Source organism: Vibrio sp. 14G-20, assembly GCF_026241515.1.
GTDB lineage: Bacteria > Pseudomonadota > Gammaproteobacteria > Enterobacterales > Vibrionaceae > Vibrio.
On sequence record NZ_JAPHPW010000020.1, the window covers coordinates 1 to 57,671 of the forward strand.

General features: G+C 43.7%; 39 protein-coding genes (1 of these 39 running past the window's edge). 20 read left to right on the forward strand and 19 right to left on the reverse strand.

Translation table 11 applies throughout. The features are described 5' to 3' along the window. Nucleotides 1–167: 167 nt before the first annotated feature. The 4 genes from OQJ75_RS16505 to OQJ75_RS16520 form a co-directional block, all read right to left on the reverse strand. A complete protein-coding gene (locus tag OQJ75_RS16505; RefSeq protein ID WP_265974139.1) occupies nt 168–2,879 on the reverse strand; it encodes a glycoside hydrolase family 3 protein in 2,712 nt (903 codons plus the stop codon). A gap of 244 nt (nt 2,880–3,123) precedes the next feature. Further along, on the reverse strand, nt 3,124–3,294 hold the full coding sequence (locus OQJ75_RS16510; protein ID WP_265974077.1) for a hypothetical protein: 171 nt from the start codon (nt 3,292–3,294) through the stop codon (nt 3,124–3,126). Nucleotides 3,295–3,493: 199 nt separating this feature from the next. Further along, nucleotides 3,494–5,602, reverse strand: coding sequence for a hypothetical protein (locus tag OQJ75_RS16515; RefSeq protein WP_265974078.1), 2,109 nt, complete (start codon nt 5,600–5,602; stop codon nt 3,494–3,496). Between the two features lie 148 nt (nt 5,603–5,750). Beyond that, on the reverse strand, nt 5,751–7,307 hold the full coding sequence (locus OQJ75_RS16520) for a glycoside hydrolase family 16 protein (RefSeq protein WP_265974079.1): 1,557 nt from the start codon (nt 7,305–7,307) through the stop codon (nt 5,751–5,753). A 580-nt stretch (nt 7,308–7,887) separates the two neighbouring features. Between OQJ75_RS16520 and OQJ75_RS16525 the strand changes: the two genes are divergently transcribed. Continuing rightward, nucleotides 7,888–9,189: a carbohydrate porin gene (locus OQJ75_RS16525; RefSeq protein ID WP_265974080.1), complete on the forward strand. Its 1,302-nt coding sequence runs from the start codon at nt 7,888–7,890 to the stop codon at nt 9,187–9,189. An 806-nt stretch (nt 9,190–9,995) separates the two neighbouring features. On the opposite strand, the gene OQJ75_RS16530 is transcribed toward OQJ75_RS16525, so the two are convergent. Beyond that, nucleotides 9,996–12,773 carry a glycosyl hydrolase gene (locus tag OQJ75_RS16530; protein ID WP_265974081.1) on the reverse strand — a complete coding sequence of 926 codons (2,778 nt, stop codon included), beginning with the start codon at nt 12,771–12,773 and terminating at the stop codon, nt 9,996–9,998. 297 nt (nt 12,774–13,070) lie between these two features. Then, a complete protein-coding gene (locus tag OQJ75_RS16535; RefSeq protein ID WP_265974082.1) occupies nt 13,071–14,090 on the reverse strand; it encodes a LacI family DNA-binding transcriptional regulator in 1,020 nt (339 codons plus the stop codon). Between the two features lie 400 nt (nt 14,091–14,490). On the opposite strand from OQJ75_RS16535, the gene OQJ75_RS16540 reads away from it, so the two are divergent. From OQJ75_RS16540 to OQJ75_RS16565, 6 genes are read left to right on the forward strand one after another with little or no spacing between them, the layout of a single operon-like run. Continuing rightward, complete coding sequence (locus OQJ75_RS16540; protein ID WP_265974083.1) at nt 14,491–16,134, forward strand: ABC transporter substrate-binding protein; 1,644 nt, start codon at nt 14,491–14,493, stop codon at nt 16,132–16,134. Nucleotides 16,135–16,179: 45 nt separating this feature from the next. Continuing rightward, nucleotides 16,180–17,154 carry an ABC transporter permease gene (locus tag OQJ75_RS16545; RefSeq protein ID WP_048613278.1) on the forward strand — a complete coding sequence of 325 codons (975 nt, stop codon included), beginning with the start codon at nt 16,180–16,182 and terminating at the stop codon, nt 17,152–17,154. A gap of 9 nt (nt 17,155–17,163) precedes the next feature. Beyond that, on the forward strand, nt 17,164–18,153 hold the full coding sequence (locus OQJ75_RS16550; protein ID WP_265974084.1) for an ABC transporter permease: 990 nt from the start codon (nt 17,164–17,166) through the stop codon (nt 18,151–18,153). Continuing rightward, nucleotides 18,153–19,127, forward strand: a complete 975-nt coding sequence (locus tag OQJ75_RS16555; protein ID WP_265974140.1) for an ABC transporter ATP-binding protein — start codon at nt 18,153–18,155, stop codon at nt 19,125–19,127. The genes OQJ75_RS16550 and OQJ75_RS16555 overlap by 1 nt, the downstream gene beginning before the upstream one ends. Further along, complete coding sequence (locus OQJ75_RS16560) at nt 19,117–20,121, forward strand: ABC transporter ATP-binding protein (RefSeq protein ID WP_265974085.1); 1,005 nt, start codon at nt 19,117–19,119, stop codon at nt 20,119–20,121. Before OQJ75_RS16555 ends, OQJ75_RS16560 begins: the two co-directional genes overlap by 11 nt. A 59-nt stretch (nt 20,122–20,180) precedes the next feature. Then, entirely contained in the window at nt 20,181–23,633 is a 3,453-nt protein-coding gene (locus OQJ75_RS16565) for a hypothetical protein (RefSeq protein WP_265974086.1), read from the forward strand. Nucleotides 23,634–23,764: 131 nt separating this feature from the next. On the opposite strand, the gene OQJ75_RS16570 is transcribed toward OQJ75_RS16565, so the two are convergent. Continuing rightward, nucleotides 23,765–24,781 (reverse strand): LacI family DNA-binding transcriptional regulator, encoded by a 1,017-nt coding sequence (locus tag OQJ75_RS16570; RefSeq protein WP_265974087.1) that lies wholly within the window; start codon nt 24,779–24,781, stop codon nt 23,765–23,767. A 508-nt stretch (nt 24,782–25,289) separates the two neighbouring features. On the opposite strand from OQJ75_RS16570, the gene OQJ75_RS16575 reads away from it, so the two are divergent. Together OQJ75_RS16575 and OQJ75_RS16580 are read left to right on the forward strand one after the other, a co-directional pair. Next, nucleotides 25,290–28,463 (forward strand): hypothetical protein, encoded by a 3,174-nt coding sequence (locus OQJ75_RS16575; RefSeq protein ID WP_265974088.1) that lies wholly within the window; start codon nt 25,290–25,292, stop codon nt 28,461–28,463. A 160-nt stretch (nt 28,464–28,623) separates the two neighbouring features. Further along, nucleotides 28,624–30,153 (forward strand): MFS transporter, encoded by a 1,530-nt coding sequence (locus tag OQJ75_RS16580; RefSeq protein WP_265974089.1) that lies wholly within the window; start codon nt 28,624–28,626, stop codon nt 30,151–30,153. A gap of 1,405 nt (nt 30,154–31,558) precedes the next feature. Here OQJ75_RS16580 and OQJ75_RS16585 read toward each other — a convergent pair. Continuing rightward, nucleotides 31,559–33,187 carry an ABC transporter ATP-binding protein gene (locus OQJ75_RS16585; protein ID WP_265974090.1) on the reverse strand — a complete coding sequence of 543 codons (1,629 nt, stop codon included), beginning with the start codon at nt 33,185–33,187 and terminating at the stop codon, nt 31,559–31,561. A 12-nt stretch (nt 33,188–33,199) separates the two neighbouring features. After that, entirely contained in the window at nt 33,200–33,694 is a 495-nt protein-coding gene (locus OQJ75_RS16590) for a hypothetical protein (protein ID WP_265974091.1), read from the reverse strand. A gap of 240 nt (nt 33,695–33,934) precedes the next feature. On the opposite strand from OQJ75_RS16590, the gene OQJ75_RS16595 reads away from it, so the two are divergent. Further along, nucleotides 33,935–36,295, forward strand: a complete 2,361-nt coding sequence (locus tag OQJ75_RS16595; protein ID WP_265974092.1) for a Lon protease family protein — start codon at nt 33,935–33,937, stop codon at nt 36,293–36,295. Nucleotides 36,296–36,458: 163 nt separating this feature from the next. On the opposite strand, the gene OQJ75_RS16600 is transcribed toward OQJ75_RS16595, so the two are convergent. Then, nucleotides 36,459–37,205: a flagellar brake protein gene (locus tag OQJ75_RS16600; protein WP_017065025.1), complete on the reverse strand. Its 747-nt coding sequence runs from the start codon at nt 37,203–37,205 to the stop codon at nt 36,459–36,461. Nucleotides 37,206–37,479: 274 nt separating this feature from the next. Here OQJ75_RS16600 and OQJ75_RS16605 point away from each other — a divergent pair, with 274 nt between their 5' ends. Genes OQJ75_RS16605 through OQJ75_RS16615 form a run of 3 tightly spaced genes read left to right on the forward strand, consistent with a single transcriptional unit; the run spans nt 37,480 to nt 40,107 of the window. Beyond that, the gene (locus OQJ75_RS16605; RefSeq protein ID WP_265974093.1) at nt 37,480–37,764 is read left to right on the forward strand and encodes a GNAT family N-acetyltransferase; all 285 of its coding nucleotides are present in this window, start codon (nt 37,480–37,482) and stop codon (nt 37,762–37,764) included. 11 nt (nt 37,765–37,775) lie between these two features. Then, nucleotides 37,776–38,936, forward strand: coding sequence for a phosphotransferase family protein (locus OQJ75_RS16610; RefSeq protein ID WP_265974094.1), 1,161 nt, complete (start codon nt 37,776–37,778; stop codon nt 38,934–38,936). Then, nucleotides 38,926–40,107 (forward strand): MFS transporter, encoded by a 1,182-nt coding sequence (locus OQJ75_RS16615; protein ID WP_265974095.1) that lies wholly within the window; start codon nt 38,926–38,928, stop codon nt 40,105–40,107. The genes OQJ75_RS16610 and OQJ75_RS16615 overlap by 11 nt, the downstream gene beginning before the upstream one ends. 108 nt (nt 40,108–40,215) lie before the next feature. On the opposite strand, the gene OQJ75_RS16620 is transcribed toward OQJ75_RS16615, so the two are convergent. From OQJ75_RS16620 to OQJ75_RS16640, 5 genes are all read right to left on the reverse strand, one after another. Next, nucleotides 40,216–41,130, reverse strand: coding sequence for a DMT family transporter (locus OQJ75_RS16620; protein ID WP_265974096.1), 915 nt, complete (start codon nt 41,128–41,130; stop codon nt 40,216–40,218). A gap of 370 nt (nt 41,131–41,500) precedes the next feature. After that, nucleotides 41,501–42,160: a hypothetical protein gene (locus tag OQJ75_RS16625; protein ID WP_265974097.1), complete on the reverse strand. Its 660-nt coding sequence runs from the start codon at nt 42,158–42,160 to the stop codon at nt 41,501–41,503. A gap of 75 nt (nt 42,161–42,235) precedes the next feature. Beyond that, nucleotides 42,236–43,573: a hypothetical protein gene (locus tag OQJ75_RS16630; RefSeq protein WP_241910812.1), complete on the reverse strand. Its 1,338-nt coding sequence runs from the start codon at nt 43,571–43,573 to the stop codon at nt 42,236–42,238. A 170-nt stretch (nt 43,574–43,743) separates the two neighbouring features. Further along, nucleotides 43,744–44,667, reverse strand: coding sequence for a LysR family transcriptional regulator (locus OQJ75_RS16635; protein ID WP_065206413.1), 924 nt, complete (start codon nt 44,665–44,667; stop codon nt 43,744–43,746). A gap of 134 nt (nt 44,668–44,801) precedes the next feature. Further along, nucleotides 44,802–45,695, reverse strand: a complete 894-nt coding sequence (locus OQJ75_RS16640) for a DMT family transporter (protein ID WP_065206412.1) — start codon at nt 45,693–45,695, stop codon at nt 44,802–44,804. 124 nt (nt 45,696–45,819) lie between these two features. Here OQJ75_RS16640 and OQJ75_RS16645 point away from each other — a divergent pair, with 124 nt between their 5' ends. Continuing rightward, on the forward strand, nt 45,820–46,302 hold the full coding sequence (locus OQJ75_RS16645; RefSeq protein ID WP_010432677.1) for a MarR family winged helix-turn-helix transcriptional regulator: 483 nt from the start codon (nt 45,820–45,822) through the stop codon (nt 46,300–46,302). Between the two features lie 99 nt (nt 46,303–46,401). On the opposite strand, the gene OQJ75_RS16650 is transcribed toward OQJ75_RS16645, so the two are convergent. Together OQJ75_RS16650 and aceB are read right to left on the reverse strand one after the other, a co-directional pair. Beyond that, nucleotides 46,402–46,842, reverse strand: a complete 441-nt coding sequence (locus OQJ75_RS16650; protein WP_008220964.1) for a GlcG/HbpS family heme-binding protein — start codon at nt 46,840–46,842, stop codon at nt 46,402–46,404. Nucleotides 46,843–46,943: 101 nt separating this feature from the next. Continuing rightward, a complete protein-coding gene (gene aceB, locus OQJ75_RS16655; RefSeq protein WP_265974098.1) occupies nt 46,944–48,569 on the reverse strand; it encodes a malate synthase A in 1,626 nt (541 codons plus the stop codon). 313 nt (nt 48,570–48,882) lie between these two features. Here aceB and gcl point away from each other — a divergent pair, with 313 nt between their 5' ends. The 6 genes from gcl (at nt 48,883) to OQJ75_RS16685 (ending at nt 56,534) form a co-directional block, all read left to right on the forward strand. Further along, nucleotides 48,883–50,655 carry a glyoxylate carboligase gene (gcl, locus tag OQJ75_RS16660; RefSeq protein WP_061037665.1) on the forward strand — a complete coding sequence of 591 codons (1,773 nt, stop codon included), beginning with the start codon at nt 48,883–48,885 and terminating at the stop codon, nt 50,653–50,655. 116 nt (nt 50,656–50,771) lie between these two features. Then, nucleotides 50,772–51,548: a hydroxypyruvate isomerase gene (gene hyi, locus OQJ75_RS16665; RefSeq protein ID WP_265974099.1), complete on the forward strand. Its 777-nt coding sequence runs from the start codon at nt 50,772–50,774 to the stop codon at nt 51,546–51,548. A 37-nt stretch (nt 51,549–51,585) separates the two neighbouring features. Next, complete coding sequence (locus OQJ75_RS16670) at nt 51,586–52,482, forward strand: 2-hydroxy-3-oxopropionate reductase (RefSeq protein WP_017111423.1); 897 nt, start codon at nt 51,586–51,588, stop codon at nt 52,480–52,482. 252 nt (nt 52,483–52,734) lie between these two features. Then, nucleotides 52,735–54,045, forward strand: a complete 1,311-nt coding sequence (locus OQJ75_RS16675) for a glycerate kinase type-2 family protein (protein ID WP_265974100.1) — start codon at nt 52,735–52,737, stop codon at nt 54,043–54,045. Nucleotides 54,046–54,237: 192 nt separating this feature from the next. Continuing rightward, nucleotides 54,238–54,846 carry a TetR/AcrR family transcriptional regulator gene (locus tag OQJ75_RS16680; RefSeq protein ID WP_019826185.1) on the forward strand — a complete coding sequence of 203 codons (609 nt, stop codon included), beginning with the start codon at nt 54,238–54,240 and terminating at the stop codon, nt 54,844–54,846. 251 nt (nt 54,847–55,097) lie between these two features. Next, a complete protein-coding gene (locus tag OQJ75_RS16685; protein ID WP_265974101.1) occupies nt 55,098–56,534 on the forward strand; it encodes an amidohydrolase in 1,437 nt (478 codons plus the stop codon). 203 nt (nt 56,535–56,737) lie between these two features. Here the strand turns inward: OQJ75_RS16685 and OQJ75_RS16690 are convergent, their stop codons facing one another. Continuing rightward, a complete protein-coding gene (locus tag OQJ75_RS16690; RefSeq protein WP_265974102.1) occupies nt 56,738–57,526 on the reverse strand; it encodes an EAL domain-containing protein in 789 nt (262 codons plus the stop codon). Between the two features lie 15 nt (nt 57,527–57,541). Then, nucleotides 57,542–57,671, reverse strand: partial view of a methyl-accepting chemotaxis protein gene (locus tag OQJ75_RS16695; protein WP_265974103.1) — the 3' portion only. Its footprint extends 1,751 nt past the window's final position; the window shows 130 of its 1,881 coding nt (coding positions 1,752–1,881); the start codon falls outside the window, past its right edge; its stop codon occupies nt 57,542–57,544.

Consider the following 57,671-nt stretch of genomic DNA (forward strand, 5'->3'; position numbering starts at 1 on the left):
GAGCCTACTCTAAGCTTAATGGCTTGAGAGTGAGGCGGACCATATAATTAAGCCCTTTCCATGACAGAAAGGGCCTATTTTTCAGTTAGCAACAACAAGTCTAGAACCTAATTATTTTCGTTATAGCATAGCCCAATAGCCGCTAGAACATTAGGTGTTTAATCACTCTAGTTGCTGTCTAGTACTTCACTGCAGTCAACCGCATCTTCTGGTGTGCCGCTTGGATTTGGCACGATTCGGACTCTACCCAGATCAAACTCTACGCTTTGTTCACTGAACATCAAAAGTGGCGTGCTCATTCGTTGAAATGACATTCCTGCTTGCTCGAAACACTGTAGAGGGATTTTGACGGTCGTCCATTGTGCTGAAGGGGCTGGCAATACTCGGTTGATCTGTAATTCACCGATACATGGCCATTCACAATGTGTCGCCAGTGTCATGCTCTCAGGTGCTTGAGTTTTCATCCGAATATCAAACTCTAGAGTGGAGTTTGCGTTGGTATAGCGATTGTAGTCTGCTCCTTTTTTGTCGGGAGTCTGCATATACAATTGGGCAGCTGGACGTTCACTAAACGATTCTTCAGAGCTTAAAAACTTAACATTGAGGGCCGATTGTTGCATCCCGTTATAGTTAATACCGGTTGTCGTTAGTGAGTCTATTGACGTTGTGCCCTTGGTCACGGCAAGTGATTCCCAATTATTGGTGGCGCCAGACATTCTTGCAGAAAATTCACCTTTAGCGTCTTTACCAAAGACTTCCAGTGCTACTTGTGCAATGCCATTATCAGGTTCTGACATGCCACACCCGTAGTCTCTCGGATCAAGCGGAATATTATCTAGATCGTCATAACGAGCCTTAATCTCTTTTTGATCTTTATAGTTGAGCCCATATCCATAAGGGAAAAGGGGCTGATGCTCACCCGTGGTATCCTGTTCAATGAGGTTGCCAGTAATACCGTCGATCGGAGTTTGGTAATTAGGAATGTTCGGAGCGTTGCGATTGATGGTGGTCGAACATTTTTTTGCTCCCCATGAATAGCTCAGCGTTCCTTTGAAGTCATGGCCTTGTTTTGCGAAGAGCACATCGGTGATCCCTAGGCCTTCAGTACCAGGCAGCCAAGCAGCGACAAAAGCGTCAGATAGATTGATCTCTTCATTTACATAAAGGGGGCGACCGGAGTAGAAGATGGTCACAACCTTGTACCCTTGGCTTTTCAGGGTGCGAATTGTGTCTAGATCATTTTTGTAAGAAGGCTTAAGCTTTGCGAATTCTAAAGTTTGTGTTCGGCTGATATCACCAAACATCTCTGCGTAAGGATCCTCACCGATAACAACAATGGCGGTTGTGTTTTCCGGGCTAGCATTGGATATATCGGTCGTCACATTGTCAGGCCCTACCTCAGATTTCATCGCCATTAATAGTGTCTGTGCATTTGGAAAGTCTTTTTCAATGGTGTTTCCATCGCCTTGCCAAGACAGCGACCACCCACCTGTTTGCTTCGTAATATCATTTGCGGCAGAGCCTACAACCAAGAAACGATCGTTTGTTGATAAGGGAAGTACATCGTTGTTTTTAAGCATCACGAGTGACTCTGACACGGCTTGGCGAGCCAAAGAAACATGCTCTGGAGCGCTTAATACCTCTTGTTTTCCGGCTAAAGAGCGCAAAGATGGCATTGGTTTATTCCATAAATTAGCGCGTTTTTTAACTCGTAGTATCCTAGTAACGGCATCATCAATGCGTGACATTGGAATTACACCTGAACTCACCTGTTCAATGACATTATGATAAAACGCTTGCCAGTCTTCACGCGCGGTGATCATGAATACATCATTACCCGCGATAACGGCTTGTGGGCAATTTGCGGCTGTACAGCCATTGATCTCACCTTGTCCGTTCCAGTCTGTGACAACAATACCATCAAAGGCCATTTTCCCTTTAAGTACGTCTGCTATCAGGTACTCAGAGCCATGAATTTTTTGGTTGTTCATATATGGCTGGTCTAATGTATTGGCTTTGTCGGTACTCATTGGGTCGTAGTTATTAGGGTCCCACCAAGAATTGAATGAAGACATCACCACTTGCGCGCCAGAGCTTAAGCCCCCGACATAACCCATGGCGTGAATATTGCGAAGGTATTCCTCTGTGTAACGGTTTTCACCGTGGTCAATACCATCGAGCGTACCGCCATCACCGATCCAGTGTTTGACGTTTGAGATCACATGATTGTCTCCCTTAAGGCCGCTTTCTCCGCCTTGAATACCAGCCACCATGCGCTTGGCGTATTGGTAAACGATTTCAGGATCTTCAGAATACCCTTCGTAGACGCGCCCCCAGCGATAGTCTCTCGGAGTAGCGACGGTGGGTGCAAAAGTCCAATCTAAGCCGGTTGCAGCCACCTCGCGGGCGGTAGCGACGCCGATTTTTTCAATTAACTCTGGATTGCGAGCCGCTCCTAAACCAATATTGTGTGGGAAGAGCGTCGCTCCAAATACATTGTTATGACCATGGACGGCATCTGTGGCCCACATGAACGGAATGCGAAATCCGCGGCCTTCATAACTTTGTTCAAGTGCTAGCCAGAATTTGTCCGCTTCATTGGCCCACCGTTTTGCCGACGCATACTTGTCGTCGTCGGGGAAGCCACCACCGCCGTTTAAGATGGAGCCTAGTTTGTACTTTTGTGCTTCAGCTGGCGTGACTTCACGTAGATCTGGCTGAACCATTTGTCCGACTTTCTCTTCAAGAGTCATGAGTGACACGATTGCCTTGATCTCTGCCTCTATAAGTGGGTCTTTTGATATTTGGCTGTTTGTCGGCTGCCAATCGTTCAAGTAAGGTAGAGCGTAATTTGAATCTAACTCGGTAGAGGAGGTCATTGTTTGGCTGATAGTTTGGTCGGGAGTTTGGCACCCTAAAATAAAGCTTATGGAAATGCATAAGCTCAACATCGATTTTTTATAGATAAACACGTATAAACTCCTGTTCATCGCAAGGCGACACAGTATTTTATTAGATGGATAAATTTAGAAACCATTAATCAAATCGGAGACTTAATTGATGGTTAAGAGGAATTTGGGAGACTAAGCAGAGTGAAAAAAGAGAGACCCTGCTTAGTTTCAATTAGATGTAGTATTTGTTGTAGTCTCGTGCGCAGAGCACTCCTGATGTGACTTTAAAAGGCAGACCGGCAGGCACGACTAGCGTTCGTTTCTTGTAGCGGACTAAGTCTTTTAAAGATTTGGCATAGGCGTATTTGCTCGCGAGATCTTTCCAGTAATTATCAAAACTCATGGTCGTCACCTTGAATAGGAGTGGCCTTTTTTGGTTAGGTCACCGTAAAGACTCATTGATTCTAGTGACGAGAGGAAGCGCGTTACTCGCTCTCGTCGTTTATGTTGAAGGCTGCTTTGAATTTAGGAATAACCAAGTTTTAGGAGTAGCCTATTATCAAGAACAGCCATTTTTAAGAGCCGTTTATTTTAAAAACAGCCTATTTTGAGAACTGCATATCTGTTAGATAAAACTTGTCACCAGAAGCGCCATTACTACCGAAAATAGCGACTTGCATGACTTCGTTAACATCGATTGGAAGCTTTGTCATATCAAATGAGTATGTCTTCCAATCGCTACCCACAGTTGGAGTCAGCAATGTTTCGTAAGATGCGCCTTTGGTTGTATTAAAGGCAATCTTGAAGTCCGATAGGGCACCTACTGATGCGAGTTTAAAACTCAGGTTTTTGTATTGGTTCATATCAAAGTCGAATGGTAAAATTTCACCATAGACATCACCAGTGAAAGCAACAACCGCGCCCCAACTGTCGCCTTTTGTCATTTCCCACGCATTGCTACCTAGGTACGTTGATTCCAGGTTGAAGTCTGTCCCCGTTGACCATTCATTGAAGGCAGCGTTACCAACATTAAGGAAAGCACTGTCATCATAAGTTAGGTCTGAATCTAAACTTGTCGGTGAAATCATGACGAAAGCATCACCGTAATCATTGCGATCGCGAGTAGGGTGTATACCCGTGTCGTAAGCAATGAAGTCTGTGACATACAATGTTTGGCCCGTAGTTTCTGGCGTATAAACACCGTAAACCGCAATTTGGTTAATATCGCTTAGTGCGAGTCCAAAAGCGTTAAGATCAATATCTATCTCGTTCCACTGTGTTGCATCGTTTAATCCAAAAGGAATGACAGAGCTTGTCGCTTTACCATCAACGTTTGTATCTAGGAAAACCTCAAATCGGTCAAAGGCACCCTCGGCGGCAACTTTTAGCTTCAAGTTAGTGTAGTTTTCCAAGCTAACTAGGTTAACCGGCGCGGTTTCAGTATTGTTTTGGTTGGTCATCGCCAAAACGGCACCCCAACTTCCATTCTCTTCGAGGATCCATGTAGACAGGCCATCAAACGAGCCAGAAGAGATAACGGTACCTGTGCTCCATTCGCCATAAGCGACGTCTTGTAGGCCGGTTTCACTGGTTGAGTGTAAAATGATGAAAGGGCTTTCTAAGTTGTCGTCAACCGTTGGTTCTTGAGTTTTGACGAACTTATAGTCGGTAACGTAGAAAGTAGACACGCCCGGTGTTCCGCCAACGCCCATGATGGCGATAGAGCTTACGTTAGAAGTTTCTAAAGAGAAGTTACTAAGATCAAGTCGTACCGATTGCCATTGATCATTGATGCGATCGTCAACAGGTAAAAGCAGTTCTTTGCTTACGCCGTTTGCTTCTAGAGTAACGGCGTATTTTTCGAAACCACCGAGTGTCGCAACTTCAACATCTAAATACGTGAATCGGCTGAGATCTTGCTCAATACCGCCGTTGAACACTAAAACAGCACCCCAGTTACCTTCTTCAGGTGATTTAGGACCCGAAGTAATGCTCCATGCGTTTTGGCCCAAGTAATTTGAATCACCACTGAAGACAGTACCAGTGCTCCATTCTTGAACGGTATCGTCACCAAAAGTAATATCCGATACTTCGCTGCCAGAACTGATCAGTACAAACTCATCCGTTGCCGGCTCAACGACCACTTCTTCACTTAGGTAGACATCTGCTAGCTCGACTTGACCCGCATTTTCAAAAGTCAGCGAAAACCAAGATGTTTCAGCATTAGGCGTTACCGGGACTTGCATTTGAACCCAGCCATCGGAAAGTGCAGTACCACTTGAGATTGCGTAGTTGTCTTTGTATTCAGCTTGTAAGGTGACGATACCCACTTCAACCGTGTTTGCTGTTGTGGTACGAACCTTGAAATTCGCATGCGTGATATGGGTGGCATCAATTTCATTGCCTTCAGAAACGCCCCATGCAATGTTAGACGTTGGTGCACCCCAGTTAGAACCTGGCTGCATCACAAGGATTTCACCGTATTGGCTGTTTTGAGCGGTGGCAAAAGTACTGCCACTTCCCCAGGTGTCCCAGAATTCGAAAGTGTGGTTGATCTCTTCAGTAGCGTGAAGAATATAGATACTTTCACCAACCACGACAGGAGGCGGTGGATCGATCGGTGGTGAGGTTACGTCAGTAAGCGGGTCGTCACCACAACCAGCAAGAGCCAAAGCGGCCAGTGTTGGTGCTACATATTGGTACAGTTTCATTTTAGACTCCATTCAAAGAAAGCGCTTACAAATCGAATTTTGAGAAAGGTATAACACTTTCTTTCTTTATAGTAATTTGAACGAAATAGTAATTAGAACGAATTAGATACGTTGGGGGTAGCGTTCGTGAGAAAGCTGAAACTATCTATTAGCGTTCGAATCGAACATTATCGAGTTGGAAAATCATTTCGCCTTGAGGATCAAGAACCAGTAGGTTTTTGATCTTTGACATATCCACTTTTCCTGCTCCAAATGAGTTGCCATTTTGCACAAGATCATTCAGACCAATGGTGATGGTATTCCACTGGTTATCTTTAGGGATCTCAACAGAGTAATCGCTCACGTTTGGCCAGCCACTGTCAATTTTCACCACGATCTTGTCGCCTTTAGTGACTTCTTCCATTTTAATGTCAAAGACCAGTTTTGCGTCTTTCGTCCATGAAGAGAGGTCTAGCTCTGGTGTTGCGAAGTAGACATTACCTGTTTCACCTGTTTTCGTAACCTGCATTACTTGACCACGGTCATCAGTGTCGACATAGTCAAAGCCCATAATCACGCCTTGTGGATCGTACTCGTTTTGCTGCAAGTACTTACTCAATTCACCATCGAAAACCGAAATTGTGTTGCCTGTTATGTAATCATTTGGTAGCTCAACGGTGATAGGTGGCTTATTACCTTTCACATGAACGGCGTCTTCAGAAACCGTCGCACAACCTTTACCTGTTGTTGGATCGGTTGAACATTGGTAAACACGAACGTAGTCGACTTCAAGTGCTTGCGGGAAAACGGAAGAATCGATGCCTTTTTCATTGGTGTTACCCGCCCATGACCCGCCTATCGCCAGGTTTAGCAAAAGGTGAAATCTTTGCTCGAAAGGGGCGTCATCAACACCGATGACCTTCTCACCATCTTTTGTATATAGGTTGTACCAACCATCCGATGTCTGAGTTGCAAAATGCACATCATCCACATACCAACGCATCTCATCTTTTTCCCACTCTAATGAGTAGGTGTAGAATTCGTCACCCGGGTTTTTATTATCAGGTACGGTATAAGCTTGACCTGAGTGCTTATTATTTGGCCACATGCCGCCGTAGTGCAGGGTGCCATAAGTACGAGTTTCTGGTTGTCCATTTTGATCACCATGGATATCAGATTTACTCTTGAGGTTAACGGCTTCTACAATGTCGATTTCGCCAGAAGCTGCCCATGTGCCATAAACCCAATCGGAAGGTAGCATCCAAATTGCAGGCCATGTGCCTTGACCTACGGGCATTCTCGCTCTAACTTCAAAGCGACCATATGTCCAATCGCCTTTATCGAGACTGCGTAAACGTGCAGAGGTGTAAGGTAAGGTTTTTAAATCGTCATAATTGCCGTCGACGTTGTTAGGGCCTAAAAAGTTTTCTTTATTTGCGACAATATATAAAACGCCACCTTCAACAAATGCATTTTTATCTCTTGCTGTGTAGCATTGCTGTTCATTGTTGCCACCACCCCAGCAGTTTTCTTCGAGAGTCCATTTAGAGTCATCGATTTCAGTGCCACTGAACTCATCATTCCAGACTAACTCCCACCTCTCACTTTTTTTGATCGCTGGGTCGGACAACGTTTGTTTTGGTACAACAAAGTCGGAGCTGGAACACCCAGAGAGTAGTACAGTACCGATAAATAAAGCCAAAGGTGTTGGCTTGCTTAAGAACATAAGATATTCCTACATAAAATGAAAAAGAAAGCCCTTTCTTTATAGCCATTCCCTAATTCTCTTTCAACTTTTAAATAAATAATGGGTATTTTCTGTTCCTAATTTGTGATGAGGCTCAATAGAGAACTTCCTATTCTATGAATATTCAATAAAATTTGAGTGTTTAAAATAATCCATCAATTAGGCGAGATAAATATTATATACCTACTGTTAGATATTGAGACTTGTGTTGTTTTTGTTTTTATCTTGTTGTTTTTATGGAGTTTAATTGCGATTAACACATCGGGTGAATTGATCTAAAGGTAATGATGATGTTTTAATATTAAGAATAAATCGCATTAACCATGTCACTTAGCCTATATAAAACATACATGATTCAAATTTGCAGAAAATAAGGTGTGTATCATGTTTCATTTACGGTCCTAATCTTCACTTTCATTTTGAAAGCGCTTTCTTAATTATGAGTTTGATCACGGTAATATCCTGTTTTAGTCATTAATATTCAAAGCCTAACGGGTCGCTTTGAAGAATATCGACGCCAATAGAAAGCGTTTACAACGAATTATCAGTAGGGATGACAATGAAAAAATCACAGGTACATTTAGCATGTATGCTTGCGTTAACCGGAGCAACCAGCTCATTTACAGCATTTGCTGAAAATACGGAAGGCTTTGAATTTGGTGGCTACTTCAGACAAGGTGTGCTCTTTAGTGCAGAAAATGATTTCAAAGATTCAGACTTTATTGGCCAAAAAGAGACACTAGGGCGTTTGGGCCTAGAGTACGACAACCAAACCAATATTGACCTTGGGTATCGCTGGGTATATGGAGATGGACGAGAGCTAAAAATTGGTACGGGTGTCTCAGAAGGTCTTACTGCGGGCTCAGGTAGTGGTTTTGTTGAAATAAAAGGTTATACCGAGACAGGTAAAGTGTTCGCAGGTAAAAGAGACTACGGTAAAGAACGATATATCTGGATGACAGATTTCTTCTATTCTGACATGTCGGGTACCGGTATTGGTATTGAGTCAATGAAAATGGGCAGTGCGATTGTAAATGCGGCTTATATCGCAAGTTATCGTGATGATGATTATGACCTAGAAGATAATGCGACTAACCCAAATTCTGAGAACCTTAATAATAAAATGCACGCGATTAATATTGCAGCGAAGTATGGAGTATGGGATGTCTCAGCAACGTTCAAAACCATGCCTGATAACTGGGACCGAAATGGTAAAGAGTGGACTGAAACAGGTTATGATCTAACCGTTGGTTATAAAATATTTAACTTTTTAGGTCTGCAAGGAGATGGTAGCTCAAATACCAATATTGTGGTTCAAGCAGGTAAAGGTTTGGGTGCTGGCCAATTGCTTGGTGGTACAATTACTTCATACAATGCATATAAACCAGGGGCCCTTCGTCACGGCGAACATGAATTTGAGTGGGGCGTTGGTAACGATGCTATCTCGTTAATGACGCATTTAGAAGATGATGATACTTCATACCGAGCATTAATTTTTGGTGGACACAAGTTTGACAGCGGTATTAGTATTTTCCCGTCTATCCAAGGCCAATACAATGATTACGCCGACGGCACTTATGATTATTGGGCTTCGGCAATGGTTCGTCCTGTGATTGGCATCAATGATAAGATGTACCTTCAGGGTGAGGTCGGTTACGTTTACAATAACTGGAACGGCGACTCTTACGACCAAGCTAAGATTACCATTGCACCAACATTGATGTTCCCAACTTGGACAGGGGTTAACCCAGAAGTAAGATTGCTCGCGAGTTACGTTGTGAACTCATGGACAACAGACCCAGACGCTGGACAGTCTAAAAACGACTTTGTTGTCGGTATTCAAACAGAAGCAAGTTGGTAATCCATCATACCAATCGTAGTAAATAACGAATCATCCTAGCGGGTTAAAGCGCTCGATAACTACGTTAGAATTTTTGATTGTATAATCATTATTTATCGAAAAATTCTTCCTTGTTCTCAATCCTTTTTCTGCGCTATTTCTGCAAATTTACTTACTGTGATTGGTATCAGTTTCTAGAGTTCAGCTCCTTCGGGGGCTGTTTTTTTATCTGCATTATAAATGCTTGTCTTATTCTTGCCGCTGATCTTGTCATACTCCAAATACTCCAAATACTCCAAATACTCCAAATACTCCAAATACTCCAAATACTCCAAATACTCCAAATACTCCAAATACTCCAAATATTCCAAGTTCGTAATAACAACCGTTACTCGAATTGAGTTCTATTTATTTTATTTGAACTGACTTTCGTAAATTGAATCGTGATTAATAGACCTTTTATATCCAACTATCGGTAATATTAATATCTGTAAGTCTCAGGTAAGCCGTAGGCAGAAATAAAAATAGCGTGGGATCAAGGCTGAGAACTGAGTGACCCGTTATTTATATCGATTCGTATAAGCTCAATTCGTATAAACCATCGTTCCACATAAGCGATAGATTCAACAATAGATCAGAGAGAGCTTTGAGAGCAAAGGCCGGGCTTGATAGCCTAGGGCAGAATTAAAGCCTTTGAGCAGAATAGAGTATTAGAGCAGAACAGAGAGCAGAAAAAATAGGACGATAAAAAGCGCCTACAGAATCGGGGCGCTCTATTTATTATTCTTCAATGAATGGGGGGATCATTAAAGAATGGTTATAGGTAATTACCGTAGCGTAAATCCATTTGGCTCGGCAATAACAACAGTGCCATCGCTAAATGTCACGGTCTTGTCTGAATTCCCATAGTTATAAACTGCGTAGGTTTTCTGACGAGCATTTTCAAATACGACCGCAGATGGGTAATCGGCTTTTATATCGGATTGCATTGCACCCAACTGTTTCCAAGTGTGCAACCAGTGATAGGTATGGGCCTTGCTTGAACCACGTTCTACTACGTAGTCTCCGTAACTTTCGTAGTCGGAAATAGCGGCGTCAGGGTTGTGCATGGCGATAATGTTCCACCAAATATCACGCCATTCATCTTCACCTAGACCAGACGGTTTGCCGTTGGTTGATTCACTCAACCCAAGGTCAATATAATCGTTCATATAATCAGAGTGTTGGCCAAGGTGCAGCGACAATGTATTTGAAGGCAAGCCTTGAATACCAAGTATATGGGTATATTTTGGGCTAAACCATGTAGAGAAAGTCGCACCATCGCCCCAAATAATAGACGTTGTTATACGGTTATAGCTTGGTGGGAAGTTATCTTTATCGGTATCGTTATTTTCAGCTGTATAAGCATCAATATTGTTCCAATATTCCCAAAATGAGTTAGTCGTGGATGCATGGGTATACATACCGCGTTCAACGAATTCATCTTTGCCCGTTGCTAAACCGTAAAGAACCATGGCGCCATACGCATTGGCCGCTTCAGATGTGGATTCATTGTTGTTTCCGCGCGTGAAGTTAACCATGCCAGACGCCCATGAGAAGCCGTTAGCAGGATCAAAGTGGCGCATATAAGGGAACATGTTGTCGCCTTTACCTGCGGCATAGTCGCGGATCAATAACTCAATCATAGGTCCGTATTGTGCGTCACTACACCAACTCACATCTTGGCGGCAAATCTCGGCAGCAGCTCGCACGAAGTACCCATAATGAAAATGGTGATCGTTTAATTGCTGGTGGGATAAAAATGACTCTTTAATACCGAGTAATGTATTCCACTGTTGGTCGTAGACAAAATACTTTTCTGTATCGAGATCGCCAGTTGAATTTGCAGTAAACCAATCTTCTAACTCAACCTTAAGCCACTGAATAAATTGTGAATTCTGAGCTTCTAGGCCTAGCGAATCACTGATGGCTGCCAACTCTGCTACTTGTCCATAAATTTTACCTGCCCAGTATGTGTCGGTATATTCTCCCTTTTTCGTGTAACCGTCGGAATCATATTCGTTGAGCCAATTTTCCTCGCCAAGAACGATAAAGTCATTGATATAAGCCGTTAATATTTCGGTATCTAATGCTGATGCATCGGTCGGTAAGTAGGGTAGAGCACCAATAAAAGGGATCGTGTAGTTAAATGAATCTGTTTGCGCGTACTTAATGACACCACGAGCGCTTCGCGTTTTGAATTCAGAATCAAGGGCAGTTTGGTTTTTCCATGCCATAGGGAAAAGGCCTGCAATTGTATCGACCTTTTGCCCGCTGCTATCTAAGTAAGAGTGAGTCACACTGACTTGACTGTTGTCACGATCTACGTGGTAGTCGACATCGACTGATTTCACGACGTTTCGAGCCTTAGGGGCATAGAATGCTACCTTTTTCTCGATGCTCATGTTGTCGTTAGGAAGTAGTGCGACGGTAAATTCGTTAGCTGCGTTGTTGATTCCAATATTGTCGCTGGTGGTATTCGTGAACTCAGTGTCGCCTTCACCAACGATCAATACTTCAGTTTTGTTGCCAGCTACATTCGTCCACACACCCATCGTGTTGTTGGCCGGTTGATGAGAAATGCCTTTTTCACCACCGTCGGGTCTGAAGGTATGAAGTTCAGCTTTGCCGCTGTATACCTTAAAAAAAGCGTAAGGAGATCCGTGGACAAATGTCGCCTCCATGACAGGCGTGCCTTCCGGTGTCTGCCACTCTACGGTTACAGAGCCATCACTGGCATCTTGTAGTTTAGCTTCTAATTGATCGTGTTCAGTGTTCGTGATTGTTACACCATCAAAAGTCTCGGCGAATGGATCAGGAATTTGATATTGGAATATATCGGCTCCAACGCCTCTTAGGCCAGAGGGGATACCTAAGATACGCACACCAGTATTGGTAATACGAACTAACATTGGGTCAGGAGTCAGGTAGCCAGCATGATTAGGGTTGCCAATTTGCATCTCGCCCATAAAAGAAAGAGATCCCCACCAACGGTGAGCTTGCACGGGTTGAGTAGCAGCCTTACCTGTAACTTGTGGTATTACCGGTTGCGCTTCACCAATTGGACGACCGTTTGAGTCGCAGCCTGCAACTGCAGGGCTTACCACACCGGCACTATGGATCCAATGGCCGTAGTCTGTTGTACAACCGTAGCTCAAAGGGTTAAATTTTGTCGCTACGTTACCGGTACCAAATACTAAGTAATCGCCAGTGGGTGGCGGGGTAGGGTTTCTTACTGTTACCGTTCGAATCTTTTCTGCTGTGTTTCCAGCCGTATCAGTGGCGCTGTAATGAATTTTATAGACCCCAAGTTGGTTTGAATCAACATTGTTGGTGATGTTGAGGTCAAGATCGGTATCCACATTGTCTGTTACGGTTGCACCTGGGTCGGTATAGAGTTGCCCAATATCTGTGTAATCGCTTTCTTGACCGTTTAGCGTAATAACTGGCGCAATAGTGTCAATACTTGGAGCAGGAGTGCTGGTCCCATCGCCACTGCTGCCTCCACAGGCTGTTAACGCTAAAGCGAGTGAGATAGGTACATATAGTTTGTTGTATTTATGCATGTTTTTGACCCCTAAATAGGATGATAATATAAGCTGTTTTATGGGTATAAAATGCTATGAAATCTTCATGGTTCTTAGGTTTTAAACACTTCATATCCGTTTCTGACTATAAGATAGCGCTTACTTTGCGGCTTGTCTCTTATGGCTATATAGCTTATAGCTCTTGAGCAGCTTCTTGGTGACTGTTACTAATATTCATTCAAATAATAGTTAATAATTAAGCACTAAATAGCTATCGTCAAAAAGTAAAACGTTTATCTATTTTAATATTGTATTTATTAATGCGTTGTTAATAAGCTAGTGGTGTTGATTTAGGTCTTTTACTGAGTCCCTGATTTCAAGCGACGGTGTCAGTTTTTTCCCTTTTAGTATTTCTTTATTTGATAATTGGTCTATCAGCATTTGACCCGCGAGTCTGCCCATATCATGGATAGAGAACCCAACCGTTGTTAGTAAAGGTCGCAGGTGTTTAGACATTAGATCGTTATCAAAGCTCACTATTGATAAGTCTTCGCCAACCTGAAGGTTGTGTTGTGAGCATGCATCATAGACCGCTAAGGCGATGTTATCATTTTGACAAAAAACTCCAGTAATATCGTTCATGGTCTGAATGAGATGGTTTGCTTTCACTAGGTTATCTTTGTGGTCGAATCGCCCTTCTACAATCAGTGACGGGTCATAATCGATGTTGGATTCTGCCAGTGCTTTCATATAGCCGAGTAATCGGTCTCTCGCTTCATGTTTGACTAAGGGGCCAGTAATACAAGCGATTCGTCGATGGCCGTTATCAATCAAGTGCTGCGTAGCAAGGTAGCCACCAAGCTCGTTGTCAACATACAAACAGTGTTGTTCAAGGTCAGGTAAGTGGCGATTTAAAACGACAAAGTTTTTGAAGCTTGTTACATGATCGATTAACGTCGAATCACACATTTGATCGGCATGAACAATCGCACCATCCACTTGTTTCGACCGCAGAAAAGTCAGTGACTCGGTCTCTTTTTCAAGTGAATCTTGACCGCTTGTTACAATGAGATGTAAACCCAGTTTATAGATTTCATTTTCTGTGGCGTGCATTAGAGGGCCGTAAAAGGGGCCATCCAAGCTACCCACCAGCATGCCGATACTGTTGGATTTTTTAGTAGCGAGGGCTTTCGCCGTTGAGTTAGGCGTATAACCTAACTCTTCAATAGCATTGAGAACCTTGATTAAGTTTCTTTCTTTTACAGTAGATTGTTGGTTTATAACTCTAGATACTGTCGCTTGAGAAACGTTGGCATATTCAGCGACCTCTTTTATGGTAATTGTATTCTTATCCATGATATTAAATTCTACCTGTTAAATATAATCTTTAATTGCATTCTCAATGGATTCATACCATTAAAAATATCTTATCCAAGGCCGGTAAATTAATATTACCTCAAAAAACAATTTTGTAAGCGGTTTCTTTTGGGGCGGTCATCACATTTGCGATGAAATGAGCGAGAGAATTGCTTCTTCGCAAGTTATTGAAAAATATGGTTTTATTTTTTTGCTGGTTTTCTGTTTTATTTAACTTATTGATTTTAAGGTGTTAATTTCTGATGTGATGGTGTTGGCAAAACATCATGGGGAGTTTGTGTCCGCCATATGTTTGCCTTAGGATTTTAATTAAAAATGAAACCGCTTACTTTTTGTTAGTGTGGCTTGTAAGCCACTGCATTGGATAAAGGGAATATTTATGAAGAAACATGCATCTATAGTGTCGGTTGTAATCAGTGCGGCACTTAGCAGTGGTTTATATGCAGCAGATGTTGATCAGTTTGAACAGGGAGGGTCAATCTCTGTCCCTATCATCAATACCGGTTTTCTAGACAACTACAACCCATATACAACAAAAGATATCTTACATGGGACGATGTTTGAGCCGTTGATGGTGTTTAACAACATGACCGACGAGACTCATTGGCGTTTGGCTGAGTCTGCAACGTATTCTGACGATCTTAAGTCAATCACGTTGAAAATCAGACAAGGACTAAAATGGTCTGATGGCAGTGCATTATCAGCTGAAGATGTGGTTTATAGCTTTGAATTAGCAAAAGAAAACCCTGCATTTGACCAGAAGGGGATCTGGGCTGAGAATCGATTAATCAATATTGAAGCGACCGATGAAACAACGATAGTGTTCAATATTGCACAGCCTGACACGACGTTTTTGTGGAACCTCGCGGCTTATCACATTGTGCCTAAAAAAGTGTGGGGGCTACAAAAAGACTTAACAACGTTTACCAACCCAAACCCTATTGGCAGTGGGCCGATGACACAAGTGAGCTATCTTAAATCACAACAAATGGAACTGTGTCGTAACCCGCATTACTACCTTGAGAACCGCCCTTATTTAGATTGCATTACTTTCCGTTCATATAACGATAACTCTCAAATTCAACCGGCGCTTATCAAAGGAGAGATCGACTGGGGTTCGAACTTCATTGCTGATATCGAAAATACCTTTGTTGCCCGTGATCCTGACAACAACCACTTTTGGTATCCAGCGAACGACGCTATCCACTTATATTTAAATACTAAAGAAGCGCCTTTTAATGATGTGAAGGTTCGCCAAGCGCTATCTGTTGCTTTAGACAGAGAACTGATTGTGGATATTGCAGCGTATGGCTATCCGACAGCAAACTTTAATCCTGGTGGCATTGGTGAGCTGTATCAATCTGATATTGATCCCAAGGTGAACGAGAAATACGGCTACCTAACGCAATATTCCCCTGAACTTGCGTCTGATTTGTTAGATCAAGCAGGAATCATTGACCGAAATGGTGATGGGTTTCGTGATCTTGCAAGCGGTGAAACGTTTGAGTTTGATATCGAAGTCGTCAATGGTTGGACTGACTGGATTCAAGTTGTCCAGATGGCGACAGAGTTTTATGAAGAGATAGGCGTTAAGTCGAACGTTAAAACAGTCGACTGGGCCGTGTACGACAAAAATCTGAAAGACAGTAAATATAAAGTTTCGATTAACTGGTCTATGGCTGCAGCAAACCCAATCGTAGCGTATCAAGAGTACTTCTCTTCTGACCGAATCGGTAAAACTTGGCATGCAGGTCATGGTATCAATAGCCCTGAAATTGATGCGTTGATTGACAGTTTTGGGAAAACAAACGATAGCACCAAGCAATCCCAAATTTTGTCAGAGCTACAAGAGTTCACGGCGCAAAACCTTCCATTCATCCCTTTGTACTCGAACCCTACATGGTTCCAATACAGCGAGTCGAAGATCACGGGTTGGCCGAGTAAAGAGAACCCATATATTCAACCCGTTTTTTATGATGGCGGTAAACGCGTAATCATTCTTAATAACTTACACCTTAAATAAATTCATATAGGAGGGGGTAGCCCCTCCCACTGTAAGGATGGCGTTATGTCGTTTCTTGTTCGCCGGTTTGGCTTTTACTTTACTGCTTTTTTAATAGCAATATCTTTCAATTTTATGCTTCCTCGGTTGATGCCGGGTGATCCGGTTGATGCGCTTTTTGCTGCCGCTCAAGGCCGTATGGACCCTGCTCAAATGGATGCGGTTCGTGAAATGTATGGTTTTGTTGATGGCAATATTTTTGAGCAATATTTTGCTTACATGAAAAGTGTGTTTACATTGGATTTGGGACCATCTGTGTTGATGTTCCCTGTGAGTGTGTCTGATGTGTTGGCAATGGCACTCCCCTGGACCATGTTTTTAGCGTTAGGGTCGTTGATTGTTGCTCTGATTATTGGTGTCAGCATTGGCACTTATGCTTCTTATCGTCGTGAAGGTCTGTTCGGGCAACTCGTGCCACCGATTTTGGCATTCATTAGTAACTTTCCTTACATCGTTACTGCTCTGCTGCTGTTTTATTTCTTTGGTTTGAAGCTTGAACTGCTCCCATTAGCTTATACCTACGACCCTTCCTTAGAGCCAGGTATGACGTGGGAGTTTATCTCGAGCGTGGCAAAACATGCTGTGTTACCTGTTGGCTCAATGGTTATCGTTGGCATCTCGACTTGGGTGTTCAATATGCGTAATGCGATGATCAATGTATTAGGAGAAGACTACGTGACGATGGCTGAAGCCAAAGGGCTAAGCAGTTATCGCGTGATGTCTCGATATGCGGGTCGAAATGCCATTCTTCCAGTCGCTACGGCTATCGCGATGGCGATTGGTTTCTCATTTGCGGGCTCAATCATGACGGAAGTTGTTTTTAACTATCAAGGCTTAGGCAACATTCTATTAAAAGGTATCGTCGCTCGAGATTATCCACTCATTCAAGCAATTTTGCTTATCTTGGTTACTGCCGTACTCACTGCCAATTTCATCGCTGATCTGCTTTACGTTTGGCTCGACCCTCGTATCTCTAATTAAGGCCATCACATGGATAATCTAATCACCAATAAAACCGTTGCGTCTGGCCAAAATTTGTCAGCGCGTGAACCGAAATACTCTTGGAAAAATGTTAAGCAAATCTGCGGAAAAGTGTACGCCTTTTTCTACGGCAACCCGCCTGCAATTATCGGCACGTTTTTGCTGACAATCATATTGGTGGGTGCATTAATGGCGCCTGTTTTGGCAACTCATAACCCAGAGAAGCGCGTCGCAAGGCCTCATGTTGCACCGAGTAGTGAACACATATTTGGCACCACACGCAGTGGACGAGACGTATACAGCCAAGTGTTGCATGGCGCGAGAAAATCGCTCACGGTGGCGATTTCGGCAGGCGTTATTGCTATGACGATCGCTGTGTTAGTTGGCGTTTCATCGGGCTACTTCGGTGGCAAGATAGATGATCGACTGAATTTCTTAACTAACGTTTTCTTAGTGTTCCCACAGCTCCCTCTTTTGATTGTGTTAGCGGCATTTTTGGGGCAAGTGGGGTCGCTTGTGATTACCGTGTTGTTGGGCATTACTTCGTGGCCATGGGGGGCGAGGGTCATTCGCGCTCAAACAATGGCAATACGCAGTAAAGAGTTCATCATTTCTGCAGAGGTAATGGGCGAGTCCAAAGTTCGTATTATTCTCGTCGAGATCCTACCGAATTTAGTTTCAATCGTTTTTGGTGGCTTCCTTGGAACCGTGATTTATGCCATGGGCTCAGAAGCGGGTTTAGGTATTTTGGGCTTGGGCGATGCGACAGAAGTGAGCTGGGGTTCGATGCTGTATTGGGCGCAAACTTCTTCATCTTTATATACAGGCGCTTGGTGGGAAATGCTGATTCCTGCACTGGCTCTTGCCATTACGGGTGGGGCACTGGCTTTGATCAACATGTCGATTGACCAAGTGAGTAATCCGAAACTCAGAACGGGCCCACATATCAAACTTTGGCACAAACTTAAAAAAGAAGCGGATAAGCGCAGAGGTTTATGATGAGTAACTTACTAGAAATTAATGACCTTTGTGTCGATTATGTCTCGCCCAACGGTATCGCGCGTGCCGTGAACAATGTCAGCCTGTCTATCGCGCCGGGAGAAACGCTCGGTGTTGCGGGCGAGTCGGGTTGCGGGAAAAGCACATTAGCGTTTGCCATTTCACGTTTGCACAAAGCACCTGCTCTCATCTCGGAAGGGGAAATCCTTTATAAAGGGCAAGATGTTCTCAAGATGAACAACAAGCAGCTACGCCAATTTCGCTGGAATGATGTGTCAGTGGTTTTCCAGAGCGCAATGAACTCTTTAAACCCGGTGATTTCTATTGGCGAACAGTTAACGGACGTGATTCTGGCGCATAAACCGGTGACGTACGCGCAAGCACACCAACGTGGGGTAGAGTTACTCAATACTGTTGGTATTCATGGGGACAGAATGTCGAGCTTCCCTCACCAATTGAGTGGTGGAATGCGCCAGCGTGTGGTTATTGCGATTGCGTTAGCCCTTGAGCCCAAACTGATCATTATGGATGAGCCAACAACGGCACTCGATGTTGTCGTTGAGCGTGAAATTCTCAATGAGTTGTATGACCTAAAGAGCAAATTTGGCTTTTCGATACTGTTTATCAGCCACGATTTAAGTTTGATGGGCGAAATTGCGGATCGAATTGGTGTGATGTATGCCGGTAACCTGATTGAACTTGGCGATGCAAAAACAGTATTTAGCCAACCTAAACACCCTTATACTAAAGGTTTGATCTCTTCATTCCCAACGATTCATGGCCCGAAAGAGCGCCTACATGGTATTCCGGGTAACCCCGTTAACCTTCTCGATATTCCCCAAGGGTGCAACTTTCAAGAGCGCTGTACCGAATGTGTCGCAGCGTGCTTTGAAACCGAGCCTCACCTGTTGTCGGTCGAGAACGCCTATCATGTCGCTTGTCATTTAGTGGAAGGAAACCAACATGGATACTGAACAAACAATCGTAAACAGCCGTAAAGATGTGATCTTGTCGGTTAGGAATCTCATGAAAGATTTTCCGGTTGGCCAATCCAGTAAGAACAATATGATGCGCGCCGTGAATGACGTTTCTTTTGAGCTACGCAAAGGCGAGGCGCTTGCCATTGTGGGTGAGTCGGGTTCAGGAAAAAGTACTGGAGCAAGAGTACTTACGCGCATCTACGACAAAACAGCAGGAGACATCGAGTTTAAAGGTGAGCCTTTAGCCGACTATATTAAAAAACATGGTGAGCTAGAGTATGCACGCCAAGTTCAGATGATTTTCCAAGACCCATTTGGATCTTTAAACCCGGTACACACCATTTATCATCATATTGCTCGTCCACTTTTGATTCATAAACGCACAGAGAAAGACGCCATTCCTCAATTGGTGTATGAACTGCTGGATATGGTGGGTTTATCGCCGGTGAAAGAGACGGCGGAGAAATACCCTCATGAACTCAGTGGTGGGCAACGCCAACGTGTCGCTATTGCAAGAGCGATCGCAGTAAGCCCGGAAGTCATTTTGGCTGATGAGCCTATCTCGATGCTCGATGTTTCTGTTCGTTTAGGCATCTTAAACCTAATGGCCGACCTGAAAGACAAACATGGTATCTCTTTCATGTACATCACTCACGACATCGCGACCGCTCGCTATTTTGCCGAGAAAACTGCGGTGATGTATGTCGGACATATGGTTGAGTGGGGTGATAGTGACAATGTAACTCAAAACCCACACCACCCGTATTCACAACTTTTGTTGTCGGCTGTTCCTGAAGTAGGCAATGCCGGTAAACGTGAACTTGGCGCTAAAAAAGGGGACATCCCACTTTGGAAGCCGACCAGCAAAGGGTGTCCGTTTGTGACTCGTTGTTATCATGCAAGTGACAAGTGCGCTCAATCGATGCCATCAGTGACTCAAGTATCAAGTAATCATTTCGTTCGTTGCCATCACATCCCGAACAAGTAACACAAAGACAGTTAATTTTTAGCGCCTAAAGTAAGCGCTTTCATGGTTGGTTTATTATTATGACATACATTAGAAATTCAGAAGCTCAAGACGTTCGCGGACAGTTCGTCGATTTAGACGGAGAGCGTTACTACAACATCAGCAATGTGGACGCCATGGCGCCCTTTTTTATCAGCGTGGTCTCTGCAAGTAATCATTGGTTATTTATCTCTTCTTCTGGCTGCCTTTCTGCAGGGCGTATTCGACCTGAAAATGCACTTTTCCCTTATCGTTCGGTAGATTACATTCATGAAAATGCAGAAAATACCGGTTCAAAAGCGATAGTAAAAGTGGCTCAAGGTACCAATGCTTCAGCCTGTTGGGAACCATTCAACCTACACCATGACGGCAAGTTTGATGTTGAGCGCAATATTTACAAGAACGTTACGGGTGACAAAATTGTCTTCCAAGAGGTGAACTATACACTGGGTTTGAGCTATCAATACAGTTGGCAAACCTCTGACCGTTTTGGTTTCGTTCGAGAAACAGAAGTGGCTAATTTAGACTCTCAACCGAAGCATATTGAGATCATTGATGGGATCCAGAATGTTTTGCCTCCAGAGGTGCCTAAAACGGTGATGCAAACAAGTAGCGCGCTGGTGGATGCTTATAAATGGAATGAGCGTGTCGATACTCTGCCGTTAGCACTTTACAGCTTGTATGCCAAATTGAGTGACCGAGCCGATCCGGCGGAATCTTTACGTGCAACGTCTGTGTTCTCACTGGTTGATAATGAGCATCAGGTACTACTGAGTTCTAAAGAGTTAACGAAGTTTAGAAAAAACAGTCAACTTAGTGCGCAACCATTGGTTCGAGGCGAGCGCGGTGCTTATTTAATACATCAAAAATTTGAGCTAAAGCCGAACCAAAAACAAAATTGGTTGATTGTGGCCGACATTGATCAGACCCACAAAGAGGTAGAAGTCACTAAAGCATTACTGCTAGAAAGTGGTGCACTGGCTAAGCAAATTAAAACCGACATCAAAGCGAATCAAGACGACCTAATGGGCTTGATGTCTGGTGGTGACGCGTGGCAATTAACGTCTTCAGAAGAAACCGATGTTCATCACTATGCGAATGTTCTGTTCAATAGTATGCGTGGTGGAGTGTTTGTTGATGGCTACGAGCTAGATAGCAGTGATGTTAGAAACACATTTGCTCGTATTAACCAAAAAGTCGCACAAAAACATCGTGATCTCTTGCACTCGCTACCCTCAAAACTGAGCCATCCTGAGCTTATTTCTTTGGTTAAAGAGACACAAGACGAGCAGTTAATCCGCCTTGCTTATGAATACTTGCCACTGACATTTGGCCGCCGACACGGAGATCCAAGCCGTCCATGGAACCATTATGAGATTAATGTTCGTGATGATGAAGGAAATCGACTGTTAGGTTACCAAGGAAACTGGCGTGATATTTTCCAAAACTGGGAAGCGTTGGCTCTGAGTTACCCGAAATTCATCGGCTCATTTATGACCAAGTTTGTGAACGCCTCGACGGTTGATGGCTATAACCCGTATCGCATCACAAAAGAAGGGATTGATTGGGAGATGTTAGAGCCTGAGAACCCGTGGAGTAATATCGGCTATTGGGGTGATCATCAAATTATCTACTTGCTCAAATTACTGGAACTCGCTGACAAGTATCAAAGCTCCGAATTAGTCGCGTGGTTGAATGAAGAGCACTTCAGTTACGCGAACGTACCGTATGAAATTGTCGGTGCAGAGCAGATATTTAAGAACTCTAAAGATACGGTGACTTTTAATACAGAAAAACAGCAAGTAATTGATGAACGTTGTGAAAAATTAGGCAGTGATGGCCGTCTTGTTATGGGCGCGAGTGATAATGTCTATTTGGTTTCACTGATGGAAAAACTGCTGGTTCCTTTACTGGCGAAACTAAGTAACTTTGTACTTGATGGTGGTATTTGGCTTAATACACAAAGACCCGAATGGAACGACGCAAATAATGCCATTGTTGGTAGTGGGTTGTCGATGGTGACGTTGTACTACATGCGTCGATACACTTCGTTCATGACTCAATTGTTAGAACGCGCTCCAAAGAGCTTTGCGATATCAAAAGAAGTCAGTGAATGGCTAAATCACAGTTTTTGTATTTTGGAAGCGGCCACGAATGTGTTGAAACATGACGCGGCGACGCCAGAGTTCCGTAAATCGTTGTTAGTCGATTTAACGAACGAAGGCGAAAAATATCGAAATAAAGTGTATCAACACGGCTTCTCATCGAAAACATCGGTAGACAGCGGTCATATCAAAGGCTTCATGAATATCGCGCAGTCGCTGATTGACCGAACGATTGAAAACAACAAGCGTGAAGATGGGCTTTACAATGCGTATAACATTTTAGACTTGAACGATGACGGTGCTCAAATTAAAGAGCTATACCCAATGCTAGAGGGTCAAGTCGCGGTATTGAGTGCTGGTGTTTTAGACGGCAAACAGAGCGCCGAATTACTTGATAACTTGTTTAGCAGTGACATGTACCGAGCTGATCAACAGACCTTTATGCTCTATCCAGACCGAGCCTTGAAAGGGTTTATGGACAAGAACAGCATTGATCAACACGCCATAGAATCAAGCACGCTGTTAGAACATATGCTACTGAGGAATGACACTCGAATCATCACAAAAGATATTAATCAGAAGTATCATTTTAATGCCGATTTTGAAAATTCAGGCGTGCTTTCAGATCGCTTAAATGAAGTGAAATCAGATTACCCAAGCTTTGCCGATAGCGACTGGAAGGCCGTACTGGCGCTTTATGAAGATGTTTTTGAACATAGCGCGTTCACTGGCCGTTCCGGCACAATGTTTGGTTATGAAGGGCTAGGTTGTATCTACTGGCATATGGTGTCAAAACTGTTGCTTGCTGTGCAAGAAAATTATCAAGCTTCGTATCGTGAAACAGGTATGAGCCCATCGACGAACAAGCTTGATAAATACTATTACCGTATTCGAAAAGGCATTGGGTTTAATAAGACCCCTCAAAATTACGGTGCTTTCCCGACCGACCCTTATTCTCATACACCGAAGCAGGCAGGCGCACAGCAACCGGGTATGACAGGGCAAGTGAAAGAAGAGATCATCACTCGTTTTGGGGAGTTGGGTATTGAGGTTGAGCAGTCTCAGTTGCGAATCCATCCGACATTATTAAAAGCATCGGACTTTACCACCCGTCTCAAGGCATTCAATTACATTGATGTCGATGGGGTTTGCCAGTCGTTGGCGCTAGAAGGTGACGGCTTGGCTTTCACTTATTGTCAGGTACCTTTTGTTTACAAGGTCGACAAAAGAGCAGTGGACACTAGTATTCATGTAAAACTGATGGATGGACAATGTTTGGAGTGTGAAGGTGACCAGCTTTCTCTTGAATTGACGCAGTGGCTTTTTGAGCGCTCGGCAATGATACACTCAATCTATGTGACGTTACCTAACAGCGCAGTTGAGCGTTAATCTCACTATTAGATAAGAAGAACACAAATAAAGCCATATTTACTATGGCTTTATTTGTTCTTATCGAGGTGTAGAAACTTAAAACATGAAGGCCTATGGCTTGAAGCTTGAAAGGCTTAAAAGCGACGAAGTTACTCGTCATTCATGTTTTTTACGGAGTCTCGAATAACGATGGTTGGGATGAGTTTACAGCTTGTCATTTTTCCAACGTCATTGATCTGGTCGATAATCATCTCGCCCGCTATCTTTCCCATTTCGTGCAGTGGAAAACCAACCGTCGTTAATTGCGGACGCATGTGCTTAGAAAGTAAGTCGTTGTCAAAGCCGACAACTGATATATCTCCCCCAATCAGCAGTTTACGTTGTACGCAAACGTCATAGACAGCCAGTGCTATATTGTCGTTTTGGCAGAATATTGCAGTGATGTTGTTGTCTCGATCAAGCAATTTAGAGGCCGTATCAAAGTTTCCTTCATGGTCAAATCGAGCTTCAATGGTGAGGTTAGGGTCATAAGAGACACCGTGTTCAGCTAGCGCACGAATATAACCAAGTAAGCGGTCACGGGCGTCTTGTTTAGACATAGGGCCAGTGATACACGCGACATTTCTATGCCCATTATCCAACAAATGCTTGGTGGCGATATACCCACCGAGTTCATTATCAAGGTAAAGACACTGATCTTTCAGCTCGGTTATTTTTCGGTTGAGCACAACGAGTGCTTTAAAGTCACGGGTTAAGCTTTGCAACATATCATCCGAGACTTTGTCAGCATGAACAATGGCACCGTCGACTTGTTTAGAGCGTAAAAAATTAAGAGCATCGTGCTCCTTTTTTTCATCGTCTTGCCCACTGGTCACTATAAAATGAAGCCCATTACGATAAAGCGTGTCTTCCGCTGAATGCATTAAAGGGCCATAAAAAGGACCGTCTAAGCTTCCTACTAACATACCGATACTGTTGGAACGGTTACTGGCTAACGCTTTAGCGGCTGAATTGGGAGTATAACCAAGGTCGGCGATGGCCTTTTTTACTTTTTCTAAGTTCTTCTCTTTTACCGAGTCCTGACCATTTATCACGCGAGAAACAGTGGCTTGCGAAACATTGGCGTATTCAGCGACTTCTTTAATTGTTATGACTTGTTTTTGCATAATAGGTCGAAAATGTCCGTGTTTAATAGATAATGGGTTTCAACTGGAAAAGGTAAGAGTTTGATGTCAGCACCATACAAATGAATGCAAGTGTTTGATTCAAAATTATCTTTTAAGCTTTAGCCCAATTTTATACGCCTTAACTGCTGAGGTACAGAAGAAAGCGGTTCAAACTTTACCTAGGTAGCAAAATGCAACAATATCTTTCATGTTTGCTTGGTGTAAAACACATCACAGAGGCGAGCTTTAAATGCTTAAAGTGAGTAATGACCTCGTTTATTGAGGGAGCAGTTCACGTTTTTTGAGTACATTTTAACTTTTCGTAGACTTATCCAATTGAGTGAAGGTATCTTACAAGCATAAAAGAAAGCGCTTTCTTTTTCTTTTTCGGTGACTCATTCGATGGGCGTTGCATTAGAGAGGTCTGGATCAGTCAGACACGTACAGAAAGGTTTTTAAAGCATTTTTCTCATGTCGGGATACAAGAGTTGAGGTAGGTAGAGTGACCATGAATAAAGAGTATTATTTGGCAAATGAAGAGTTTGTAATTAACGATTATGACTTAAAGAAGACATTTTCTTCATTTTTGCCGGGGTTAGCTGGGAAGAAGGGGATTCCGCTTTGGGCGTTTTACGTTAATCGAGGTCAGGGGTTATGTTCTTTTGGTGTAGAGAATAAGGATAATCCTATTCTTGAATTTTCACCGGCAGTGACCGCTTACCAAAATGTTGACCGAATAGGGTTTCGTACCTTTGTGAAGTTAAACAATGATGTGTATGAGTTTTTTGGTACTCAGCGTTCTGAAAATACCCAGCGTAAAATGTACATCAAGCGTGATAAATTTAAGATTACTGAAGAAAATCAAGATCTTGGTATATTAGTAACGGTGACATATTTCGGACTTCCAAACGATAGCCTTGCTGCCGTTATGAGAAAAGTAGAGATCAGAGATTTGTCGGGTATGACGCGACATATCGAACTGATTGATGGACTGTCGCAAATTCTTCCATACGGTACGCCAAATACGCTATTCAAAGAGATGTCGAACTTGCTGAGAAGTTGGATGGATGTCTACAACTTAGAAAATGACGTGCCATTTTTTAAGATGCGCTCAACCACGTCAGACAGTGCAGAAGTTGGCATATTAGATAAGGGTAACTTCTATCTGTCTTTTGCTAATGAACAGCTTATTAGCCCAATCGTTGATGGTGAAATTATATTTGGTCACGACACTTCTATGTCGACACCGGTCTCTTTTCAAGAACACTCCATTGATGAGCTAAAACAGAAAGCGCAAATTACCGCGAATAAAATTCCAGTCGGTTTTTCTCCGGTGGCATTTGACCTTAAGGGTGATGATACTTTTGTTCTGAGAACCATTATTGGCCACGCCAACGATCTCGAACAGTTGAACGGTAAAGTTAATGAGATGGTTTCAAGCCATTACTTTGACACAAAAGAGCAAGAGTCTGAGGCCGTGATCAACGAGTTGGTTCAAGAAGTTGAATGTCAGACATCGAATCCAATCTTTGATCAGTATATCAAGCAAAACTATCTCGATAACATTTTGCGTGGTGGCTACCCGTTAATATTCGAAGGAAATAAGACAAATCATGTTTATCATGTTTTTTCTCGTAAACACGGTGATCTTGAGCGTGACTATAACTTCTTCAATGTGGCTCCCGAGTATTTCTCGCAGGGTAATGGTAACTTCCGAGACGTATGTCAAAACCGCCGAGTCGATTCACTCTTTAACCCAAAAGTGGGTGACTATAACGTCAAACTGTTTGCTTCACTGATTCAGTTAGATGGTTATAATCCGTTGGGCGTTAACGGTTCGACATTCCAGTTTAATCGTGATGTGGATATCAAATCTTTAATCGCAGAGAACTTTGATAATAAGCATGACGTTATGGAAGGTGTTTTAGGTAAAAAATTCACGCCTGGTACTGTCATCAATACCATGTCAAATGAAGGTATTACGTCTTCAAAAGATGAAATGACGCTGCTGTCTGATCTTTTAAAGCATGCTGAACAAAACATTGAAGCAAGTTTTGGAGAGGGCTTTTGGGTTGACCACTGGACTTACATTCTTGATTTAGTTGAGTCTCACTTGGCTGTTTACCCAGATACCAAAAAATCATTCTTGTTCGATAACTACGACTATAAATACTATTCATCACCTGTCACCGTTCTACCAAGAGACGAAAAAACGGTACTGACAGCAGAAGGTAAAGTAAGGCGTTACGGCTCTATTTTGCACAACGATGAAGAGAAAGTAGAACAACTGGTTATGGATGTGAACGGCTCTAACTGGGTGGTTGATACACAAGGCGAGCAGATAAAAACCAATCTGTTTACGAAACTGTTTACGTTAGCGTTTAACAAGTTTTGTACGCTTGACCCTGAAGGCATTGGCATTGAGATGGAGTCAGACAAGCCTGGCTGGAATGATGCGATGAACGGCCTACCTGGGTTGTTTGGCTCTGGCGTATCGGAAACGGTTGAGCTTCTTAGACTCTTAAAGTTCCTAGCAAGTGCGTTTGATTACTCAGGCTCAATGCAGCTGCCTACTGAGTTTACGGAGTATGTATTCCGTGTTGATTCGCTTCTTAAGTCGAGCCTAACAGGGTTTGAATATTGGGACGAGATTTCTTCAATCCGAGAAGAGTATCGTCAAGCTGTGAGATTCACCGTTACCGCTAATTCAGACCAGTTGAATGTATCAGATGTGATGGCATTGCTTGGAAAGATGACGGCTAAAGTCGAAGCGGGCATAGAGAAAGCGAAAGCATTGTCGAACGGTGTACTTCCTACGTTTCTTTACTATGAAGTCTCGCAATACGAAGAGATTCTTAAAGACGGCATGCCAAAAATCGGTAATTATAATCTGCCGCTGGTTCGAGCAAAAGCCTTCAAACTCCATGTTTTACCGGCTTTCTTAGAAGCGCCTGCTCGCCTGTTGAAAGCGAATACGGACGCCCAAGGCAATGTGTCAGATTACAACAAAATCAAAGCGACAGGCATCTACGATACAGAGCTAGGCCAATTTAAAACTAGTGAGTGTTTGGATGAAATGAGTTTAGAGATCGGTCGAGCGCGCGCATTTACCAAAGGTTGGCTTGAGCGTGAATCTAATTTCTTACATATGAACTACAAGTATTTGCTTGGCTTATTAAAAGCAGGGATGTACGAACAGTATTTTAATGAAATAAGCACCAACCTGATTTGTTTCATGGACCCTGAGGTGTATGGCCGAAGTATCTTAGAAAACTCATCATTTATTGCACCAACATGCAATCCAGATCCAAAAACGCACGGTCAAGGTTTTGTGGCTCGTTTGTCTGGGTCAACCGTCGAAATGCTTCATATGTGGACCATGATGATGTTTGGCGACAAACCGTTTGTGATGAATGGCGATACGTTAACACTTAACTTGAAGCCAGCACTGTCGGCGGCATTCTTTGATGAAAACAATCAAGTGTCATTTACGTTTATGGGTGCGACGAAAGTGACTTACGTCAATCATTCTCGACTGAATACATACGATGAGTTTAGTGTTTCTGAATACGTTATGAAGTATTCGAATGGCAGCACAATCGCATTAACTGAAATCAATGGTGAACATGCCAAAGACCTAAGAAATGGCGAGATATCAGAACTTATTGTGACGATGAAATAACGAATAAACATAAGACACATAGTTAGTGTTTAGCGTACCGACAGACATTCATAGTAGGCGGTACGCAATTAAATAAACAGTAATTCGTGTTACGAATTTAAATAATAAGTTTTGCCTTTATCTTAGGCGAAAACCTATTGATGGATTAAAGGGTATTAAAATGAGTGAAGCGAATCAATCAGCAAGCCGGGTTAACGTAGGGGCGAGCTATCAACCTACGGCCAATGGCTCTGTGCCGTTGTATCAAAAGATCGCCTTTGGTGTTGGCTCTTTAGCGAATCAGCTATTTGCTGCGGCACTGGGTGTGTTCATGATTGTGCTGGTTATGGGGTTAGGTATGGACCCACTGCTTGTGGGTATTTTAGGCGCGGTTCCTCGCCTGTTTGATGCGATTACAGACCCATTAATGGGGTATATTTCTGATAACTCACGCACGCGTTGGGGACGTAGACGTCCATATATTTTTGTTGGCGCCATTATCACGGGTGTCGCTTTTATGTTGATGTGGCAAATATACCCAGAGAATGGTGAAGCCTATAACTTTGTGTACTTTTTAGTACTCTCATTGTTGTTCTATTTAGGTTACACCATTTTCGCGACGCCTTTAGTGGCTTTAGGCTATGAAATGAGCCCAGACTTTCATGAGCGAACTCGTATTATGGCGGTTTCTCAATGGATTGGGCAATTAGCATGGGTGATTGCGCCTTGGTTCTGGGTAATGATCTATGATCCGAACCTTTATGAGTCTGCTGCAATTGGTAGCCGTGAGTTGGCTATTTGGGTCGGTCTGCTTTGCCTAGTGTTTGGTATTACACCGGCTCTATTCTGTAAAGAGCGAGCACCAACAGAGCAACCAACTGAAAAGCTGACACTTTCTTCTTTCAAAAATATTTTTGGGAAGTTCTTTAAGGGAATTTGGCAAACCTTTAAATGTTTACCGTTCGTAAAACTGTGCAGCGCGACATTCCTTGTTTTCAATGGTTTCCAAACGGTGGCTCAGTTCTCTTTCTTTATCATTGTCTTTTACGTATTCAATGGTGACCAAGGTGCAGCTGGAACATGGCCCGCTTGGTTCGGTACTATCAGCTCACTATGTACTTGCTTATTAGTGATTCCGATTATTACCAAAATCTCACAAAATTTTGGAAAGAAAAACGCCTTTATTATTGCGACTTTAGTGTCAATTGTGGGCTACGTACTGCGCTGGTGGGCATTTGAACAAGCACTGAACCCAAGTACTCATTGGATGATGTTTGTTTCATTACCTCTGATGGCTTTTGGTATCGGTGGCTTGTTTACTTTAATGATGTCGATGACTGCAGATGTTTGTGACTTAGATGAGTTAAACACAGGTGAACGCCGCGAAGGGGTATTTGGCGCGGTGTACTGGTGGTTTGTTAAGTTGGGTACAGCCATTGCTACCTTGATGTCTGGTTGGGTGTTGAGTTCGATTGGCTACAAGAGATTGGAAGAGATCAGAAACTCTCTGGTTAGCGGTGAAGCTCTTTTGGATATGCCAGAAGCGTTAGAGATCATCAACTTAATGAGAGTAGCGGACATTCTTATTCCGGTGGTAACTGCGGTATTGGCCATTGTTGTTATGTATCGATACGATTTCACGGAACAAAGAGCAATTGAGGTGAGACAAGAGCTAGAGTTTCGTCGAGGTAAGATCAAGCACGCAGAATAATACAAATGAACTTAGGTTGTTAATCTTGCGCGTTCCAGTTTTAATATGCGAGATCGGACTAGTGTTAACTGTACTACTTCTATATTAGCCAGCAACGTAAGTTGCTGGCTTTGTTACATAGAGCGATTTATTCTAAGTGTTTTGAAATGCTTTATATTGTTATCTTCCTGAGGGTTTTATTTTTGTCGATTTATTGTTTGTAATGTATGAGGAAGTAACAAGGTAACGGAGTGATGGGTTAAACTTAGATAAATATATTTAAATAATTCTAATGTGTAGATTTACTAAGTGGTTTGTTCTTTGATGGTTAATTCATGAAATTAGTAATTATTTATAAGCCATAAAACAGATAAATTTTTCGATATTGTCAGGGTTTTACTTATTTTTTTGATATAAAAGTTGTCTTTTCTTGCGCAGAAGCGTTAGATATGATGGATTGTATTTTGATATCTTTACTCTATTCAGGTTCTGTCGGGGCGGATTATTTGATACGAGAGCGCTCTAGAATAAAGCTACGGGCAAGAATACATGTTCTTGATGTTGCGAAAAGTACTCGTTGGATCAAAATACATCTTATGTACCGTCTTGGTAGTTGTTTAGTTACTCTGAAACCAACAATAACCCACAAGAATTGGATAATAAAAAACTATTCAAATTTCTAATGGTGATAACCACACCCTTAAAAATTCATATATCACGATTTATTCAGTCAATGCGACTAGTAATATTATTCGAGAACTAGCGTTCACCTCATTCACACTTACAGTGTGATATCTTTTTTAGTTGTTGGTTTATATTTTCGTACCATATCCATCGTTATAACGAGAGTGGCGTATTTTATTTTGATTAGCAAAAGTTAAAAGCACTTGGGTGTGACGGGGGTGTTACTTGTTTGGGAGATAATAATTTGTCATTATATTCCTCATATCGAATTAATATATGGTTGTATATTAGGCTCAAGAGATTTGGTAGTTGATTGAAAATATGGTATTGAGTACAGGATTTGCTATCACTCGCTCTATTGGAGTGAGTCATATCAATGTGAATGACGCATTGATTTTCTGTATTGAACGTGCAGATAAAACGTTATATACAGAAAAAATGCCAGGCGGGAATTGTGTATTTAGTCAGCTTACGGATTGTATTTATTAGTAATGAATAGGTCTACAGAAACAGTTGTACCCGCTAGTCAGAAATGAATTAAAAGTAATAGTATTGAATTTCGCTTTTTGAGAAATTTAAAGTTAATCATTGCCGTCTGAACAGAAACGAAAAATGTCGCATCCATGCGACATTTTTCTTTTGGCGGCCAAACCAGTTTTGCTATATCCATTCTAGAGTGCAATCCATTAGGAGATTATTCAGAATGTACTTATAAGACGCTGTTAATGTTGATTAGTTCCCGTTACGCCGCATTTTTTTTCGATTTATTTTCTAAGTCGAATGACGCTGCGATTAACTTCTTGGTGTAGTCATTTTTCGGTGCATTGAAAATCTCTTCTGCAGACCCTTCTTCCATCACTTCACCCTTCTGCATCACCAATACGCGATCTGACAGTGCTTTCACTACAGAGAGGTCGTGGCTGATGAACAAGAAGCCGATATTGTGCTTGGCTTGAATGTCTTTTAGCAGGTCAATCACGGTCAGTTGTACTGAGCGATCGAGTGCTGAAGTCGGTTCATCCAGCAAAATGAAAGAGGGCTCTAGAATCAGTGCGCGAGCAATCGCGATACGTTGTCTTTGCCCGCCAGAAAACTCATGCGGATAACGGTTAATTGAACTCTGTTCTAAGCGAACTTCAATCAGCGCTTTACGAGCTCTTTCTAAACGTTCTTGCTTGGATAGATGAGGTTGATGCACCGTTAAGCCTTCGGTGATGATTTCCCCAACTGTCATGCGTGGTGATAAAGAACCATAAGGGTCTTGGAATACCATTTGGACATCTTTTTTGAGCTTATGGCGTTCTTTGTCGGTTAACAAACTGACATCTTGGCCTTTATAAACAATACGTCCGGTACTTGGCAGCAAGCCGATTAACGCTCGTCCCAGTGTTGATTTTCCTGATCCGGATTCACCAACAATGCCCAAGGTTTCACCCTGTTTAAGATTCAACGAAATGCCTTTTACGGCTTCGAAGTACTGACTTTTACTCTTGATGAAATGTGATTTAACCAAGAACTGAACTCGGATATCGTCAGCAGACAATAGCTCTGGGGCTGACGCCTCAACAGGAACCTTAACGCCTTTAGGAATCGAGTTAATCAGCATGCGTGTGTAATCGTGTCTTGGATTCTCGAATAAGGCTTGAGTCATCCCTTCTTCAACTAGCTCACCTTTGCACATCACCAGAACACGGTCGGCAAAATGTTTTACTACGCCAAGGTCATGGGTGATGAACAAAATTGCCATGCCCATTTTGTTTTGGATTTCTTTGATAAGAGAAAGCACTTCCGCTTGTACGGTCACATCCAATGCGGTGGTGGGTTCGTCGGCAATCAAAATATCGGGCTCGTTGATCAAAGCCATCGCGATCATGATACGCTGCAGCTGGCCGCCCGAAAACTCGTGCGGGTATTTGCTATATGCTTGCTCTGGCATGGGTAAGTGAACCAGTTCAAATAGCTCCAGCACACGTTGTTTTGCCTTCGACTTCGATACCTTACGGTGACACATAATCGCTTCAGCCACTTGAGTCCCAACACGCAGGTATGGGTTCAACGATGTCATCGGCTCCTGAAAGATCATGCCAATCCTGTCGCCGCGAATTGACTGCATTTCTCGCTCGGTCTTTCCAAGAACCGATTGCCCCTCAAACACAATTTCAGATTGAGCATCAATAATGGCGTTGTCTGGCAGTAAACGCATGAGTGCGTTGGAAGATACTGATTTGCCAGAACCCGACTCACCAACAATGGCCAAGGTTTCACTGGAATTAAGGGTAAAACTAACTTTTTTAACCGCATCAATGATTCCATCATTGGTTGTGAAGCTAACGGAGAGGTTATTGACTTTGAGAATGGCCCGGTCCGACATGATATATCCTTATCAATTTAAGACATTAGGTGAAGATTGAACTTCTGACGTAGATTTAAGCTGCCCGAAATGGTGATGAGCACGTTGAATTTGTTCAAGCTCAAGCATCCAGTGTGAGCTGCGCTGAGCACTGCAAAAAGCAATCAAGTGATTGAGTAAATCTTCACTCTGCTTCTCTAAAAGCGAATAGGTCCGTTGAATCAGTTCAGTGCTTTCGAGGGAGATGAATTGCATCAGCGCGTATGACTGGTTCAAAGTGTCGAAAGCTTTCTGTTGTTGGCCTAGACGGTTGAGAATCTCTGATTGGGCAACGCTTGCATCTCTAAGCCCTGCAAGTAAGCAAGCAAACTGGCAAGGTTTGATGTCGCTTTGATATGCAGCATATTGGATGTGATGGGGAAGGGAAATAAGAACATCATTGTAAAGACGCTGTGCTTCTGGCCAGTAGCCTTGTTCCATTAACTGTTCAGCTTTTAGGTAGTGCATCCAGCATCGTTCAATTTCCATATCCACATCCTCAATCTATAGTATTTGGAAATGTTAATGATATTTATTATCAATTGCAAATTAAAATCATTTACATGTTAAGTTGATGAATAAAATGGTCTCTTATTAGTAAAAATGGCTCAAATTGTGTGTTATTTGTTCGGTTGAACAGCGGTGCAGCGTAAGTCACTAAATTGATAGGAAATTACATCTACACTGATTTTATCTACACCCAAGTAATGAAGGATTAAGGAGGCGGCGATGGCGATGCAAAGACTCAATACAGAACAGCTGTATCAGGTAGCGGATTTAGAAAAGCTACCCTGTAAGTCGACCAAAGAACTGGCTCCAATTGACGAAATCGTCGGGCAGGAACGGGCACAAAAGGCCGTTGAGTTCGCGATGTCAATCAAGGAAAAGGGTTACAACATTTATGCGATAGGGCGAAATGGTCTTGGTAAACGCACCATGATCTTGCGCTATCTGAACCGTCATCCTCAAGAAGTGCAGGAGCTTTTTGATTGGTGTTATATCGCGAACTTTGAAGATATTCGTACACCTAAGGTACTGAAATTGCCGCGTGGCGTTGGCAGCAGTTTAAAGCAAGATATTGAAAAATTGATGCGTAAACTGTTGAAAGGTATGCCTCTAGCGTTTGACAACGAGATGTACTTTAGCCGTGCTGACAGGCTTAAAAACCAATTAGCAGCTAAGCAACAAGCCGCATTAGAAAGCATTAGCCAAGAAGCGAAAGACAAGGGCATTAACCTGACGATCACCACTCAGGGTGATTACCAGTTTGTGGCAATGAATGGCGATGATCTTCATACCGAAGAGAGCTTTGAGCTGCTTTCACCGGAAGAACAAGATCAATTCGATAAAACCATTGATGGGTTGGAAGTCGGGCTGCGAACCATTTCTCGTGAATTGACGGAGCTTGAAGAAACGTACACTGAGAAAATTCAAAAGCTGAATGATGATACGGCGCGAGATGTGATCACTCACTTCATCAAGCAATTGAAGAAGGATTACAGTCAATACCCAGATATCAAAAAGTACCTAACGGCACTGCGGAAAGACATTGTCGACAACGCTGACATCTTCCTGGAAGAGAGCACGGAACAAGCAGAAGTTGCAACGGCCTCTCTGGATAAGAAAATGCCGCGTCGCTACAAGGTTAATGTGATTGTGAGCCAGAAGGAGGAGACTCTACCAATCGTGGTTGAAGAGAATCCAAATTATCACTCTCTGTTTGGCTATGTAGAAACGGCAACGTTTAAGGGCACCGTATTTACTGACTTCTCATTGATTCGCGCAGGTAGCTTACACAGAGCCAATGGCGGCGTATTACTGATGGACGCGGTGAAGGTACTTGAGCAGCCGTACGTTTGGGAAGGCTTGAAACGAGCGCTGCGTTCACGTCAATTGAGTTTCACTTCATTAGAAAAAGAGGTGACCTTAACGGGCGCGGTATCGCTTGATCCAGAACCGATTCCATTGGACGTTAAGATCATCCTGTTTGGCGATTACCGAACTTACCAACTGCTGCAACACTACGATGCAGAGTTTGGTGAATTGTTCCGTGTGACAGCCGATTTCGAAGATGAGATGAAGCGTACTCCCGATTCTGAAATGCATTACGCGCGCTTTATTTCGAGCATCGTGCACGACAACAACATGTTGCATTGTGACCGAAAAGCGATTGCTCGCATTATTGAGCACAGCTCTCGTCAGGCGGGTGACCAAGGTAAATTGTCTCTGCACTCAGCGCACATTGCTAATCTGCTTCGTGAGTCAAACTACGTGGCGAGAGGCTCAAAATCGAATCTGATTCGTGCAACGCACGTCGACCAAGCGTTATCTAACCAACAGATGCGTGTCGGACGACTGCAAGACAGCGTGATGGAAACCTTCACTAACGGCACAACGCTAATCCATGTCGATGGTCAGGCGGTTGGACAAGTGAATGCGTTGTCTGTACTTAGTACGACGGATCATATGTTTGGTGCACCGAACCGAATCACGGCAACCACCGCTTACGGTGATGGTGAAGTGATTGATATTGAAAGAAACGTAGACCTAGGTGGCAGTATTCACTCGAAAGGGGTAATGATCTTGTCGGCTTACCTTTCTTCTGTGTTTGGTAAGACAGCAAAAGTCCCGCTCACCACTAACATCACCTTCGAACAATCGTATGGTGGCGTCGATGGTGACAGTGCGAGTATGGCCGAGTTCTGTGCGGTGGTGTCAGCGTTTTCTAAGCAGCCAAACCGTCAAGATATCGCAATTACTGGCTCTATGAACCAGTTTGGTGAGTCTCAGCCAATTGGTGGTGTGAACGAGAAAATTGAAGGTTTCTTTGATGTGTGTGAAATCAAAGGGCGTTCAAACGAACAAGGGGTGATCATCCCGCGTTCAAATGTTCACAACCTGATGCTACGCAGCGATATCGTGAGAGCGGTTGAAAAGGGCGAGTTTAATATCTGGGCGATTGACCATGTAACAGAGGCGATTGAGCTGTTCACAGGCAAAGCCGCAGGTGAGGCAAGTGATGAGGGTAGTTATCCAATTGATACTATCTTTGGTATCGCCCAAGCTAAACTGAACGCACTGCGTAAATAGCTTGAATATCTAGATAGCTAAACAAATAAACAAACAGCCAAAACGCAAAAGCCATCGATTATAGAGTCGATGGCTTTTTTATTGGTTACGATTCGGCTCGCTAGTGAGCTATTCGTTTTTGGCCGGATTACGGTATTCGGTGAAAGTCGCGTGTTAAAAGGCGTCACCCGTTTCGCAAGCAGAGCTTGGTGCCATCGAACTTCAATTTGGCCAACAAGTGTTTGGCATTAGCTCGGCCAATATCATCAAATTCGACACCGTATCGAGCGTAGTGCGTCGATTTTTGTAGATTACAGACGATGCCTCGCAATGGCGGAATTAATGGGCCATTGTAGTTCTCAGGGGTTATCTCAATAGACACTCGATCGGCAATCTGAATCGCACGAGAGGTCGGCGAGGTAACGAAACGACAACCACTTTTGGATAAATCTCGTATCTCACAGTTTGCTCGTTGGTCGTTGAAGATGATTCTTGAAGCCAGATTCACTTCATAGCGTGTCTCTTTACGCAGCTGAGTCACTTGCATCGTGCTTGGTGTAGACAGCACAAGAATAGGGAAGGGTTCACCAATCTTATGATGAATTTGGCTTCTAAAGTGGATAAGCGCGCCTTCACCTCGGAGAGAATACGCACGAGCGGTCATCCAAAAACCTTCTTGAAAGAAAAAGTTCAGATCTTCATTGGATACCTCGGGAACCTCAACCACAATACAGTTATCACTGTGCGTACCGATAAACTTGGTAGTGGCGAGAAACTTCGTGCCAACGGGGGTCGAGACATTTAATGTCAGTTCACTGCCGTGTTCAATCATGGCCAGCGCATCAGTGCTATTGATGGTGGAAACGGTGCGATTACGAGGGTCTTGAAGTGCCTGATTATGCTCCAAAGGCTTCTTCAGGGGTGCGTTCATTATATGTTCTCCATGCGCCAACATGCGTCTGTTAGTTATATTGGTAACTTGCTAACAAGGGGTTATTACGTGCTAGATTTAATGGACGTACTCACATAGATTTATAGAGTGCCTTCTATCATTGCTGATTTTATATTAAGCCAATTGCACTGAATTATTTACTGTGTTTGTAAGTACTTAGTTTTATTTATATGCACTTGCGTTAGTCTATTACAAGGAACTCATACTTCAAACTTTTATTGTTTGTCGTATCAATTATTTGCAGGAGTTGAGAATGCAGGCAGTAAAATGGGATCAAGAAGTGAACCAGATCACAGTAGAGCTAGAACCCAACCAGTTCGCGGTCGTTAAGTATCAAAAGGACGGAGATGTACTACATATCACGTCGACACGCATTCCTGATGAACTGCAAGGCAAGGGCTTTGGTAAGGTGATGATGGAGTCGGTATTGCCTGAAATTGAGCAAGCAGGCTTGAAAATTGTGCCGGTTTGTAGCTATGTGGTTCACTACATGAATAGGCAGCCACAGTGGTCACATCTTCTATCTGATAAAGCATAACAACGAGTAATATGTCTCAATCAATATCGTCAAATAATCGAGCTCAACCTGAAGCGGGTTCAAGTCAAAATCAGCCAGAGCTTTATCAAAATGAGCTTTATCAAAAAATAGCGACCTCGTTGGGGTGTCATGAAGGATTTGATGTCCAAGTGATTCAACGCCTGTGGGGGGGATATGGCGAGTTAGTTCGCTTGGTCTTTTCTCAAGCAAGCCGTGTTGAACTCAAGAGTGTGATTGTTAAACATGTCGCGTTGCCAGATAAAGCCGAACATCCGAAAGGGTGGAACACCAAACTTTCTCACCAACGAAAGGTACACTCTTACCAAGTGGAAACAGCTTGGTATCAGTCGTTCACCCAACAATGGGACGAGCGCTGCCCTGTACCTGTTGGACTGCAATGTGAATTAGAAGAGAATGAGTGGCTGATAGTGATGCAAGACTTAGCGGATATTGGCTTTCCGTTGATCTCTCAATTTGATGTGCTTGCTACCTCTGACGATCTGGCAACCAAAGAGGCTCAGCTTGAACTGGCGTCTGGTTACACACTAAAAGAGAAAAAACAACGCGATGCTTGTCTTAAATGGCTCGCTAACTTTCACGCAAAGCACATCAATGTCGATCAAGAACAATCAGCCTCATTGTGGCAAGTCGGTACTTATTGGCACTTAGATACTCGCCCCGATGAGTTGAATGCATTGGCTGATTTACCATTGAAGAACCAAGCCAAGCACATCGACCGTCTATTAAAAAAATGCCCATATCAGACCTTAGTCCATGGCGACGCCAAGCTCGCCAACTTTTGTTTTGATTCGGAAAGCGAACGCGTGGCTGCGGTCGATTTCCAATATGTGGGTCTCGGCTGTGCGCTGAAAGATGTGGCTCTGTTCATGAGCAGCGCGGTGAGGCCGCAAGATTGCGCAGAGCTTGAATCACAAGTCTTAGACACTTACTTCCAACACTTGAAAGAAGCATTGGCGCACTATCAACCACAGCTTTCGTTCGATGAGGTAGAAACTGCATGGCGACCAATGTTTTACGTGGCATGGGCTGATTTCCAACGTTTCGTAAAAGGGTGGAGTCCTGAGCATTGGAAGATTAACCCTTACACTGAGCAGCTGACCTTACAAGTGCTCACTCAATTAGACGAACAGGAGTCCGTCAATGTTCGATAGAACCGCGAGCTGGAAAACGCCGCAAAACTTTTTATTACTGATTTCGATTGTTGTGCCGATCGCGTTTTCGAGCTGGATGGCTTTGCTTAATAACTTCGTGATTGAGAAAGCGAACTTTGATGGTGCGGATATTGGCTTGCTGCAAAGTGTGCGCGAGATTCCGGGCTTCTTAGCGTTTACCGTGGTGTTTGTGCTGGCTTTCATTCGTGAGCAATGCTTCATGTTGATATCGTTGGCGATGCTCACTGTGGGTACGGCAATTACGGGTTTGTTCCCCTCACTGACTGGTTTGCTGTTGACCACCATTTTAATGTCGACGGGCTTTCATTATTTTGAAACGCTGAAGCAGTCTTTGTCACTGCAATGGCTGAGTAAAGAAGAAGCACCTGAGATGCTAGGTAAGATGATCTCAGTCGGCGCACTGGCATCCTTAATCACTTACGGGTCTATCTGGGTGATGTTAGAACAGCTAAAGCTCGATTTTGCTTGGGTGTACGGCATCACTGGCGGTATTGGTTTTATTCTGGTTTTGGTGATGACCTTTGGGTTCCCGGAGTTTCAAACCAATACGCCACAGAATAAGAAGTTAGTGCTAAGGAAGCGTTACTGGCTCTACTACGCACTGACGTTTATGAGTGGCGCGAGAAGACAAATCTTCACCGTGTTTGCTGGCTTCTTGATGGTAGAGAAGTTCGGTTACTCGGCTGCCGACGTTACATTGTTGTTCTTAGTTAACTACCTATTTAACTTCTTGTTTGCAAAGCGCATTGGTCGATTTATCGGTGTGGTTGGCGAGCGCAAAGCGTTGATCTTCGAGTATGTGGGTTTGATTGGTGTGTTTGTCGGTTATGGCTTGGTGCAAAGTGCGGAATGGGCGGCGGCACTTTATGTGGTCGATCACCTGTTCTTTGCATTGGCGTTGGCGATCAAAACTTACTTCCAGAAAATCGCAGACCCGGCAGACATGGCATCAACCGCTGGTGTCTCTTTCACCATCAACCATATTGCCGCAGTCGTTATTCCGGTCGTGTTTGGTGTGATTTGGTTATCGTCCCCTGCAACGGTTTTCTACATCGGTGCTGCGATGGCAGCGGTTTCTTTGGCGTTGTCTTTAAACATTCCTAAGACACCTGAAGAAGGCAATGAAGTGCGAATGTTTAGCTGGCGCTAATGTTGGTCTCGATATTATGAAATAAACAAAAAGCTCCAATAGTGATATTGGAGCTTTTTGTATATGTGGGATGTGTATATCTAATCCGCAAAATAGGTTTCAGGCGGATCAGTTTCTTACCGTTTTTAATTCGGTACGCAGCTTGAAAATTCCCTTTGGCGCCTTGGTGAGCAAGATGCCACAAAGTAGAGGGATCATCATTAGTAGAGATTGTTCAGATAGAACCTCACCATTGACGTAGCAAGATATTAGCAACGCAACTACAGGGAAAATGAGGAAGCAGATAGAAGCTTGGAAAGGTGTCGAAACCTGGCCTAATTTAAAGTAAGCAACAATGCCGCCCACACTCGCGACAAAGCCTAGGTACACCACAGCTGAGATTGAATCCCAAGTGAAAGATTCAACATTTACGTTCTCGCCCATAGCTGATACGGCAAATAAGAATAGAGCTGCAATTAGGCTCGGTACGGCGTTGTAGGTCAGTACTTCAATGCCTTTGCAGTGCTTTTGAACTAATACATACATCACTGCGTGAATCGCAACAGCAAGGCCTAAGCAAACCGTGCCAATTACGTAGTCATCGCCACCCATTTGCATTTCGTTGCCAAGGATTAAACATAGGCTCACAACAGCAGTAATCAAACCGAATATCTGGTGCTTCGCCAGTCGTAGACCTAAGAATAAGCCAGACATCAGCATCACAGCCACAGGCATGTTGGCAAAGATGATCGACGCTAAACCAGAAGAGATGTATTGCTCACCATAGATCATCAACGTAAACGGAATTGCGAAATACATCAGCGCAACAATAAGCAGCCATTGGCGCTTACCTTTAGGGAACAGCAGAGGTTGGTTGAAGACTTTCGCCAATACCGCAAGCAGAGGAGCTGCAAGTAAAAAGCGTAACGCAGTAGCAAAAATAGGTGGGATAGAATGCAATGCTACTTCCATAGCGAACCAAGTGGTTCCCCAAATTAAGCAAACAGAGACAAAAAGCAAGATAGTTAGCGACTTCGAATTCATGGTGACTACTCATTAATAATTATTTTAAATCATAGGCTTGTAGCGCCTTAATGACGTGGCACAGTATAGAAAGGTAGTCGGAGAAAAGTTTTGCCTTTTTATCTCTAATTAAAGTTTTCTGTGGAAATTAAATCTCTAATATAATTATTTTATAGAAAATAAATTCACTTTAGATAGTTAAAGTAAAGTCATTATTCTTTGTGAGGTTTTTGTTGAACGATGGAAAGTTAAAACAGAGGAAGAAGCGGCGAAATTGATTTAAGTTGATTACGGTATTCGCAACTGATTGGAAAGGTTATTACATGAAGCAAAAAGCCCCTTTACTCAAACAGATCGTAAAGGGGAGAGAGCTACCACACGAAACGGTAAACTAAAAACGAAGGTTGAAGCCTAGCTCAACGCTGCCATCAGAACGAAATACGTCTCCCGGACTAACGCGCTTTTGACCGAATGTGTATTTCACATAAGGCTCTACCCATTTAGGTTTTAAAGTAAAAGTGACATCTTGGCTGTTGTAATAGCCTTTCTCGCCTGTTAATTGGCGATCATGGCTGAAAGAGTAGGAAAAACTCATGTGCTTGGAAGGTGAATAGCTCGTACCTATGGTGTTTTTCCATTCGCGATTCGCATCGTGAAGATCGGCTAGCGAGAATTTCCGCCATTCATGCGAAGTGTTGGCAAACAACATGATATTTTCTGAAAGCGCCGTTCCGCTAAAAATACCAACGTCATAGATATCAATAAGGTCAGCGCGGCCATAGCTAACGAAAGCTTCGGTGTAAAATTGCCCTAAGACTAAGCCATAGCCAGTTCCAAGCTCAAGGTAGCCTTCGCTGTCGATCTCTGCATTAATGTTTATCGCATCGGTCGCTTGAATCACGCCTGATACCGTGCCGACCCAAGTATCACCAGCCTTAGCGGTTTGGAAGCTGAGGCTAGGTTCATGGTAGCTCAGTTGTTGTAGCTGGTGGTCGTTAGCGGAAACACTGAGTGTCACCAGCATAGCCATTGCCAAAGATATTCGTTTCATTTCACTTTCAACCTTGGTTCAAACAAAAAGGAGCCACTTAGAAAGCGGCTCCTTTGCTTTTATTCACTGTTTTATTTAGCCGCGGCTAACACGGTCTTTTACAGCTTGTTTGATTTGCTGACGTTGCTCTTGTGAAAGTGATTGAACTTTCTGTTTTAGTTCTGCTTTTTGCTCAGCGGTTAGATTTGGCTTTGCAGGAATCCAGTCATTAACTGCGTCTGAGATAGCTCCTTTCGCAGCCGTGCGAAGTTCATCTACAGTTTTCTTTTCACCAGTTAATAAGTAGTAGCCCAAAGAATTGCCTTGAAGATCCATTTCAATGTTCGCGATTTTCAACATGGTTAGCTTGTTGTCTTGAGACCACTCTTTCGTCATCTCTTTAGTTACAGTCCAAGCTTTCACTCGCATATCTTCATTGATGGCACCAGCACCTTCATTGGCAATAAACGCAAGTGCCAGGAATTTCTGTTCTTCTTTTGTTAGATGAGTCATTGCTTCTTTGTAAGCGTTCACTGTCTTTACAGAAACAGTGCTGCGGCCTTCATCTCCTGATATAATGACACCGGTAGCTGTATCAGTAATTGTTACTTCACTCGCACCTAAAGTGACAACGAGTTTATTATCGTCAACCATTTCGAATTCGAAGCCAACTCCGTAGTCAGGATCTGTTAAACCCCAGCCGTTGTCAGTATCGCCATCAATAGATACATTAGTGTCTCCTGTCGCACTATCCCATGTGTAGATCATTCCGTCTTTGTGTACGGTGACAATGGTAGTTTCAGTCGATACTGAGTAATTGAGGGATGTCCCGTTGTACAGTGTCACGGTGCCTTCGTCGGAACTACCTTTGAATTCACCTACAATTTGTCCATCCTTGATAACGTAACCATCATCACTAACTGAGCCGATTAGTTCGTCTCCAACAAAAATCAGTGTTTTTCCATCAACAGGAATTAACTTAATTGAGCTTGCGCCTTCGTCCCCCCACTTTGGTGGTGTTTCAATAACAACAGAATCTGCAATCAAACGTCCATCGACAACCGTAAGTGTAACTTCGACTTTTTCACCGTTTACCACGCCGTTAAACACGATTTGGTCGCCTTGATTTTCGATGTGACCAATTTCATTGTGGTCGTTATCAGTAACAACACCATCTTCAATGTGATACAGGTTGCCATCAATTAAAACTAAAGTGGTTGTTTCACCATTTTCACTCGATATATCACGAATAATTAATGCGTTGTAGTTGCCTTCATCACCGACTACACGAGCTGCGTCCAAGTTTTCGCCTTGGAAGTAAGTAACATCTGCAATCCCATCTTGAGCTGCTGGTGGATTGCTACTTGAACCAGAAGAAGAACAACCAGCAAGGAATGTTGCCGCAATAGCAGCGCTCAGTAATTTTAGTTTCATGGTTTACTCTCAAATAATTGTTAGGAACAAAGTTTGCTTCTTGCAGTGTTATGTGGCGTTCCTAGCCGATGAGAGAAGTATATGGACTGAACAAAAAAGCCTCTAATCTCTTAAAAGAATAGAGGCCTTAACGATGAGTTATTAATGAAACAGAGTAAAGAGGGTGATAACTACTGGTTATTATTGAGTTGTGATTCAAGTATTTTCCTCAACCACAGCGTCATTGGGCTATTTCGGTTTTTGTGATGATAGTACGCACAAACCGTTGGTTCGTAATAGCTACTATCAAACAGCAACTTGATGGCTCTTAATGAGGTTTCTTGTTCAATATCTAGGAATTTAGATGCTGGGAATAACATGTCTGAGTTTTTGACGACATCAATAACTGCAGACGGTAATTCTGAACGAAAACCAATGTTTGCTTTCAACCCTTTTACTTTGAGTATTTTCTCCGCTTGTGACTGGTGTGAATTCCAATCAACCGCAATGACTGAAGCTAATTCAAAATTTACCCCGTCTTTAATTTCTAAAAATTCTTTTTCGTATGGGTGATCTTTCCTGACATACCCTTTGAAAGTATCTTGTGCAATAGGTTTTTGCAGTAGTTCTTTAGGGGCATGGTTAATCTCGTAGTTCAACCCTATGTAAACTTCATCATTAATAATGTCGGTCATGGTTGTACCTGACCAATTCAATAGCTGAATTTGTACTAGTGGTGCTTCAGAACGAATGGCTTTAAAGAGCTTACTTGAAAGAGACGACAGCAAATATGGGGACAATGCGACTTTGACCACTCCTTGTAGTTCGGCGGGATTAAAATCATTGCTGTTATTAATAGCGAAAGAAAGTTCATCAAGTATTGGTGAAATGCTTTCCGCTAGCATAGTCGCGTGATCAGTTGCACGTAATCCGTGGTGCGTTTTTACAAATAGCTCATCGCCAAAATGATCGCGCAATCTTTGTAGAGCTTTACTGATCGCCGGTTGAGATACGAACAAACGTTCGGATGCTTTGCGCATATTCCGCTCTTGATGCAGGATCATAAAAGTTCGCAGTAGATTTAAATCTAAGCTAGAAAACAAGTCTTTTGCCATATTGAGCACCTTATTATTAGTTATTTAACTATAAGGTTGGGTCGGTACGAGAACAAATACATATTTTATATAGGTGTGATGCCTGTAAAGAAAAACCCGCACTTGGCGGGTTTATAAGTAACAACCTAAATCTTTTACTGCGTAACGGGTTTGACCGTTTTGGTTTGCCTTACTGCCAGAATAAGCTGTGGTAGTAGTGACATCACGATCATGCCTGTCATCAGTGAATACTGTACTGGAGTAAAGGATTCACCCATCAACACCATCCCCGTAACGATGCCAGCCACTGGGTTAGCGATGCCACCGAAGGTGAAATCGACCACTGACATGCGTTGTAGTAACCATACATACATGCCGTAACCTAGTGCTGTATTTAGCCCAATTACCCACAATAGACCCATTGCGTTGCGAGTATCGAAATGAGTGACAGCATTAACATAAGGTTGCGGGTCGATGAACGCATGAACGCCAGACGCGACAGACAAAATCACACCGCCTAGAATCAGCTGCCACGTTAATACCTTCCACCAGTGCATTCGATTACCCAGTGACTTGGTAATGCTGCTACCGATGACAATACACATGATTGCGGCGAACATTGCACCTAAACCGATTGGATTCAAAGCGATTTGGCTTGGGTTAAACAGTATCCACGCTAAGGTGATCAAGCCAATACCAGACAGGGCTTGAATCAAATGCGGGCGCTGCTTTTTCACTACCCAATGGAAGATCATCGCGAACACAGGCACAGAGATCATACCCACGCCAGAAATCGCTGAAGGCAGCGTTAGTGCCATCACGAAGATCAGGCCAAAGAAGGTCGCAATATTGATAAGGCCCAATGTGAAAATGATCTGCCACTCGCCTTTTTTAGGCAGTGTCGGCTTTACTGCTAGCAATAACAAACCAGCAGGTAACGCACGCAAAGCACCTAATAATAATGGTGGCCACTCCTGTAGCGTAAATTGCGTCACTGCATAGGTTGTTCCCCAAAAGAACGCGGGGATCATTGCTAATAATATGTTCATTTAAAATATCTTTACGTTAAGATAACTATTGTGTGAACTGTATACTGAGAACTAGTGGTTGTAAAGTATCTTTATGTTAAACTAGTTTGAAGTAAACAAGACTAATCACGGAGCTAGATTGCAAATGGATGCTATCGACCGCGTTGTAGAGCAATGGGCAAAGGAAAAGCCCGAATTAGAAACTGAGCCTATGGCAATGATGGGCCGGATTATGCGTATTGCCAAGTATATGGAGACGCAGGTTGCCGAGCTTCATAAAAAATACGACATGAAGCTGGGTGAGTTTGATGTGCTGGCCACCTTGCGACGCTCTGGAAAGCCTTATCGACTCACGCCATCAGAATTGATTGGCTCGATGATGCTGACATCAGGCGCGATGACCAATCGCCTTGATAAGCTAGAAGCTAAAGGGCTGATCAGTCGTGAGCACAGTAAAGAAGACAGACGCAGCGTGAGTGTTCAGTTAACCAAAGATGGTTTGATTTTGATTGACCAAATGATGACTGAGCATGTTGAAACGCAGAAGAAGCTGGTGAAATCTCTGTCTGCGAGCCAGAAGAAAAATACTAACCAGCTACTGAAAACATGGTTGAGTGCGTACGAGTAGTATTGTTGACCTCCTTTTATATTCATTAAAAAACCGAAGCTTAATAGCTTCGGTTTTTTTGTTCTTGTCTAAGAATTTCAAGTACAGCTAATTGGCTAGTTAAGCTTGCAGCATCTCGTCGCTAAACAGTTCAGCACAGCCAATGCCATTAATGGCGCAGCTTTCGTCGATATCTGATATATCGCCGCTAACCCCGATAGCGCCCAGTACCGTTTTATCTTTGTCTCGAATCAGTAGCCCCCCTGGTACTGGCACCATGTTTCCGTGTGCCAGCACGTTTACGGCGGAGATGAATGCTGGTCGGTTGTCAGCATCTTGGGCGAGTTTTCTAGAGGAACAACCCAGTGCGAGTGCCCCCCACGCTTTAGCAATCGCGATGTCTGGTCGCATCATGCTAGAGCCGTCTTGACGTTGCAAAGAAATCAGTTTTCCACCGCTGTCTAAGACGGCGACCGTCAAAGGTTCTGTGTGGATCTTGTTTCCTGCTTTTAAGGTGCCATCGATGATGGTTAACGCTTGTTGTAGAGTCAAACTTCCCATGTTATCTCCTAGTTTTTCAAGGGGCCGTGTACCAAGCTAAGCCTGCCAATCATTACTCTTGTTGTGAATATCATTGACTGATTCAGCTCGGTACAAGAGTCCTAACTGGACTCTTGTAATAGCCCATAGCTGGGTAAAGTTAGGAAGGCAGCGAACTCTTTGGCTGTAGAAAGTTGATAGAAAAGATCAGCTGTCTCTTCAAATCGACCTGCTGCATAGCGCGAGTCTCCGACTTCATGTTTTATGGTGTCTAGCTCTTGGTAAAGCCAAGAGTGGAATAGTGATTTGGTAAAGGTTTGGCCATCATCGAGTGTTACCCCGTGGTGGATCCACTGCCAAATATTGGCTCTCGAGATCTCAGCAGTCGCGGCATCTTCCATAAGGCCGTAGATAGGCACACAGCCGTAGCCTTGAATCCAAGCTTCGATGTAATACAGCGCGATGCGTATATTCTTACGTACTCCTGCTTCGTCGCGACTGCCCTCACAAGGCTTGAGTAGCGTGTCGGCGTTGATCACATGCTCTGGGCTTTGGAAATCCATTTGGTTTACTTTGCTATCTAAGTGCTTATCAAAGATCGACATTGCCAAATCAACCAGCGCAGGGTGCGCAACCCATGTTCCATCATGTCCGTTCTGAGATTCTCTTTGTTTATCTTCGATAACCTTGGCGGTTACACGCGCCATTTCTTGCGGGTCTTTTGCTGGAATAAAGGCTGACATCCCACCCATTGCTAATGCGCCACGAGCGTGACAAGTACGCACTAACAGTTGGCTATAGGCGTTGAGGAATTCTTGATCCATGCAGATCCCATGACGATCTGGCAGGATGCGGTCTTTATGGTTCTTCAGAGTTTTGATGTAGCTGAAGATGTAATCCCAACGGCCACAGTTCATCGCAACGATGTGATCACGCATGGCGTACAAGATCTCTTCCATTTGGAATACGGCTGGTAGCGTTTCGATCAATACTGTCGCGCGAATGGTGCCTTTTGGTACATGGAAATAGTTTTCGGTGAAGCTGAAAATATCGTCCCACCATTGTGCTTCTTCCATGCTTTCTAGCTTTGGAATGTAGTAGTAAACCCCTAAACCTTGTTGTGCACGTGATTGATAGTTGTGGAAAAAGTACAAGGCGAAGTCCATCAAGCAACCGCCGATAGGCTGATTGTTGAATTGGATGGATTGCTCAGGAAGGTGGATCCCTCGTGGGCGTGCGATCAGCAGTGCAGGATCGTCGTTTAATTGGTAACGCTTCTGCTTTTTCTCATCGAAATAACTAATGGTGCCAAGGTTGGCGTCTCTTAGGTTGATTTGCCCTTCGACCATATTGGCCCAAGTAGGAGAAGACGCATCTTCAAAGCAGCACATGAAGACTTTCGCGCCTGAGTTTAGCGCGTTGATCACCATCTTTCTTTCGATAGGCCCGGTGATCTCTACTCGGCGATCGAGTAGCTCTGGTGGCGGTGTTGCCACTTTCCACTCTTTATTCTGGCGAATGGAAATTGTGTCTTTTCTGAAATTGGGTAACTCACCCTCGTCATATTGAGCTTGCTTTACGTCGCGGTCACTTAGCAGGGTATGACGGCGATCTCCAAACTTATTGACGAGAGCTTCTAAGAATTTTAATGCATCTTTAGACAAGATCTCTTTGTACTCGGAGTTGTCCATCTTCCCAAGTACCTGCATACATTGTACTTCTTCTCTCTCTTTTACGTCATTCATCATTGTTGTCTCCTTTAAACAATACGATGTCACTTTGTATACAAAATGCCCTTTTTAAGGGTATTTATATTGTAGAAATTGTAAACAAGCAAACGGTATTTAACATTTATTTATCATTTGATCTTTTTGTAATTTATTTTTACGTAAAGATATTTTATGTAAAGTAATGAATTGTAAGCTTTTCAGGGTAAGTGCGTACTTAATGTGATGGGTTGGTGTAACAAAATTGTTTCATTCTGGGGTTGATAAATAGTGAGGATGGTTCATAGTACACAAAAGTTAGTTTAATTGTATACAATCTGAACTGGAGGTTCGAATGGCAATTATGAAAGCGATTGAAGCAGCGGTAGAAGTGCTTAAACGTGAAGGTGTAGACATCGCATTTGGTGTTCCCGGCGCAGCAATTAACCCTATGTATGCGGCTATGAAAAAGCTCGGAGGAATCGACCACGTCTTAGCTCGTCACGTAGAGGGTGCATCCCATATGGCTGAAGGGTACACGCGTACTAATCAAGGCAATATAGGTGTGTGTATTGGTACCTCTGGCCCTGCGGGAACGGACATGATCACGGGCCTTTATTCTGCGTCTGCAGATTCGATCCCAATTCTATGCATCACCGGCCAAGCGCCACGTGCTCGTCTTCACAAAGAAGATTTCCAAGCGGTCGACATTGAATCTATCGCTAAACCAGTCACTAAATGGGCAACCACGGTGCTGGAACCTGCACAAGTGCCACGCGCATTCCAAAAAGCCTTTCATTTGATGCGTTCGGGTCGTCCGGGGCCAATTCTGATTGATCTACCTATTGATGTTCAGCTGGCTGAGATTGAGTTTGATATCGATACCTATGAACCGCTAGAACCTTACAAACCGCAAGCAACTCGCGCGCAGGTTGAGAAAGCATTAACTATGATGTCTCAATCGGAAAAACCGCTGATTGTATCGGGTGGTGGCGTGATTAACGCTGGCGCGTCTGAATTGCTCCAACAGTTCGCCGAAATCACCGGTGTGCCAGTAATCCCAACCTTGATGGGCTGGGGCTCTATCCCAGATGACCATGACTTAATGGCGGGCATGGTGGGGCTACAAACTTCTCACCGTTACGGTAACGAAACCATGCTCAACTCTGACTTCGTGTTTGGTGTCGGTAACCGTTGGGCCAACCGTCATACCGGGTCCGTGGATGTTTACACCGAAGGTCGTAAGTTTGTACATGTGGACATTGAACCAACTCAAATCGGCCGCGTGTTCTGCCCAGATTTAGGGATTGTCTCTGATGCGAAAGCTGCGCTAGAGCTAATGGTTGAAGTGGCGCAAGAGTGGCGTGACGCTGGCAAGCTGCCAAACCGAAATGCTTGGGCAAGTGAGTGTCAGGAACGCAAATCGACCATGCTGCGTAAAACCAATTTCGATGAAGCACCAATGAAACCGATGCGTGTTTATGAAGAGATGAACAAGGCATTTGGTCGTGACACTTGTTATGTGAGCACCATTGGTTTGTCGCAAATCGCTGCCGCTCAGTTCCTGCATGTTTATAAGCCTCGTAACTGGATCAACTGTGGTCAAGCTGGCCCGTTAGGTTGGACAACACCAGCCGCATTGGGTGTACGAGCGGCCGATCCAGATCGCGATATTGTTGCTATCTCTGGTGATTATGATTTCCAATTTATGATCGAAGAACTGGCAGTAGGTGCTCAATTCAACCTGCCATACATTCATGTGTTGGTGAACAACTCGTACTTAGGTTTGATTCGCCAAGCACAGCGTCAATTTGATATCGATTATTGTGTACAACTGGCGTTTGATAACCAGAATGCGCCAGAGCTTGAAGGCTACGGTGTTGACCATGTCGCGGTTGTTGAAGGTTTAGGCTGTAAGGCGATTCGAGTTCGTGAACCAGAGCAAATTGCCGCTGCGTTTGAGCAAGCTAAAGAGCTGATGAACAAGCATAAAGTACCGGTTGTTGTTGAGCTGATTCTTGAGCGAGTGACCAATATTGCGATGGGCGTAGAGATCAACGCCATCAACGAATTTGAGCCACTTGCCGAAAGCCGCGGCGATGCTCCAACGGCGCTGGCGTACAAGTAATCATCAAGTAATGTGTATCCGTAGAGCTGAGGTTTAGCCCTACGAAAAGCCTCTGATAGAGCGAGGCTTTACTACAAACAACCAGATTTACACAGATAAAGAATAAGGACAGAGTCATGGCAAAATTTGCAGCAAACTTGTCAATGTTATTCACGGAAGTTGATTTTATGGATCGCTTTGAGGCCGCTGCAGAAGCGGGCTTTCAAGGTGTGGAATACCTTTTCCCTTACGCCTTTGATGCTCAGGCAATCAAAGCAAAGCTCGACGCTAATAACCTAGAGCAAGTGCTATTTAACTTGCCTGCGGGTGATTGGGATGCTGGTGATCGTGGTATCGCGGTAGACCCAGCACGAGTTGAAGAGTTTCAAGCGGGTGTACCTAAAGCCATCGCTTACGCAAAATCGCTCGGCTGTGCTCAAGTGAATTGCTTGGCCGGGATTGTTCCACAAGGTGTGACCCAACAAGACGCGCAATCAGCGTTTGTGATCAACCTGCATTACGCGGCGAACGCGCTAGCAGCAGAAGGCATCAGCTTAGTGATAGAAGCGATCAATACCCGCGATATTCCGGGCTTCTTCTTGAATACCACAGAGCAAGCTAAAGCGATCATCAAAGAGGTAGGGAGCGATAACCTTTCTATCCAATACGATATTTATCATATGCAAATTATGGAAGGCGATCTTACGCCGACCATGCAACAGAACATTGGTCAAATTGCACACGTGCAACTGGCGGATAACCCAGGCCGACACGAACCGGGTACTGGCGAAATCAACTACCCATTCGTGCTCAACTATCTTGATGAGCTTGGTTATCAAGGCTGGGTGGGCTGCGAATATAAACCTAAAACGACAACGACAGAAGGCCTTGGTTGGCTGCACCAGTACCGTTAATTGCGTCTGGTAACCCTCAAACGTTAAGGAGAACAACATGTCTAAAATTGCATTTATCGGAACTGGCATCATGGGTAAACCTATGGCGAGTAACCTTCAAAAAGCAGGTCACGATTTGATTCTGTCTGATCACTTTAATGCAGCACCTGCTGATCTTGTGGCAGCGGGCGCAACGGTCTGCCACTCACCAGCAGAAGCGGCTGAAGCAGCGGATATCATTATCCTAATGGTGCCGAATACCCCTCAAGTTGAAGATGTCCTGTTTGGTGACAACGGCGTCGAGAAAGGCCTCACGGCGGGCGGAGCAACTGGGAAACTGGTTATCGATATGAGTTCAATCTCGCCAATCGCAACCAAAGCCATTGCCGCTCGAATCAACGAAGGTGGTGCTTCATACCTTGATGCTCCGGTTTCAGGTGGTGAAGTTGGCGCGATAAACGCGGCTCTGACTATCATGGTGGGCGGTGAGCAAGACGCCTTTGATAAAGCACGACCTCTTTTCGAAATCATGGGTAAGAACATCACGCTAGTAGGCGACAACGGCGCAGGTCAAACCTGTAAGGTCGCAAATCAAATTATTGTGGCGCTGAATATCGAAGCCGTGTCTGAAGCGTTAGTCTTTGCTTCGAAAGCCGGCGCTGATCCAGCACGAGTTCGTCAGGCGCTATTAGGTGGCTTTGCTAACTCTAAGATCTTGGAAGTGCACGGCGAGCGCATGGTTGAAGGCACATTCGACCCTGGCTTTAGAATCTCACTTCACCAAAAAGACCTCAACTTAGCGCTAACGGGCGCGCAAGAGTTGGGTGTCGCGCTACCGAACACGGCTAACGCTCAAGAGCTGTTTGGCGAGTGTGCCGAAATGGGCGGAGAAGGTTGGGACCACTCTGCGCTTATTCAAGCGATTGAGAAACGTTCTGACCACTCGATTCGTTAATCTAATTAACGGTTTGTCTGTTTAGTGGTTAGTCAATCAACCGATTATCCATTAATTAATTCGGGCTGCTATTGATTCGTAGCCCACCAGTTTCAAACAGTTTGTTTATAAATCGCGTAGTTTCGTCTCCTTTTATACGCGTTCCTGATACGAGTCAGAGGTTGAAGTTGTTCCTTTCCAACTTGATCTTAGCAGGCACCCTTTGGCCTTGTATCGGGGTTCTTTTTTTCTCCGTCAACTAAGGAGTGGCTGATGGACATTGATGCTAAGCAGTTTCTGCAAACCCTTTTCTCAAGTGCTGTTAATCAGGCGCTACCTAAAAATCACATCGAACCTTTTCTTCCTCAAGACATTTTTTACCGCTCAGCTAACCAAGCTGGGCGAACTGTGGTAATTGGCGCAGGAAAAGCCGCCGCGTCGATGGCCGCTGAGCTAGAGGCCGTCTGGCAAGTTAAGCAACAGCAAGATCTCGCACTGCGTGACCTTGAAGGTCTCGTCGTGACCCGCTACGAACACACCGAACCTTGCGAACACATTGAGGTGATCGAAGCGGCGCACCCCGTCCCGGATGCCATGGGCTTAGAAGTGAGCCAACGTATGCTGGAATTAGTGAGTGGTCTGAGTGCTGACGACACCGTTATTTGTCTACTGTCTGGCGGCGGTTCTGCTTTGCTAAGCCTGCCCGGTGGCGACATTAGCTTGGCTGAGAAGCAACAAATCAATAAGGCGCTGCTCAAGTCGGGCGCCGCCATTGATGAGATGAACTGTGTGCGTAAACACTTATCGTCTATCAAAGGTGGGCGACTAGCGAAAGCTGCGTATCCAGCAAGAGTAGTCTCTTTAGCGATTTCAGATGTACCGGGCGATGACATCAGTGTGATTGCATCAGGCCCAACCGTACCTGACACAACGACACGTTTTGATGCGATGGCAATTTTAGAACGTTACCAGATAGAAACACCACGCTCGGCATTTGAATGGTTAAATAATCCAGAGTCAGAAACCGTGAAGCCGGATGACGCTTGTTGGAAAAACGCAGAGCACCATATTATTGCCACGCCGATGTCGGCATTGGAAGCAGCCGCGGCAGAGGCCGAAGGTTTAGGTATACCTGCCTATGTGCTGAGTGACTGCATTGAGGGGGAAGCTCGAGATGTAGCGAAGGTTCATGCTGCGTTGGCCAAGCAAGTCGCTAATAACAAGCACCCATTTGATACGCCTTGCGTGATACTTTCCGGTGGTGAAACCACAGTAACCGTTAAAGGCAATGGTCGCGGTGGGCGTAATTGTGAGTTCCTTTTAAGCTTGTATAGCGAGTTAAAAGGGCAGGAAAACATATTTGCTCTGGCGGCTGATACTGATGGCATTGATGGTGTTGAAGATAATGCAGGTGCGTGGATCACGCCTCAAACATGGCAACAAGGTTCGAGCCTGTCGCTTAAAGCGCAAGACTATCTCGATGCCAACAATAGCTACGACTTCTTTAAGCAAGTCGGTGTGTTGTTGACCACAGGGCCGACGCTAACCAACGTGAATGACTTCCGCGCAATATTGATTCTTTAACCTGAACAGTTCGAATAGGCTGAAAAACCTTAAAGTTCGAAAACGCATACAATTGAATGGTCGCTCTTCCCCACATAAGAGCGACCATTTTATTGCTATCAATGTTGTGACCTCGAGTTCTGAGATTATCTTCTGGACTAATGAAGCACGTTGATTACTATGGCTTTAGTAATGAGCTGTAAAGGATGCAACATGTCTAGGATCAGACAAAAGAATCAAGATTTAATCATCGAAGTCGCGTGTGAACAATTCGCTACTCATGGATATGCCGCAACAAAAATGGCTGATATCGCGAAAGCGGCCGACATCCCTAAACCTAATGTATTCTATTATTTCAGCTCCAAAGATAAGCTCTACAATGCCGTTCTAGAAACCGTCACTCAGCCCTTACTGGAAGCGTCACGTCCGATTGAAGAGCTCAGCGATCCTGTTGAAGCCCTATCTCAATATATTCAAACCAAGCTGATCATTTCTCGTGACCATCCGCACGCCTCTAAGGTATTTGCTAACGAAGTGATGTCTGGCGCTAAAGTATTGCCGAAAGAGATTGGTGATGAACTGTATAAGCAATCCCAGATGATCCTCGATAAGTTCTCAACGTGGTCAGCACAAGGCTTAATGGATGACGTTCCTGCACACCACCTGATGTTTACCATTTGGGCGGCCACTCAAACTTACGCTGATTTTGGATGGCAGATTTGCAGCGTAATGCAGAAAGATCAGCTCGATGACAAAGATTATGAAGATGCCGCTGAGTTCATCACGCAGCTAGTGATTAAAGGCTGTGGTGTTAAAAGCTAATGTTGTTTGAACGTTTTTTTGGGGTCTGCGATTGCAGGCCTTTTTTGTTTGTGCATGTGAGTGAGCATATGTGCAAAGCTACTTTTGTGACCTGTTGTGCAATAACTCATTTATCTTGTATTTTGCTCGATTAGGTATGCCATTTTATTTAAAGGTAAGGTTATAGTGTCGCAAAAATTTAGCGGTGATCTTTTTTAAAGGAAAAAACTAACCTTCTAACAATATTACACGCACAACATTAAGGTTTAGCAATGACGCTCAAAAGCTTGGCATGCACTATCAGCACAGTTCTACTGGCAGGCTGTGGTTCGACGGTCGCGACGCAAACATACAACGCCGATCTGATCATCACCAATGGACAGGTTCTCACGATCAATTCAAAAATGGATGTGATTGAAGATGGCGTTGTAGTGGTGAAAAACGACCAGATCATCGCAGTCGGTAACGAGGATTTAATGACTCAATATCGCGCAGAAAAAGTGATTGATGCTCAAGATGGAATCGTCATGCCGGGCATGGTCAATGCTCACAACCATTTACCTATGATCGCGTTTCGTGGCTTAGGGGAAGAGGGCATCTCGAATCGTCTGTTTGCTTACTTCTTCCCTCTAGAAGCCGAAAAGTTAAGCCGTGAACTGATTTACAACGCGACTAAGCTAGGCAGCATCGAATTAGCGCAAAGTGGTGTGACAACTTACGCCGACATGTATTACCACATGGATGAAATGGCTAAGGCGACCAAAGAAGTTGGCTTGCGTGCCGTGTTGGGTGAAACTGTGATTAAGTTTCCTGTGGTCGATGCCAAAGAACCTTACGGTGGGATAGAGTATGCCAAAGGCTTTATCGAGCAGTACAAAAACGATGAGCTAATCACGCCTGCTTATGCACCACATGCGGTGTACACCGTGAGTAAAGATAAGCTTCAAGAAATTAATAAGCTATCGGCTCAATACGATGTGCCAGTGCTGATTCACGTTGCTGAATTTCCGAATGAAGAAAAGCGTATCAAAGATGAAACCGAAGCCACGTCACCAGTTGAATACATGGATGAAATCGGTGTGCTTGATGCGCGCGTAGTGATTGCGCATGGTATCCACCTTTCAGAGAACGACCAAAAACTATTGAAGCAGGCCGATGCGGGTATCTCATACAATCCAATGGCGAATGCCAAAGGTGCGACAGGAATAGCTCCTGCGTGGGAAATGTACCGAGCTGATATGCGTATTGGTTTGGGAACGGACGGTCCAATGAGCTCAAACCAAGTTGATATCATGCGTACCCTAAGTTACGCCGCAAACATGCAGCGCTTAAAGTATTCTGATCGCACGATCATGATTCCTGAGCAAGTGATTGAGATGGCGACATTAGGCGGTGCGAAAGCCCTGCACATGGAAGATAAAATCGGTTCTCTTGAAGTCGGAAAGAAAGCAGATATCGTGATTGTAGAGACACAATCGGCGAACATGATGCCAAGTTACGACCCATACGCGACTTTGGTTTACCAAGCGAACCCAAGCAACATCGACACCACTATCGTTAACGGCCAAATCGTAATGGAAAACCGAGTGATGCAGACGGTTCAACTGGATGAAATCCGCCAAAGCGTCGATGAGTTTGAAAGAGATATCAAAGCGTTTGCCAAAGAGCTTTCTAAGAAAGCGATTAAGTCGAAGAGCTTGATGGATTAGGATGTAAATCGGTTTCTAAAATCGAATAGAGTGAATGAACAAGCAAGGCCGATATCATGTCGGCCTTAATATTATTGATCCTGTGAGCACCCTACAGACTGGATTGCTGATGAGTTCTACAATCAATCTCAGATGATCATCGATAAGTTCTCTATTTGTTCACCACAAGGCATGATGGAATGAGGTATCTAAGGAAATTAAGGTTAGGTTTCTAGGGCAGTCTGACTAGGACGAGTGCTTGGATAGCCTAAGTAATAGCCCTGAACGAACTCTACACCTGATTGTTTGGCTATTTGCATATCAGACTCGTTTTCAATACCTTCCATAACAATGAGTTCATTTTCAAGCGACAACTTCTTTTTGAGATTCCAACAAGATTCGATGGGTCTATTCCGAAGCTTCCTAAGTATAGTTTTATCAAGCTTTACAATGTCTGGGTTGACTTGCTTAATTCTCTTTAAGTCTGATTTCCCAGAACCAAAATCATCCACCGCGAGCAAACAACCTTGTTCCTTAAAAGTAATGAGCTGCTGAATAAATGTACTGTTTGAGTCAGAGGCCTTCTCAACAATTTCAATGACTAAATTCTCAAAGTTATACTCACAGCGACTAATACTATTATTATGAACAGACTTGAGCATGGTTTTCCATACTCGCTGGTGGTTGTGTAAGTAGGAGATACTGGCCGGGTTGATGTTTATAAATAGTTTTCCCGTAATCGTATTTTTGTTTTTTCGGTAGTTCAAAGCATGTAGCGTCGCTGCCACGAGATCGGTTTTAATTCGTGAAAGTTGAGGCTGTGTAGAATCAAACAACTTTGAGGGTGATATCAACTCTCCTCGGTTATTGGCGCAACGAACTAAGGCTTCATAACCCATCAACGCCTTACTTTGAGTTTGGAAGATAGGTTGAAATACCGAATGTATTTTGTAATCACCAAGTAAGATGTTGAAACCGCCGTTATCTTGATTTAACGCTTTGATGAATAACATGTTTTCTCTACTGCATTAATTCGATAATTTGAAACGCTTGAGAATGTGTTGCTGCTTCTCGATCTCAGTAAGTTGAGTATTCATATGATCAGTAGTTTTTTCAGCTTGTGTTGTAACTTGCTGACTGATCTCTGTAATTTGCTGA

Bases quoted from the DNA above. Each gene is read 5' to 3' on its own strand.
- OQJ75_RS16505 (WP_265974139.1), bottom strand. From the start codon at position 2,879: ATGACCTCCTCTACCGAGTTAGATTCAAATTACGCTCTACCTTACTTG.
- OQJ75_RS16510 (WP_265974077.1), bottom strand. From the start codon at position 3,294: ATGAGTTTTGATAATTACTGGAAAGATCTCGCGAGCAAATACGCCTAT.
- OQJ75_RS16515 (WP_265974078.1), bottom strand. From the start codon at position 5,602: ATGAAACTGTACCAATATGTAGCACCAACACTGGCCGCTTTGGCTCTT.
- OQJ75_RS16520 (WP_265974079.1), bottom strand. From the start codon at position 7,307: ATGTTCTTAAGCAAGCCAACACCTTTGGCTTTATTTATCGGTACTGTA.
- OQJ75_RS16525 (WP_265974080.1), top strand. From the start codon at position 7,888: ATGAAAAAATCACAGGTACATTTAGCATGTATGCTTGCGTTAACCGGA.
- OQJ75_RS16530 (WP_265974081.1), bottom strand. From the start codon at position 12,773: ATGCATAAATACAACAAACTATATGTACCTATCTCACTCGCTTTAGCG.
- OQJ75_RS16535 (WP_265974082.1), bottom strand. From the start codon at position 14,090: ATGGATAAGAATACAATTACCATAAAAGAGGTCGCTGAATATGCCAAC.
- OQJ75_RS16540 (WP_265974083.1), top strand. From the start codon at position 14,491: ATGAAGAAACATGCATCTATAGTGTCGGTTGTAATCAGTGCGGCACTT.
- OQJ75_RS16545 (WP_048613278.1), top strand. From the start codon at position 16,180: ATGTCGTTTCTTGTTCGCCGGTTTGGCTTTTACTTTACTGCTTTTTTA.
- OQJ75_RS16550 (WP_265974084.1), top strand. From the start codon at position 17,164: ATGGATAATCTAATCACCAATAAAACCGTTGCGTCTGGCCAAAATTTG.
- OQJ75_RS16555 (WP_265974140.1), top strand. From the start codon at position 18,153: ATGAGTAACTTACTAGAAATTAATGACCTTTGTGTCGATTATGTCTCG.
- OQJ75_RS16560 (WP_265974085.1), top strand. From the start codon at position 19,117: ATGGATACTGAACAAACAATCGTAAACAGCCGTAAAGATGTGATCTTG.
- OQJ75_RS16565 (WP_265974086.1), top strand. From the start codon at position 20,181: ATGACATACATTAGAAATTCAGAAGCTCAAGACGTTCGCGGACAGTTC.
- OQJ75_RS16570 (WP_265974087.1), bottom strand. From the start codon at position 24,781: ATGCAAAAACAAGTCATAACAATTAAAGAAGTCGCTGAATACGCCAAT.
- OQJ75_RS16575 (WP_265974088.1), top strand. From the start codon at position 25,290: ATGAATAAAGAGTATTATTTGGCAAATGAAGAGTTTGTAATTAACGAT.
- OQJ75_RS16580 (WP_265974089.1), top strand. From the start codon at position 28,624: ATGAGTGAAGCGAATCAATCAGCAAGCCGGGTTAACGTAGGGGCGAGC.
- OQJ75_RS16585 (WP_265974090.1), bottom strand. From the start codon at position 33,187: ATGTCGGACCGGGCCATTCTCAAAGTCAATAACCTCTCCGTTAGCTTC.
- OQJ75_RS16590 (WP_265974091.1), bottom strand. From the start codon at position 33,694: ATGGAAATTGAACGATGCTGGATGCACTACCTAAAAGCTGAACAGTTA.
- OQJ75_RS16595 (WP_265974092.1), top strand. From the start codon at position 33,935: ATGGCGATGCAAAGACTCAATACAGAACAGCTGTATCAGGTAGCGGAT.
- OQJ75_RS16600 (WP_017065025.1), bottom strand. From the start codon at position 37,205: ATGAACGCACCCCTGAAGAAGCCTTTGGAGCATAATCAGGCACTTCAA.
- OQJ75_RS16605 (WP_265974093.1), top strand. From the start codon at position 37,480: ATGCAGGCAGTAAAATGGGATCAAGAAGTGAACCAGATCACAGTAGAG.
- OQJ75_RS16610 (WP_265974094.1), top strand. From the start codon at position 37,776: ATGTCTCAATCAATATCGTCAAATAATCGAGCTCAACCTGAAGCGGGT.
- OQJ75_RS16615 (WP_265974095.1), top strand. From the start codon at position 38,926: ATGTTCGATAGAACCGCGAGCTGGAAAACGCCGCAAAACTTTTTATTA.
- OQJ75_RS16620 (WP_265974096.1), bottom strand. From the start codon at position 41,130: ATGAATTCGAAGTCGCTAACTATCTTGCTTTTTGTCTCTGTTTGCTTA.
- OQJ75_RS16625 (WP_265974097.1), bottom strand. From the start codon at position 42,160: ATGAAACGAATATCTTTGGCAATGGCTATGCTGGTGACACTCAGTGTT.
- OQJ75_RS16630 (WP_241910812.1), bottom strand. From the start codon at position 43,573: ATGAAACTAAAATTACTGAGCGCTGCTATTGCGGCAACATTCCTTGCT.
- OQJ75_RS16635 (WP_065206413.1), bottom strand. From the start codon at position 44,667: ATGGCAAAAGACTTGTTTTCTAGCTTAGATTTAAATCTACTGCGAACT.
- OQJ75_RS16640 (WP_065206412.1), bottom strand. From the start codon at position 45,695: ATGAACATATTATTAGCAATGATCCCCGCGTTCTTTTGGGGAACAACC.
- OQJ75_RS16645 (WP_010432677.1), top strand. From the start codon at position 45,820: ATGGATGCTATCGACCGCGTTGTAGAGCAATGGGCAAAGGAAAAGCCC.
- OQJ75_RS16650 (WP_008220964.1), bottom strand. From the start codon at position 46,842: ATGGGAAGTTTGACTCTACAACAAGCGTTAACCATCATCGATGGCACC.
- aceB (WP_265974098.1), bottom strand. From the start codon at position 48,569: ATGATGAATGACGTAAAAGAGAGAGAAGAAGTACAATGTATGCAGGTA.
- gcl (WP_061037665.1), top strand. From the start codon at position 48,883: ATGGCAATTATGAAAGCGATTGAAGCAGCGGTAGAAGTGCTTAAACGT.
- hyi (WP_265974099.1), top strand. From the start codon at position 50,772: ATGGCAAAATTTGCAGCAAACTTGTCAATGTTATTCACGGAAGTTGAT.
- OQJ75_RS16670 (WP_017111423.1), top strand. From the start codon at position 51,586: ATGTCTAAAATTGCATTTATCGGAACTGGCATCATGGGTAAACCTATG.
- OQJ75_RS16675 (WP_265974100.1), top strand. From the start codon at position 52,735: ATGGACATTGATGCTAAGCAGTTTCTGCAAACCCTTTTCTCAAGTGCT.
- OQJ75_RS16680 (WP_019826185.1), top strand. From the start codon at position 54,238: ATGTCTAGGATCAGACAAAAGAATCAAGATTTAATCATCGAAGTCGCG.
- OQJ75_RS16685 (WP_265974101.1), top strand. From the start codon at position 55,098: ATGACGCTCAAAAGCTTGGCATGCACTATCAGCACAGTTCTACTGGCA.
- OQJ75_RS16690 (WP_265974102.1), bottom strand. From the start codon at position 57,526: ATGTTATTCATCAAAGCGTTAAATCAAGATAACGGCGGTTTCAACATC.